Below are 57671 nucleotides of genomic sequence, written 5' to 3'. Positions count from 1 at the left end.
TCTGGAGATGCAGGCTTTGCCTGCTCTTCCGGCATGGCGGCGCTGCAAACGATTTTCGCTTATTTCAGCCAAGGCGACCACTTGATTGTATCTTTGGATCTGTACGGCGGTACATATCGGTTGCTGGAAAGAATTATGTCGCGCTTTGGAGTGACGGCTACATATGTTGATACCAACGATCTGGACGGTCTTGAGGCGGCTTATCAGCCTAACACCAAAGGGGTTGTGATCGAAACGCCGACGAACCCGCTCATGATGATTACGGATCTGGAGCTCGTCTGTACTTGGGCCCGGAAAAAAGGCATCTTGTCCATCGTCGACAACACGCTGTTGACGCCATTCCTGCAGCGTCCGATCGAACTGGGCGCCGACATCGTCATCCACAGCGCCACCAAATATCTTGGCGGCCATAACGATGTGCTTGCCGGACTGATCGTGACCAAAGGCAAGGAGCTTTCCGAGCAGATGGCGATTCTCCATAACTCCATCGGCGCGGTCCTGGGGCCGCAGGACAGTTGGCTGCTCATGCGGGGGATGAAGACGCTCGCGCTGCGCATGGAGCGCCATCAATACAATGCTACAGCGATCGCGAACTTCCTGCTGAAGCATCCGCTGATCGCCGAAGTGTTCTACCCGGCGCTGGAGAGTCATCCTGGCCATGACGTGCAGAATAGACAATCCAGCGGCAATACAGGCATTTTCTCCTTCAAGGTGAAAGATGCTAGGCTGGTTGAGCCGGTTCTGCGCCACATTCAGCTCATCGCTTTCGCTGAAAGCCTAGGCGGCGTGGAGTCCTTGATGACGTATCCAGCCGTGCAGACGCATGCGGATATTCCGCTTGAAATCCGCCAAAAAGTTGGCGTCGATGACCGTTTGCTGCGTTTTTCCGTAGGCATCGAGCATGTGGACGATCTGATCGCCGATCTGGATCGCGCGCTTAGCCTGGCGCAGGCTGAACTCGAAGGAGGTGCTTAAGGCTATGAGCACGCCGAACGAGGAGAAGCGCAAACCGCACGGCAAGTTCGCGACGAAGCTGATTCATTTCGGCAGCGAAATCGACGAGGCGACCGGAGCATCCAGTGTACCGCTGTACCAGGCGTCGACGTTCCACCAAGCGGATCTGGAAGCGTCGCAGGAGTATGACTACACGCGCTCCGGCAATCCGACCCGGCAGGCGCTGGAAGATTACATCGCGCTGCTGGAAGGCGGGGAACGCGGCTTTGCCTTTGCTTCCGGCATGGCGGCGATTTCCTCCGCTTTCATGATGTTGTCGCAAGGTGACCATGTCATCGTCACCGAAGACGTCTATGGCGGCACCTACCGCCTGCTGACGACGATTATGAATCGCATGGGTGTTGAATCAACCTTCGTCGATATGACTAATTTCGCCAATGTCAAAGCGGCGCTGCAGCCGAACACGAAAGCCGTATTTCTGGAGACGCCGTCCAATCCGACACTCAAAATTACGGATATCGGCACCATCGCTGCATGGGCCAAAGAGCATGACTTGCTGACGATGCTGGACAACACGTTCATGACACCGTATCATCAGCGCCCCATTGAGCTGGGGATCGACATTGTGCTGCATAGCGCAACCAAATTCCTCGGAGGGCACAGCGATGTGCTCGCCGGTCTCGCCGTTGTCGCCAATTCGAGCCTCGGCCGCCGGATGAAGCAAATCCAGAACGGGATGGGCAACGTGCTCGGCATTCAAGATTCCTGGCTGTTGATCCGCGGGATGAAGACCCTGCAAGCCCGGATGGAAATGTCCGAGAAAGGCGCCCGCCGACTGGCGCAGTGGCTTTCTGAGCAACCGGACATCGATGTCGTCTACTATCCGGGACTGCCTAACCATCCTGGCCGGGAAATTCACGAGAAGCAGTCGCTTGGCTATGGCGCTGTTGTTTCTTTTGACGTGGGCTCCGGCGAGCGGGCGAAAAAGCTATTGAGCCGCGTGCGGATCCCGCTTGTTGCGGTAAGCTTGGGCGCGGTGGAGAGCATCTTGTCCTATCCGGCGATGATGTCACATGCGGCGATGCCAAGAGAAGTGCGCTTGCAGCGGGGCATTACAGATGGTCTTGTCCGTTACTCGGTTGGCTTGGAGGATATCGAAGATATTATTGAAGATTTGGAGCAAGCCCTTAGAGGCTGATTCAAGAATTTGTCAAAGATAAGCAGCGTTTCGCTGCTTTTTTTGCCGTTTTCGTGAAATGCCTGTTCTGGCTGGAAAAATACAGGGAATTTCCGTGACGGTGCCCAGCGAATATGTTAACATAAAAAGATACAAGCTTGATTCCCGTAACAGCATATATAAAGGAGTGTGTAGATGTGAAACCGATTGATCGCATCTTAACGAAAGCACAGGCGGGCGGACGAATCGATGTGGAAGAATGCATCACCCTGTTCGAGTCTGATCAAATAGAAAAGATCGGGGATACGGCTAACCGGATTATGCAAAAGTGGCATCCCGAGCCGATTACGACTTTTGTCATTGGACGTAATATTAACTATACCAATATTTGCGATGTATACTGCAGATTTTGCGCATTTTACCGGGCACCGGGTTCCGCTGAAGGCTATGTGCTTCCGGATGAAACCATTTTCCAGAAAATTCAAGAGACACTTGATGTGAACGGTACAGAGATCCTTATGCAGGGCGGGACGAACCCGAACTTGCCATTCAGCTATTACACGAACTTGCTGCGCGAGATTAAAAAGCGTTTTAACATTACGATGCACTCGTTCTCCCCAGCTGAGATTATGAAAATGAAGGATGTATCCGACGGACTGTCCTTGGAAGAAGTTGTTCGTCAGCTGCATGAAGCAGGGCTGGATTCCTTGCCAGGCGGCGGCGCTGAGATTCTCGATGACCGTACAAGACGCAAAATCAGCAGGCTGAAAGGCTCTTGGCGCGATTGGATGGACGTGATGCAAACGGCGCATAAGATCGGTATGCATACGACCGGTACGATGGTTATCGGTTTTGGCGAGTCTTTGGAAGAGCGCGCGCTTCATATGCTTCGCATCCGCGATGCGCAGGACGATGTCATCCTGCAGAAGCTGAACACGCCGGGCTTCCTGGCCTTTATTCCATGGACGTTCCAACCGGACAATACGAACATGAAGGCTGAGAAGGTTACGCCTGAAGAATATTTGAAGACGCTGGCAATCAGCCGCATCATGCTGGACAACGTGCCGAACTTCCAGTCCTCCTGGGTAACGATGGGACCTGAGGTCGGCAAGCTGACGCTTAGCTACGGCTGCAACGATTTCGGCAGCACGATGATCGAAGAGAACGTCGTCTCCGCCGCGGGCACGACGCACAAGGTCAACATTGGCTCGACGCTGGACATTATCCGCCAGGCGGGCAAAATTCCAGCGCAGCGGAATACGAAGTACGAAATCCTGCGTGTGTTTGACGATGAGAATGTCAAGGTTGATAAGGATTTTGTGATGCAGAATTAAGGCATTGTTTTAGCTGACTACAACGCTTGTCTATAACTAATCCAATTGGATGGATTACTATGGATAAGCGTTCTTTGTCGTCTGATAGAGATAAAGCCAACGAACGGAAAAACATCATAATTTTCATCAACAATCCTTTCACGTCGTATTCTTTATCATAATGATTGCAGTGTGTATATTTAATTTAGTTTTAGAATTGTCTTTTTGGAAAATCAAATTAGCACAATCTTATCTAAGAGTTGTAAGGGGGGAACAATGAAACGATGGTAGATAAGGACAAGGATTTGTTTCAAGAGTTTTTAAAGATTGCGGGTAACCTGAATAACGAACTTGACATTGTTCCTGTTCTTTATGGCTCTCTAGGTTTGCAAATGAAATCAGGTATTGATTTCGAACCGGAGGATATTGACGTTCTTGTTCCATTGAAATTTCTTAATGAAAAATGGAGTAACCTGCGAGAAGTCGTTGAAAGAATGGGATATACTTTTGTGGATTTACGAGAACACGAGTTTCATAAAAGTGGAATCAAACTTGCATTCACTTTTATGGAAGATTTAGCTGATTTTGCTGGTGTGGATTATAGAACACTTGAAACAATGGAAATGAGCGGAGTCAAGTATCACATATTACAGGTAGATGATTTTTTAAAGGTTTATACAAGAAGTTTGAGCGATAGCTATAGAAGGACAAAAAATAACAATAAAGATGCAAACAAAATACATATAATTGAAGAGATGCTTAATCAATAAAGAGTAATTCTACCATAAATAATGTGCTCTGATACTTTAAAAGATCAGCTACACTTATAAAAGGAGTTGTAACAAATGATTGAATTCGAGCGTATTCACCATGTCAGTTTAGCTGTAAGAGATTTAAGTAAAGCCAGGACGTTTTATTCCGAGCTTCTTCAATTCAAAGAAATTGAGCGGCCGCCTTTCAACTCCAAAGGGATCTGGTATGCAGTAGGCACGCAACAGCTGCATTTGCTTGAGCACCCTATGGGACAGGCTTTGCGCGAGAGTGGGATCGACTCGGTTGACGGCCATTTTGCAATTTGGGTAAAAAGCTTCAAAGATACGATTCAATGGCTGGAGCAAGCCGGCATTGAGTACGAAGCCAGACCGAAAAGTGTTGCCGGTTTTGCTCAGATCTATATTCTTGATGTTGACCATAACATTATTGAATTCGATGCAGCTTATGACTCTTAACTTTTGATTCCAAAAAAGGAAATGAAAGCGGAATGAAAATAATTAAGGTTATTTTCATGTTATTTTCATGAAACTCCATTTTGAAAGGAGTATAGTAGAGGTAGTTCACAAGACCGACAAAATTTCGAAGGAGTGATTATTGTGAAACTACTAAAAAACTTTTTTAAAGGATTCTTATTCGCTTTTATTTCCATCGGCGCACTTCCATTTTTGATTGTCAAAAGCTTTCTTGAGATGCAGTGAGGTTTCTGACGGAGAGGTCGTTTATATATAACATCACTTTCGAGCGGATGTTAAAGGGAGGAGCTATGATGCTGCTCCTTTTTTGTTTTGATCTGCTTGCTGCGAGTAAAGCGGAATTCCCGCTCTACAGATTACATGCACGCATTTGCGCCGCAGTTCGCCGAGCTCCCGCCTCCTGCCCCGCCCACACCGCACCATCACGCCGTCTCAAGGCGCAAAACGGCGTATGCCGAAGCAAATGGCAAATTGTTCGTTGTATATCTCTTTCCAATCGACCATATACTCTTAAGAGAAATAGGTGCAGTTGGAAAGGAGAGAGCGCATGGAATGGTTTGATATCATTGTGATGAATGCTCAAGAGACATATGTGAGTTCGCTAAGTTCTCTTATTGAGAATGAGCTGCGTTTATTACATAATGGTCAAGAGGTTGTGGCGGTTCGCATCGAGTGGAGCGAGAAGTCTGCCCATATTCGTGGAGAAAGATTTGCGATAGATCATGGAGCGGCGGTTGAGCGGAAAAAAGTGATGGAGAAGCTGGCCGAGGTGCTCGCAGACCATATCATTGCGGTCAGAGAACCTGGGCTCCTTCGCCAACTGATCGTCAAAGAGTTTAAATACGAAACGAAAGAAGATATCGAACTGATCGAAGGGTATTGCAAGCAGTTTTTATTCGGAGAGAATGGCTCGGGGGATGCAGGGGCGCCTATAAGCTCTGAAGCAAGCAGGCAACGTAGAAAACAGTTGCTGGTTCAGCGGTTGTCGCAGTATTTTGAGGAGCACCAGAGGGTCTTTAATTTAGACGGTTTCCTGAAGTTCCGCCTCCAAGATTACTTGGATGAGTTGCGGGAAGTTGTGGAGTATGCCGTTGATGAATATATGATGGATCGGCAATATCAGGAATTCATCTCTTTGCTGCAATATTTTGTCTATATTCAAGAGGCCAAAATTCCGGCGGCGCATTTGATCCATAAAGGCGGTCACGAATTTGTGATTTTGAACGACAAATTGGAGCCGATTGATGCCAATGAATTTGATGCTACTTTTAAGCTGGAAGTGCTGGAGAAGGACATTAACTTCGAAGACATGATCGTAAGCACGCTGATCACGGTGTCTCCTGCCAACATTTATATTCACACAAGGGATCCGGAAATGACGGTAATTAAAACGATTAGGCAAATTTTCGAGGACCGGACGACGGTTTGCGCCTATTGCCGAACTTGCCATTCATACCTTGGGGAAGCGAAGAAGCAGGATCAGCTCTCTCCTTGACCCCTTGACCTCCCCTTGCCAGATCATTATAATAATGAACAAAGGCGTTAAGAGCAAAGACATGAACTTTTTGGAAGAGCTGTTCAGAGAGAGGAGACAAGGCTGCAATCTCCTTCTGCGACACAGGAAGTTTACCCCTTTGTAGCCGTGTTGTGGAACTTGGCCGAGAGACAGGCTGACAGTATACAGCACCGGAATCATTCCCGTTATCGAATGCTGATGAGGATTTGCGACTTTTCGCTAATCGAACTAGGGTGGAACCACGAGCTGAGCGCACTCGTCCCTTTTGGGATGCAGTGTGCTTTTTTGCGTTCAATAAAACCAACAAGGCTCAAGTTAGAATGAGGAGGAAATTCAAAGATGGTTGTACAAGTTAAACTGCCAGATGGCGCAATTCGGGAGTATGCGGTTGGAACGACAATCGAACAAGTTGCCGAGTCCATTTCGTCCGGCCTGAAGAAAAATGCGGTTGGCGGTAAAGTGAACGGCAAATCCGTAGATCTTTCCTTTGCTTTGGAGCAGGATGCGGATGTAGAGATTTTGACGCTGGACAGTGAAGCAGGTCTGGAAATGTATCGTCATAGTACAGCTCACCTGATGGCTCAAGCGATCAAACGCATCTACGGTGAAAAAGCAGTTAAGCTCGGCATCGGACCGGTGATCGAGGATGGATTCTACTATGATATTGATTTGGAAAAACCGATTACTCCGGAAGATCTCCTTAAAATCGAAAAGGAAATGGAGCGAATCGTTCAAGAGAATCTCTCCATTACGCGTCGCGTCGTATCCCGTGAAGAGGCGATCCGTATTTTCACCGAGCTCGGAGACCCGTACAAGCTGGAGCTAATCCGCGACCTACCTGAAGATGCGGTGCTGACGATCTATGATCAAGGCGAATTCTTTGATCTTTGCCGCGGACCGCACTTGCCGTCCACAGGACGTATCAAGGCGTTCAAACTGCTTAGCGTAGCAGGCGCTTACTGGCGCGGCGACGCGAAGAACAAGATGCTGCAGCGTATCTATGGAACAGCGTTCCCGAAGAAAGCGCAGTTGGACGAGCACTTGCATTTGCTGGAAGAAGCGAAAAAACGCGATCATCGCAAGCTGGGCAAAGAGTTGAAAATGTTCACCTTCGCCAAAGAAGTCGGTCAAGGCTTGCCGCTGTGGTTGCCGAACGGTGCGAGATTACGCCGCACGATGGAGCGGTATATTGTTGACCTGGAAGAGCGTCTAGGCTACCAGCACGTATATACACCAGTACTTGGTAACGTGGAACTGTACAAAATTTCCGGTCACTGGGAGCACTATCAAGAGGACATGTTCCCAAAAATGGACTTGGAGCACGAGGAACTTGTTCTTCGTCCAATGAACTGCCCGCATCATATGATGGTCTACAAGAGTGATATGCGTTCTTATCGGGATCTGCCGATCCGTGTGGCCGAGCTGGGTACCATGCACCGCTATGAAATGTCCGGAGCTTTGACAGGCTTGCACCGTGTGCGGGCGATGACGCTGAATGACGCGCATATTTTCTGCCGTTTGGACCAAATCAAGGATGAATTCGCGCGCGTTGTGAATTTGATTCGCCAGGTGTATGCAGATTTCGGTATCACAGACTACCGTTTCCGTCTTTCTTACCGTGACCCTAAAGATACTGAGAAATATTTCCAGGATGATAAAATGTGGGAAACGTCCCAGCGTATGCTGCGTGAAGTTGTTGAGGAGCTAGGCTTGCCGTTCTACGAAGCGGAGGGCGAAGCTGCTTTCTACGGACCGAAGCTTGATGTGCAAATCAAAACCGCGCTGAAAAAGGAAGAGACACTGTCCACAGCGCAAATCGATTTCTTGCTGCCTGAGCGCTTCGAACTTGAATATGTTGGCGACGATGGTCAGAAACATCGCCCAGTCGTTATTCACCGCGGTATCATCAGTACGATGGAGCGTATGACAGCCTTCCTGCTTGAGAACTATGCCGGTGCGCTGCCAACATGGCTCATGCCGGTTCAAGCAAAAGTGATCCCGGTTTCGCCGGCGTTCGAGGCGTTCTCGAATGAAGTGACAGAGAAGCTGCAAGAAGCTGGTATCCGTGTGGAAGCCGACAACCGTAACGAAAAGCTTGGTTACAAAATCCGTGAAGCGCAGCTGGAGAAAATTCCTTACATGCTCGTCGTCGGCGAGAATGAAATGAACAACGGCAGCTTGTCTGTTCGGAAACGCGGCCAAGGGGATCTGGGGTCGCAGCCTATCGGAGAAGTAATTGAAATGATTACTACGGAAATTCGCAATAAAAAATAGTAAATACACAGTAATTCCGCATTGAAGCAGAGGAGCTTGAGCTCCTCTGCTTTTTTTGATTCCTCGACATGCATAAATCAACAAATGTAGGAAACCTTATACAGTGGGTCTGCATCCAGAGTATGTTTGCAGAAGGAATTGGACAACCTGCTATAGTAGGGGGAGGTATCAAAAAAATGTTTACCGAATTGTTTAGCCAGTCCAAATGGTTCAGTTTGTTGATGGTTGTGAACGTTTTGCTCGCGTTTTTCGGACAAGATGAAGCTAAAGTCAAAGTGACGGAGCCTCAGCAGCAGGCGCAAGCGGAGGTTGCCGCGGATTGGCAGCATGCTGGCAGTGAATCGGCTGGAAGTAAGGTGCTTAGCAATGGAAAGGCGGAGTCCGTCACCTATATAGATTCATTAGCGCAAAACGAAACTCTATCTGCCATGGAGGCGGAATCCGAAGCGATGCCGGTTATCCAGGAGCGTGTTCGTCAAATCAGCTATCGCTATATTCCGAAACTGAATTCGGACTTATCCAAGCTGAAAGCCGTAGAAGTTGTCGCTACGGGCTATTCCGCAGGGGAGGAATCCACAGGCAAAACCCCAGGCCATCCGGAATACGGTATTACCTATTCTGGCGTTAAAGTGAAGCGTGATGACAAAGCATTATCTACGATTGCTGCAGACCCAACCGTTTTCCCGCTTGGAACCGTACTGTTCATTCCCGGTTATGGCTATGGTGTCGTTGCAGACACGGGCAGTGCCATCAAAGGCAAGAAAATTGATCTGTATTTCGACACGAAGGATCAGGTTTACAAGGAATGGGGCAAAAAGACGGTTACAGTGTTTATTGTGAAAAAAGGCACAGGCAAAGTGACGGAGGTCATCTGGAACCAGCTCAAGGACGAAATAATTTCACCGACCCAAGCGCTGTGATCGCCGAAAAGTTTCGTCATAACTTCTCTAAAAAGGGACACAATATTTTTAGGGGAGGTGATTGATCATGGCAAAGAACAAAAACAACAAACAACAAGCGCAAGACGTAGAATTTGCTGCGGAAACATCTGTACCTAACAAAAAGCAGCCGCAAAACCAGAATAAATAAGCATCACCAAAAGCACATAGCAGACAAGAAGAGGTCCCTTGGGGCTTCTTCTTTTTGTTCTTTTCATCTCCTGCTTTTTTCGATATAATGTAACAAAATATAACATGGGTTTATCTGGGAAGGGGCATGTTGGAATGAGTGGGGGTAAAAAACAAAGCGGTATCGTTTACGTCATTCTTGTAATCGGATTAGTTGTCAGTTTATTTGCGGTGATGAAGCCTTCATGGCATCTAGAAGCAGTTGTCCCGATTGTTTTTGTGTGCGCTGGCTTGTGCTTCTGGCTGTATACCCGGTGGCAGTCAGGTCGGAGCGCCGATCTTCATGGCTTGCGTCAGCAGGAGCAGATTCAATCATTCGTTCAGGAGTCGCAGGTCGTTGCCGACAGGCTGGCTGCTGCGGTGGAGGAGGTTAACCGTTCCATCGATCAGCTAACGGCAATCGCCGATGCCTCGATCCAAGGCGAAGAAGAGCTGAAAACACGCAGCAATCAAGCCGTAGAGCAGCTGCAGGAAGCTTTTGCTGCGATTCAGCAAGTTGCGGCGGCGGCGGAGCAGATCATGGATTCCTCCTTGCATATGCATGAGGAGAGCGAACAGACCAAGGACACGGTCATCGATGTGAGCCGTTCCTTGAACACGACCGATGCGGTCATGAATGAATTGCATATGAATTCGGACACGATGCAATCCAAGATTCAGAATTTGACGGATCATACCTCAAAGATTGAAGAAATCAACACATTCATTACGGAAGTGGTATCACAGACATCTCTGCTGGCGCTGAATGCTTCGATTGAAGCGGCGAGGGCGGGCGAGCATGGCCGAGGCTTCTCGGTGGTCGCGCAGGAGATTAAGAAACTGGCAGCGCAGAGCCATGAAGCCGTCACTCGTTCGTCAGAAATTTTGGACGCTATCGAAGTTGGGGTATCTCAGGTCGTCGCTGCGGTCGAGCAGGAGAAAGCATCCGTCGCACACGGCATCGCGGAAATGAAAGTGATGAAGGAGAAGATGGATACCATTTATAACCTGATCCTTCATGTGAACCAACTCGTTGCCAGCACGACGGACTCCACGAAGCAGCAATCTTCTTTTGTAAAAGGGACGACCCTCACCCTCGGACAAGTGGTAGATCTTATGAACGAGACGATGGGCAGCGTGGAGCGGACGCTCGGCCAGATGAAGAAGCAGCGCAAAGAAGTGCTGATGCTGCAGAATACGAACCGCAACCTCGATCGTTCTTCGACTGAACTCATTCAAGCCATTCAAGCGATCGACATTCATAAGCAAGCTGCAGCTACAGTGAATCTTAATACGGAAGAAATGAAGATGATGCTAAGCGCCCTGGTGCTCAAACCTGACATCACATCGTTGGACGAGCAGTTACATACCGTTAGTTTGAGTGCGGTTCTGCAACGGACGGAGGGGATTGAGGCGATTTGGTCTAATCGTGCGGATGGCACGTTTATATTCTCCTTGCCGGAAGCGGGACTTGTGAATGCCAAGGGGCGCGAATGGTGGAAGCGTGCGATGAATGGCGAACTGTTTGTTTCGCCGGAGTATGTGTCAGCTATCACGAAGAAGCCTTGTATCACCTTATCGAAAGCGGTAATAGATGACACGGGAGCTCCGATTGGTGTTGTAGGCATCGATTTAATCCTAAAATAATGGTTCTCAAATCGTTTATTATGGTGTAAAATAAAGTGACTGTAATGAATGCTTACATGGGGAGATAGGTGAGTTATCATGTTGAATATTTTGCGATCGGAGGAAGGACCTCTAGGCCGACCAAGACGTGCGGCGGAAGTGTTTCCGTTCCTGGAAGCCTACATTGCCCGGAAAGAGCAGCAAGCCTCCGAAATTGAGCAAGTCGTTGAGCGCTACGAAATGAAGAGAATGAAAGAAGAGCGCGCTTATCAATCAATGTCCGCATTGCGTCGCATGTTCTCTGGTAAGAAACCTGACCACCATCTGGCGGTTGAATATATTCATTATGTAAAGAAGCCGATGGAGCAAGTGAAGAAGCTCCGAGCCGAAATTGAGCGGGCACGCAAAATTATGAATGAATCGAAGCCGAACGATGTGATTTCCATCCCTGAAGAGATAGAGCAAGATCTAACATAATAAAAAGGTTGAGCGGAACTGGCGTTCCGCTCAACCTTTTTTTTGTATCCATGAATCCCGCTTTGCTTACTTGCCGCCCTTGAGCTGCCCGATGTCGATAAACCCTTCTTCCTGGCTGTACGCCGGAACTCCGTGAATCCCGACATCCAGTCCAACCATCTCTTCGTCTCTGCTCACGCGCAGCGGCGTTATCCGGTTGATGACTTTCAGCGCGCCCCAAGTCAGGACAAAGCCCCAAATACCAATGATCGCAAGGCCCAGCGCCTGCACGCCCAGCAGTTCGAAGCCGCCGCCGTACAACAAGCCGGCGGTTCCTTCTTTGATGGCATTCGGCTGCGCGCACAAGCCGACGGCCAGGGTGCCGATGCTGCCGCTTACGCCATGCACAGGGAATGCGCCGACAGGGTCATCGATGCCTCGGGCCTCGAGGAGCTCCGTCGCATAGACCATGGCGATGCCGCAGATGGCACCGATCAAGATGGCAGCCACGTCGCTGACGAAGGCGCAGCCTGCGGTGATGCCGACGAGGCCGGCGAGCGCGCCGTTGATGACCATCGGCGGGTCTGCCTTGCGATAACGCATCATGGTGAACAGGATGCACGTTGCACTTCCGGCGGCAGCAGCCAGCATCGTCGTGACGGCGATATGGCCGATGGAGCTGTTCGTCGCGCTCAGCGTGCTGCCGGAATTAAAGCCGAACCAGCCGAACCAGAGGATGAATGCGCCTACGGAGGCCAGCGGCAGATTGGATGGCGGTACGATATTGGCGGAGCCGTTCGCGGAGAACTTGCCGATCCGCGGGCCGATGATCGTTGCGGCGGCGAGGGCGGAGAAGCCCCCGAGCGCGTGGATGACGGCAGAGCCGGCGAAGTCGACCATGCCGAGCTTGCCCAGCCAGCCGTTCACGGCCCAGACCCAGTGGCCGGCGATCGGATAGATCAAACTTGTCATGGCGATGGTATATAGAATATAGGCGCGAAAGTTAACACGCTCTGCGACCGCGCCTGATACGATTGAAATTACGGCAATAACGAAGGCGCATTGAAACAGCCAATACGTCTCATGCGAGATGGAGAGCTGAATGTGTGTTAAGTCTCCTCCCATGAAGAAGCCTGAGGTGCCGATGAAGCCTCCTGCATCCCGGCCATACATCAGGCCGAATCCGACGAAGTAGAATATAAGTGCGCCGAATGCGATATCAACGAATACTTTCATGATGATGCTCACGGCGTTTTTCTGCCGGACGAAGCCAGCTTCCAGTAGGGCGAAGCCGCCTTCCATTAGTAATATCATTGCTGCCGTCAGGACGACCCAGATGGTGTCCAAACCGCTCGTCAGCTGCTGAATTGCATCCATATTCTTCTCTCTCCTTGCAGAATGGGCTGATTACGAGGTTGTTTGCTTCACAATTATACGGTTCTGATGATAATGATGTCAACGAAATGCGTAAGAATACATGACATTTAACGGCGAATGTTCGGATCTCATGTGAGGTATTTTCATCGGCATCCACACAATCGTAAAAAACTCAGTCTAGAGACCGAGGACGCCTTCAATCCCTCGTCTCTTTTCAATCCTGTCCGCATCTTATAGACTAGAAGTATCTTAACCAACATGCACATAAATGGAGGAAGCAAGTATGAACTCGCATATATTCGGGCGCGTGATCTGGGGGCTGGTGCTCGTCGCGGCAGGTGTGTTCTTCCTGCTGGATCAGATGGGATTGATTCATATCGATATTGCCTATTTATTTACTACGTATTGGCCCGCTATCCTCATTGTTTATGGATTGGGCAGTTTTTTCTTTCAGCGCAAGCATCACTGGGGCGGATCCATATGGGGGCTGATCCTGGGTGCAGTAGGCACGATATTTCTATTGAAAAATTTGCAGCTAACCCATTTGTCCATCAGCGAGATGTTTCAATATTTATGGCCGGTGGCGCTCATCCTGTTTGGGCTTGGCGTTATCTTCAGGCCGCGGCGTAATGAAGCGGAATGGGAAGCGAAGCTGCGCGCTAGAGAGGCGAAGCGCGCTTTCAAACGCGAGATGCATAACAAATTCAGCAATCACTGGCAGCATGCAGATTGGAGCGGCTTGGAGCGGAAAGAGCAGAAAACGCCGGCTGAAGATGAGAAGCGCGAGCTTAGCGAAGACGAGAAGGCGGTGCTCAAGGATATTCACGGGGAGTTTGGTGCGGAGAAGCTTCGCGCACCGTGGGACGAACCTGCACAGCCTGCTCAGCCGGAGCCCTCTGCGAAGTTCGAGACACCGCTGCGAAGACCTCATATACGCCATGAGCATAAGCATCATTATCATGACTTTGTTCGGAATTTCGATGGCGGCGATGTCGTGCACCGCCACGGCTTCATTGGCGACGTGCATTTAGGCCAAGACCCTTGGGAGCTGAAGCCTGTCCAAATCTCCCATTTTATCGGCGACTCGGTCATTGATCTGACCAGTGCTGTAATTCCAGTAGGTGAGACACCGATTCAAGTGACGGCATTTATTGGAGATGTCAAAATCTTTATCCCTAACGATATCGATGTGGAAGTTCGCGTCATGGCGAGTTCGTTTATTGGCGATATGAAGGTGTTGGATCGTCGTGAGAGCGGCTTCCTGCGCAGCGTGAGAACGCAAACCTCCCATTATGAGGAAGCGGAACGCAAGCTGGTCGTTACGACAAGCATGTTTATCGGAGATGTCACCATTAAAAGGATAGGTTGAGAAGCCGTATGTATAAATTGCGCGCATTTAATATGAAATGGCAGCTGCTGAATTATTTTCTCATCTCCAGCATTATTAGTGCTTCCAGCTTTTACATCGTGCTCGAATACTTCCAAGAAGCGCTGACTTCATGGGAATTCCGGTTGTGGTTCATTATCGCGGTTATCGCGGTATGTCTTTCAGTCGGATATGTCGCGACCAAAAGATGGCAGCGCAAAGTTGACGAGCTGCATCTGGCGATGCTTGAAATTTCTAAAGGCAACTTCTCCAGCAGGATTGAGATCGAGCCGGTGGAGCCCTTTTTATATCTCTACGATGCTTTCAATACGATGGCTTCAGCCATCGAAGAACGCGTCCAGCTGCTTCAGAAGCTGGGTGAAGCGGAAGCGATCCGCGATCAAGAGCTGACCGAAGTTGCGGTGATGGAGGAAAGGCGCCGACTTGCCCGAGACCTGCACGATACGGTGAGCCAGGAGCTGTTCGCGATTCATATGTCAGCCTCTTCCTTGCCTAAAATTTTGGAAAGAAACCCTGACGCTGCCGCGGGCATGATGAATCAGCTTATTCAAATGTCCCATCATGCGCAGAAGCAGATGCGCGGCTTAATTTCGCAGCTAAGACCGATCGAACTGAATGACATGAGCCTGCAAGAAGCTCTGGAGAAATGGTTTCCGGAATACTGCCGAACCCATGAGCTCCAGGGCCAGCTTGATGTTATGGTCGGCGGGGCGATGTCGGAGGCGATCGAGCATCAGTTTTTTCTCATTATCCAGGAAGGGCTCGCCAATGTGGTGAAGCATGCGTCGGCGACGCAAGTGCGGCTGGCGATATATGAGCGGGAGCACCAGTATGTGCTCCAACTGCAGGATGATGGCCAAGGCTTCGAGCGCAGCGACATCCCCTCAGCCTCTCACGGGCTATCGACCATGAGAGAACGGGCGCAGAAGCTAGGCGGTCAAGTAGAAATCGATAGCAAAATAGGGCTGGGAACGCGTGTTCGGGTTAAAATTCCGCGCTTTGCGGAACAGACATTAGCGCCTACGTCGGTTAAGGAGGAAGAATAGGATGAGCACAACGATCAAAGTAATGATTGTCGATGATCATGATATGGTCCGGGTTGGACTGCGGACGTATATTTCTTTGGAGCCAGACATGGAAGTCATCGAGGAAGCGGGTAACGGGAAGGACGCATGTGATCGATTGGAGCAGCTCCGTACATCGAACGCCGCTTTCCCCGATGTGATTTTGATGGATCTGACCATGCCTGTCATGGATGGGATCTCAGCAACGAAGGCGATTAGCGAGAAGTATCCCGAGGTGCGGATCATTATGCTGACCAGCTTTTTGGAAGAAGCCAAAGTGGTGGAGGCTGTCGAATCGGGAGCGATTAGCTATATGCTCAAGACCGTCTCATCCGACCAGCTTATTCATGCGATTCAAAGCGCTTACCGCGGCATGCCTGTGATGAACTCGGAAGTATCGCTGGCCCTCACCAGAGGCATCCGCCAACGCAATGCGGCGCCGGAGGAAGACGGCCTGACAAGCCGCGAGAAGGAAGTGCTGCTTCTCATTGCCGATGGGAAGAGCAATAAAGAGATTTCGGAAGAGCTGTTCATCAGCATCAAAACGGTCAAAACGCATGTCAGCAATTTGTTGATGAAATGTGAGCTGGAGGACCGGACACAGCTAGCCATCTATGCCCATCGCAAAGGTTGGGTTTAAGAACAGGGAATAACCGCACATAAAAACAACAATTTGGCACACTCTATGGGTAAGTACAACATTACGAACGCCTAAGGAGTGTCTGCTATGAAAACACTATCATCATCCATAACGCAGGTGAAGGAGTCTTTTGACAGTGTGCGTGATCACTTGCATGAATTCGAATTCTCCCTGGGCGGCAATTGGGAGTATGACCATGGATATTTTGACAGGGCCTTAGATGATGCTAATAAGGTTTGGCTGCGTATTCCTTTTCAGGTGGTGACGGGAAGGATTGAAGGCGATACCGAGGCGACGGATGCCATTGTCCAGCTGGGGGCTCCGTTTGTCCTGAAGCATCTTTACAATGAAGGGTTAAGTACAGGGGCTGAGGCCGAGACCTACGGTGCATTAGTGGACCAATTCCAATCGCCGGTGGACCCGGATGCGCAGGTGGATGACAAATGGGTCAATCAGGCGTCCGAGGTGCTGAAGCAAGTCGAACAAGCCTGGATTCAATGATAAGGTCACCACGAATGTTCTATTAAAACCGCATAAAAACGCTTTTTTACCTCCATTTTATTGTTTTTTAATATTGATTTAAGGTTGTGGGTGCATGATAGGACTATAGACAGCGTGACCTACTAAAATTTATTAAAATACCCATGCATACAACGTATTCGACAACCGATAATGTGGAGGTAAGAAACATGGACGATAACAAGAAAGATTACAGCGACTTCTACAAGCCGCAGAACAATGATAATAGCGATAAACCATCGCAAGGGCATGAACAGCAAGAGAGACAGTCTTACTACTATTCTTACGGTCCTTACAAATCAGCCTTTCAAGACAATAACCAGCCCGATTCACTCACGACTTCGGCTTCCAGTTCGGAAGGAACGTCGAGTGTAGAAGTGACGCCACCTAAGAACTTGCGTCCGTTCAGCTTCCAATCCGATGGCGGACAACAAGGCCCAAGCGGACCTTGGGATCAGAAAGCGAAGAAGCGCTCCACAGCGAAGAGCATGTTCGCAGCCTTCTTGGCTGGCGCTTTGGTCGTAGGCGGCCTGATGTTCAGCGCAGACAAGATGAACCTTTTCACTGGAGGCAATCAGCCGCTGGGCTCGGGTAGCTCCTCCGCCGCTTCGACCACGACAAAGAGCTCCGGTAGCAACGGTGAAGTCAAGAACGTTGGACTTGATGTGGCCCGCCCGAATAATATTTCGGAAATCGCGCAAAACGCTGGGCCTGCCATCGTGAAGGTCGAATCTCTTGTGAAGACCAAGCAGTCCACGCGCGGCGGCAATTCCTTGTTCGATGATCCGTTCTTCCGTCAATTTTTTGGCGATAACGGCGGTGGCAGTGCAGCCCCGAATCAAGGCCAAGGAGATTCCGGCGACGGAGACTTGCAAGCCGCGGGCATGGGGACTGGATTTATTTTCGAGAAAACCGGTTACATCCTAACGAATGAACACGTGATCGACGGTGCGGACCAAGTTCAAGTTACCGTTCAAGGCACCGATAAACCTTACACAGCTAAAGTGCTGGGCACCAGCTATGATCTGGACTTGGCCGTTCTGAAAATTGAAGGCGATAAAGATTTCCCAATTCTTCCGCTTGGCAAAGCTGAGGATGTGAATGTTGGCGACTGGGTTGTAGCCATTGGTAACCCGTACGGTTTTGATCATACAGTAACGGTTGGTGTACTTAGTGCGAAGGAACGTCCGATCAGCATCCCGGATTCCAAAGGCACTCGCGAATATAAGCACTTGCTGCAAACGGATGCTTCCATTAACCCTGGTAACTCCGGCGGACCGCTGCTCAACTTGAACGGTGAAGTTATCGGTATTAACACAGCAGTAAGCTCGCAAGCTCAAGGTATTGGCTTCGCCATCCCGACAAGCACGATCTCTTCTGTTCTTGAGAACTTGAAGAACAACGTACAAATTCCGAAAGAGCCTGTTCCATATTTGGGTGTAGGGTTGCAGGATATTGGTAAAGATTGGGTTAGTGAATTGAAGCTGTCCAATACAGATGGTGCTTTAGTAGGCAGCGTTCAACGTAAGAGCCCGGCATTCCAAGCAGGTCTGCGTCAATACGACGTGATTGTAGATATCAACGGTGCGAAAGTGAAGAACTCGCAAGAGTTGATCACAAAGGTTCAAGCGGCTAAAGTCGGCGACAAAGTGACGCTGGGTGTTATCCGTGACGGTAAACGCACAGAAATACCTGTAACTGTCGGTGACAAAAACACGCTGACCGAAACGGCGAATAAGTAAGAAGTCGTTCATAAGTGATACAAGGAAGTGGAGTCCCGCAGCCGCAAGCTTGCAGGCTCCGCTTCTTTTTGCTTCAACCCATTTTTTGTTACAATGGTAAAAGAGAGGTGGATGTGAGATGAGAGAACAAATTTTGGTGATAGATGACGATGACAAAATTACTTCCATGCTGAGAAGAGGCTTGGCTTTCGAAGGGTATTCGGTTCATACCGCGGGTAACGGAGCGGAAGGGCTGAAACAGATGATGAGCAGTGACCCTGATCTGCTGATTCTTGATGTGATGATGCCGCAGATCGATGGCTGGGAAGTCGTGCGCCGGGTTCGTGAAAGCGGGAGCGAAGTGCCGATTCTTATGCTGACGGCGAAGGATGAGATTAGCGATCGCGTGAAGGGGTTGGATCTTGGCGCCGACGATTATTTGGTCAAGCCGTTTGCGCTCGAAGAGCTGCTTGCGCGGGTGCGCGTCCTGCTGCGCCGCAAAGCAGAGCGTCCTGAACAGCCGACGAACCGGCTGCATTACGAGGATCTTACGCTTGATTTGGATACGCGTGAAGTGTTTAGAGAGGACAAGTTGGTCGAGCTTACGACCAAAGAGTTTGATTTGCTGCATTTGTTTATGTTAAATCCGAAGCGGGTGCTTTCCCGTGATGTCATTATGGAAAAAATCTGGGGATACGATTACAGTGGAGAGTCCAATGTGCTTGAGGTGTACATCGCTCTGCTGCGTCAGAAGACCGAGGAGCATGGACATAAACGCCTGATCCAAACCGTACGGGGAGCGGGGTATGTGCTGAGAGGAGATTCGTAATCATGTCTCTTCGCCTCCGACTAACGCTTTGGTACTCCGGCATATTGGCGCTGACAATGCTGTTGTTCGGGATTGTTTTGTATTTTCTGTTGAACTATTTTCTTTATGACCAAGTGCGTCAGGAATTGCAAAGAAATGCAGAGGACACTTACTCGCGCGTTCAAAAAAGTATTGCCCTATCGCAAAAAGGGCTTGTCATTGACTTGGAGCTTGTAAGCCGCGACATCTATTCGACGAACACGTTTTTGCAATTATATAATGTTCAGCTTAAAAGCTACAACCGTTCAGCGAATTTGCAAAATTATGATGTGACTTTACCCATCACGAAAGCGACACTAGATAAGCTGCAGCAGACCGACGGCTTTTTCGATAAAACAAAGGTGGTCGGCCAAGATATCCTGATCTACAATCAAGGTATCTATGATACGTCGAGCGCACCCAAGCTTATCGGCATTCTGCAGGCAGCTGTACCGATTGGCAGCTATGAAAGAACTTCTGACATGTTGGGGTATACGCTGATTGTATGGGCGATTCTGACGATCTTCGTCGCGGCTTCGCTAGGCTGGTTCCTGGCGCGTAAAGCGCTCAAGCCGATCGATCAGGTGATCGAAGCTGCCAGCCAAATTGAAAGCGGCGATGACCTGGAGAAGCGCATCTTGTATGAAGGCCCGCAGGATGAAATCGGCAGGCTGACCGACACGATTAACAGCATGCTGTCCCGCATTCAAGTAACCTACACAGAGCTTGACGATGCTTACCGTGCGCAGCGCCGTTTCGTGTCCGACGCATCGCACGAGCTTCGCACACCGCTGACGACGATTCGCGGCAACGTGGATTTGCTCGAGAAGATGTGGAAAATGACATCGGGCAACGCACAATTGGCGACGTCCGATCAAATCCAGATGTCCTTGGAGGCCATGCATGACATAGCCGGAGAAGCCCAGCGGATGAGCCGCTTGGTGAACGACTTGCTCGCGCTGGCGAGAGCGGATGCGGGCGTCGTAATGGAGAAGACGCCGGTGGATATGCTGCCGGTAGTGGAAGAAGTGGTTAGACGCGCGCAATTTTTGGCGCATACGGCAGAATGGCACGTGGGCAGCTTGGATGCCCTGGAGAATGCCGTTGTTACCGGCAATCGGGATTACTTGCAGCAGCTGCTCTTCATTTTTATTGAAAATGCGTTCAAATATACCAAGGAAGGCACGGTATCCATTGAAGCTGAGCGGCAAGAGGGCTTGATCGGCATCCGTATTGCGGATACGGGCATCGGGATGGATAAAGAGGATGTTCCTCATATATTTGATCGCTTCTACCGGGCGGACTTGTCCAGGGGGCAAACGAGTGGAACGGGGTTGGGGCTGTCGATTGCCAAATGGATCATTGACGAGCATGGAGGCGCAGTTGAAGTGAAAACACGCAAAGATGAAGGAAGTACCTTTGTGATTTGGCTGCCAGCTAACTTCCCTCTCCAGGTGTAATCCGTTATAATATAAGAAGACATTTTCAAACATTTTTCACAAATAATTATTTCGGGCAGGTGCAAGAAATGGAAGTTGTTAAAATATCACCAAGAGGTTATTGTTATGGGGTAGTCGACGCTATGGCATTAGCGATGCAAACCGCCAAGAACCTCGATCTGCCTAGACCGATCTATATATTAGGTATGATTGTCCATAACGCGCATGTGACGGACTTTTTCAAAGATGAAGGCGTCATTACGCTCGATGGGGAGAACCGACTCGAAATTTTAGAGCAGGTAGAGAAAGGGACCGTCATCTTTACCGCTCACGGCGTCTCGCCGGAAGTGCGCCGGAGAGCCCGGGACAAAGGGCTGACTGTCGTAGACGCAACGTGTCCGGACGTAACGAAGACACACGACCTCATTCGCGAGAAGGTGGCAGACGGCTACGATGTGATCTACATCGGCAAGAAAGGTCATCCAGAGCCGGAAGGCGCAATCGGTGTCGCACCGGGAAGGGTGCATCTAATTGAGAAGCTCGATGAGGCGGAACGGCTGAATATTCAGGCGGAGCGCATCATTATTACGAACCAGACGACCATGAGCCAGTGGGATATCAAACATATTATGAGCCGCTTATTGGAGCTTTTCCCGAAAGCGGAAATCCACAATGAAATCTGTCTGGCTACGCAAGTCAGACAAGAGGCTGTTGGAGAGCAAGCGAAAGAAGCGGATCTGGTTATTGTTGTCGGAGACCCGAAGAGCAACAACTCGAATCGTCTCGCTCAAGTCTCCGAAGAGATTGCTGGGGTTAAGGCTTACAGAATCGCTGATATTTCGGAACTGAAGCAAGAATGGCTGGCTAACGTCCGCAAGGTCGGTGTGACTTCAGGTGCTTCAACGCCTACGCCGATCACCAAAGAAGTGATCACCTATTTAGAGAATTATGACGTAAAAGATGAAACCAGTTGGGAAATAAAACGTACTATAAATATGAAGAAACTCATTCCGGCTGTTAAGTCCAAAGCTGCGAGCAGTGAGTGACTGCTAAACCATCCCACTCGATAGGAAGAGACCTAAGATGCAAAGCGCACAGAAGGTGAAACCGAGAAAATCCCGCTACGACTGGAACAGCACTAAGCGTTGGTTTAAATATAAATATTTGCAGTTGCAGCGTGCCAAAGGCGGGCCGTCCAAAGTTGCACGAGGCTTCTCGATTGGTTTAGCCGTTGAGATGTTTACCTTACCGACTGCGGGATTCGCATTCGTGCTGATATTCCCGCTTGTGTATTTATTAAGAGCGAATTTACCGGGGGCTTTAATTGGTTTTGTTTTTGGTAAAGTGATCTATATTCCTTTTTCTATTCTCAATAAGCAGGTGGGCGACTGGCTCGTGCCTAAGCATCTCAAGATATATCTGATTCATCACCTGCCGCATATGCTGTCCAATATTATTAGAAGCGGATTAGACTTGATTGTAGGCGGTATGGTTGTCGGCACGGTACTTGGCATTATCGCATACTTCCCAGTCATGTTGCTGCTGAAGTATCATACGAACCGACGTAAAGAGAAACGCAGAATTCGCAAGGCGCAATTGGTTTCATCCGACTCAAATGAATAGTTGAAATAAATTAACGCTTGACGAATCTTCGTCAAGCGTTGTATATTTGCTTTAGTGATTAAAAGCGTAGAAGCTTAAAAGCAAACAAGCGTTGAAGCATGTAAGTACTTATACTTTTTTATATAGGAGCGTGTATACACATGATCGTTATTACATCTAATAAAACCTCGGAAGAGCGCATTCAAGAGATCGTCCAATATATTGAGAAACAAGGTGTGCAGGCACATGTTTCCAAAGGCGAAGATCGCACGGTAATCGGCATCATCGGCCAAGCGGACCCGAAATTGGCTGAGCACCTCCGCCAAATGTCCGGCGTCGAGCAAGTCGTGAAAATTTCGAAGTCTTATAAATTGGCAAGCCGTGATTTCCATCCTTCCGATACAGTCATCAACATCAAGGGCGTGGAGATCGGCGGCGAGCAGCTAGTCGTGATGGGCGGACCTTGCGCAGTGGAATCTCCGGAGCAGATCGATGAGATTGCCCGTCTGGTTAAGGCAGCTGGCGGTCAAGTGCTGCGCGGTGGTGCCTTCAAGCCACGCACAGGCCCATACAGCTTCCAGGGCGTTGGCGTCGAGGGTCTGGTGATGATGGCGGAAGCCGGCAAGAAGCATGGCCTGCTGACCATCACGGAAGTGATGACGCCTGAATACGTCGATGTCTGCGCTGAGTACGCAGATATCCTGCAAGTGGGCACGCGCAACATGCAAAACTTTGATTTGCTGCGCAAGCTCGGCTCGATTCAAACACCGGTCCTGCTCAAGCGCGGATTCAGTGCCACTTACGATGAATTCTTGAATGCAGCGGAGTACATTCTTGCTGGCGGCAACCCGAATGTTATGTTGTGCGAGCGCGGAATCCGAACATTTGAAACATACACGCGCAACACGCTCGATTTGTCAGCTATTCCGGTTCTGAAGCAGTTGAGCCACCTTCCTGTTATCTCTGACCCAAGTCATGGTACAGGACGCCGAGAGCTGGTCGTGCCAATGACCAAAGCTTCCGTAGCGGCAGGAGCCGACGGCCTCATCATCGAAATGCATACAGATCCGGATAACTCCATGACAGGAGATGGCGTACAATCCTTGTTCCCAGAGCAATTCGCAGAACTGCTCGTCGATCTGGAGAAACTGGCGCCACTGCTTGGCAAGAAGTTTGATACGAAGAAAGAAGCGATTCTCGCTTAAACGATTGAGATGCCGGAGACTAGCCTCTTCTAATAAGAAGAGACTGGTCTCTTTTCAATATTTTGGATAATTTTTGAATTGTGTGAGCATAGCTTACACATCGATAAAAAATACCTGACATAAGTATTGACTGTGTTAGCAGAATAGCTATATAATATGTGCAAGATAACAACCAAAAAGATGAACAATAATCATGTTAAGTACGTTGAATGTACGGAAATGGGAGGTAGTTTTAAATGTCAGTTCAAAATGTATTGAGCCTTATCAAGGAAAAAAACATTGAGTGGGTAGATTTTCGCTTCGTAGGTCTTGCTGGTAAAGCCCAACATATTTCTTTGCCTGCGACTGAAGTGGACGAAGAAACTTTCGTGAACGGGGTAGCTTTTGACGGTTCTTCCATCCCAGGCTTCCGTGGAATTGAACAATCTGACATGGTTATGATGCCAGATACAGAAACTGCTTATGTGGATCCTTTTACAGCACATCCAACATTGGTTATCATGAGCAACATCTTTACTCCGGATGGCGAACGTTATGACCGCGATCCTCGCTCCATCGCTCAAAAAGCGGAAGAGTACCTGCAATCAGCTGGCGTTGGTACACAAGCATTCTTCGCACCTGAGTCCGAGTTCTTCATCTTCGACGACGTTCGTTACGAAAATGGCATGAACAAATCCTACTTCGAAGTTGATTCCGAAGAAGCAGGCTGGAACACAGGACGCAAAGAAGAAGGCGGCAACCTTGCTTATAAAGTTCCAGTTAAAGGCGGTTACGTTCCAGTAGCGCCAATCGATTCCCAACAAGACATTCGTTCCGAAATGTGCCGTCTGCTTGCAGAATCTGGCCTTCGCATCGAGCGTCACCATCACGAAGTAGCTACAGCTGGCCAAGCTGAGATCAACTTCCGTTTTGACTCTTTGACAAAAACTGCAGATAACTTGCTTAAATACAAATACATTGTAGCGAACACAGCTAGACAATATGGCAAAGTGGCTACATTCATGCCTAAGCCGCTGTTCGGTGATAATGGTAGCGGTATGCACGTACACATGTCCATCTTCAACGGAGATGAGCCTTTGTTCTACGAAAAAGGCGCTTATGCGAACTTGAGTGAACTGGCTATGAACTACATCGGCGGTATCCTGTATCACGCTCCAGCGTTGATCGCGATCACCAACCCAAGTACAAACTCTTTCAAACGTTTGGTTCCTGGTTATGAAGCTCCAGTTAACCTGGTATTCTCCAAAGGTAACCGTTCCGCAGCTGTTCGTATTCCAATCGCAGCTGTAACACCTAAAGGCTGCCGCATCGAGTTCCGTACACCGGACAGCACAGCGAACCCTTACCTTGCGTTCGCAGCTATGCTGATGGCAGGTCTTGACGGTATCAAAAAGAAAATCGATCCTCGTGCTCTTGGATACGGTCCTTTCGATACAAACATCTACGAGTTGTCCGATGCAGAAAAAGGCGAAATCCGCAGTGTTCCTGGAACATTGGAAGAAGCTTTGGATGCTCTTGCAGCAGATTCCGACTTCTTGCTTGAAGGCGGCGTATTCACGCAAGACTTCATCGACAACTACATCGAATTGAAACGCGGCGAAGCGAAGCAAGTAGCGATTCGTATTCACCCACACGAGTACAACCTATACTTCGACTGCTAATTCTCGGCATTTATCCAAGTTTAATTAGCGAAGCCGTTCTTCCGTGGTTCCACGGGGGAGCGGCTTTTTATTTCCGCTTCGTGTAAGACTAAAGTCGTAGACAATATCAGTTAATAATCATTCCAATTACTGAGGTTCCTTTACATAAAATGCACTATACTAGGAATATAAAGGTAAATAAAAAAAGAAATAGACGCCAAGATGAGGAAGGAAGATCATGATGAATATTGTCATTTTAGCTGGAAGCAACCGCAAAGAAGCGACAAGTACAAGACTTTCTGAGTATATACAAGCGTTGATGGTGCAAAAAGGGAAACAAGTGCAGCTGATTGATCTCTATCAAACGCCTGTGCCCTTCTATTCACCAGATGAGGGTTACCACAACCATCCTGGACTTGCAAACCTGAAGAAATCGATGCTAGAAGCGGATGCAATCGTGTTAGCTACGCCAGAGTATCACAGCAGCATCTCCGGCGTGCTCAAAAATGCGCTCGATCACTTAAGCAAGGACCATTTTGGCGGTAAAGTGGTTCTATCCGTCAGTTCGTCAGGAGGAGCCATTGCAGTGAGTTCGTTAACACAGCTGCAAACGATCGTTAGGAATCTGCACGGCATCAACTGCCCGGAATGGATTTCCATCGGCGGGGATCAGAGAAAATCGTTCTCGACACCTGTCGCCGAAACTATTCAACCGGATGTCGAAAAACGAGTAAAGCATGTGGTTGACGCTTTCCTGCAGCTTGCTGGACAGATGAGCAAAACCAAGGCACACTAAACACAAGTAAATAGCTTAGTAAATAGCTGACACGTGATGGGAGAAGTCGAGGGGGGAATAGCCTCGGCTTCTTTTTTTTTATACATAGTTTTGACACATTTAAATGGTAGGTTATAAGCACTGAGTTGGGGGTGAAAGCGTGGTTGGTGTATGGACGGAAAAGGAAGTTATTCATTTATTAAATCGCGCCGCTTTTGGAGCGAGCAGCAAAGAAATAGCGGCATGTCTGAACTTAGGCCGAGAAGAAACTGTGAGGCGGCTTGTAGCGGGGGAGGCGCTGATCGAGGGGATTCCGGCGCTAACGCCGCTTGAAGAACTGAAAACGGAAGGCAACAAGGCGCTCGACCCCGCACAGCTCGCTGACCAGCAGCTGTATTGGGTCTACCGGATGGCTTCATCCAAGGCACCATTAGTTGAGAAAATGACGCTGTTTTGGCACGGGCATTTTGCGACAGCCTATTACAAGGTCAAAGATGTGGCCTTGATGGTGGAGCAAAACGAGCTGTTTCGCAAACATGCGCTAGGCAGCTTTAAAGAGCTGGTTGTCGCTGTCGGGCAGGATCCGGCGATGATGATTTGGCTGGACGTCAACAAGAACAAAAAAGGGAAGCCGAACGAAAATTACGCGCGCGAGGTGATGGAGCTTTTTACACTGGGGATCGGGCAATATACCGAACAGGATGTGAAGGAAGCGGCCCGCGCTTTTACGGGCTGGACGTATAACAAAGCCGAAGGCAAAGTGAGCTTTGCCCCGAAACAGCACGATGATGAGAGGAAAACGCTGCTGGGCGAGAGCGGAAAGCTGGATGCAGCCGGGGCCGTCGATATCATCTTCCATCAAAAGGCGCTGCCGCAATTTTTGGCGGCTAAGCTGCTCGCTTTTTTTGCCGTTGATCCACCTCCGCAGGCGTGGATCCGCAAGGTGGCGGACGATATCGCCACTAAGGCAACGATAGGCGAGGTTCTGTACGCCTTGATGGTGTCCGATGATTTCTACGACCCGGCCCTGCAGATGGCGCTCATCAAAACGCCGGCTGAATATACGGCAGGCATCGTGAAACAATGTCAGCTCCCGCTGGCCAAGGGATATGTGCAAGCGATGAGAAAAATGGGCCAGGAGCTATACATGCCCCCTGATGTGGCGGGCTGGAGAGGCGGCTTAACCTGGCTCGGCACCAGCTCGCTGCTGGCCAGATATCAGTACGCGGAAACTGTTGCGAAGCAAATGAAGGCGGCCTTGTTGACCTCGGATACCTTCCAGCCACAGAACAAGGAGCAAGCGGAGCAGTGGGCAGCGCTATGGAGCCGTAACCTGGGAATTGCCAAGCTGTCGGCGCCGACGTTGAAAAGCTTGAGCGCTTATGCGAACGATACCATTATACATGCAACAAATAAGAACTCAGGCTTGCGCGGTTTGATGCACCTGCTGCTGATCAGTCCGGAAGCGCAGATGAAATAACATGGGGAAGGAGGAAATAATGGATGAAATTAACGAGAAGAGATTTTCTGCTTAAAGGATCAGCCTTGATTGCGACGTTAGGGCTTGGCGGCGGCTTGATTTACAATCATTTCGGCAAATCTGTATTCACTCCTGAGGCGGAGTCTTCCGCCGATGATCCCATTCTCGTGGTTGTGCAATTAAACGGCGGGAATGACGGTATCAACACGTTGATTCCTTATGGGCAAGGCGTCTATTACGATGAACGTCCGACACTCGCTTACAAGCAAAATGAAGTGCTGGCGCTGGATAATCAGGTGGGCTTGCACCCAAGCTTGGCGGGTATGGCTGCGCTTTACAAACTCGGGAAGCTTGCTATTATTCAAGGCGTCGGTTATCCGAAGCCTGATCATTCGCATTTTCGTTCGATGGAAATATGGCAGACGGCGGAGCCGGACACCATCAGCCATAGCGGCTGGCTGGCACGGTACGTGGAGTCTTCGCTTATGCGCAGCGATAATCCGCTTAAAGCGATTCAGATCGGCAATGCGGCCAGCAAAGCGTTTAGTTCAGATAAGCTGAATTTTCCGGTCATTCAGTCTTTGGAGTCGTACCAGCTGATCGACCCGAAAACCGCGATGATGGAGAAAAACCGTATCCTCAAGGCATTTCAGGATATGTATAATCCTGATGGGCAGCTGGATCAGCTTCGAGTCGCTAGTCAGCGGGGGCGGGATGCATATCAAAGCGTAGAGGCGATTCACGCGCTATCGGCTAATTATGTCAACAAAATTACATATCCGAATTCGGGTTTTGCGCGGGATCTTCAGCTCGTTTCCAAGCTGCTGGCAGGCGGGGCGGGGACGCGCGTCTTTCAGGTGCAGCTCGGCGGATTTGACGATCATGCCGATGAGAAGGAGCAGCATGCCCGGGTGCTGCAGCAACTGGATGAAGGGCTTACTGCATTTTATAAGGATATGGAAACACAAGGGCTTCAGGATCGCGTAGCGGTCATGATATTTTCTGAATTTGGCCGCAGGGTTCGGGAGAATGGCAGCGGAGGCACCGATCACGGGACGGCAGCTCCGATGTTTGTGCTCGGGGGCCGCGTGAAGGGCGGACTGTATGGAGACTACCCTAGCCTGACACAGCTGGACAATGGGGACTTAAAATACGAAGTCGATTTCAGAGCGGTGTACGGTACGCTGATCGACAAATGGCTGCAAGGCGATGCCGCGGGCGTGCTTGGCAAGTCTTATGAGAAGCTGACGTTTATCTGAAAAAAAGCTGATCCACAGTCAAACATGGCTGGTAGGATTGCAGCAGATGCAGACGTTAAACAAGCCGCACATGCTCAGTCCGATTTTGCCGACTTATTGCCGTAGGCTATAGAATTTTCAACTCAACCCGTGACCCGCTGGAGGGAAAGTTTTTGATGCTTAGATACGCTTGTTTCGACCTCGCCGGGAATAAATGGTAAACTAACAGGTGAGTGCATGAACGCTGCGGTGAATGAAGGAAAGGGGATATCTAACATGTCCGTTCACCCGATTTCCGATCATATTCAGGCGGATTTGCGTATTTTGTTCGTTGGGTATAATCCGAGCATCCGTTCTGGCGAAACCGGTCATCATTATGCCAATCCTAGCAATAGGTTTTATCGGATTTTGCACCAGGCAGGGCTGACTCCACGGCAATACTTGCCGCAGGAGGACGGGGATTTGCTGCAGCTGGGCTACGGATTTACGAATATCGTCGCCCGCCCGACGCTGACGGCTGCAGAAATTACCCCTGAAGAGTATCGGGAAGGCAGAATTTTGCTTAGAGAAAAAATTCAGACTTTTCATCCAAGAGTCGTATGCTTCGTTGGAAAAGGGGTTTACGAGCAGTACAGCGGAAAACGCGGCATGGGCTGGGGAATGCAGCAGGAACCGGTCGTGCCCGGTGTGATCGAATATGTATGCCCGTCTTCAAGCGGGCTCGTACGGATGAAGCTGGATGAGATGGTGGCCATCTTCAGAGGCATATTGCCGTACAGTCATCCCGAAAGGAGCGCAAAATGAACATTCCATGGTTAGATTGGGCTAAGCAAATTCAAGCGATCAGTCAGGCGGGGCTAACCTACGCCAAGGATGGCTACGATTTGGAGCGGTATGAGGCGCTGCGGAGCATCAGCGTAGAGATGATGAGTCATTTTACGGATACGCCGGTGGATAAGGTAGCTGAGCTGTTTGCAGGCGAGACCGGCTACGCGACGCCAAAGGTAGATATTCGTGCCGTCGTGCTGCACGAAGACAAGCTGCTGCTGGTGCGTGAGCGCGCCGACGGCGCCTGGTCATTGCCCGGCGGCTGGGCGGATATCGGCTTAACGCCTTCCGAGATCGCCGTGAAGGAGACGAAGGAGGAGGCCGGATACGATGTCCGGCCAGTGCGCTTGCTGGCGGTGCTCGACAAGAGCCGCCATGCGCATCCACCCTCGCCCTATCACGTGTACAAGATATTCATCTTGTGCGAGCTCGTGGGCGGGGAAGCGTTGGAAGCCGGTCTGGAGACGACCGGAGTCGGTTTCTTTGCCGAGAGCGCGCTGCCGCCGCTCTCGGTTGAGCGCAACACCGCCGAGCAGTTGGGGCGGATGTTCACGCTAGCACGCAGTTCAACGCCAGACGTGCTGCTGGACTAGAAGATGGGGGACGAACTACAAGCCTATTCTACTGCTAATATATGATGAAATAACTAAAAATTGTAATTCAATGATAGGGAAAAACGCCAGCCGGCCAGTGCAGAACAAGCGACTGGCTTTTTTGGCTAGCCGCTCCCCAGCGGGAAAGCGGCTATCGGCTCATAGGCAGGCTGCCGGCCCATGTGGCTGCGGTAGAGGACGATGTCCTCTACCCGCCACGCGGGCCCGCTGCCTGCCGGCGCACCGGCCGCGAGCGCGGCGCGGTCGAACGGGCCCGCCGCCGCGCGGTAGCGGCGGGCCAGCGTGATATGCGGCCGGTAGGCACGGTCCTCGGCCGCGAAGCCATGGCGGGCGCAGGCCCGGACCGTATCGCGCTGCAGCGCAGCCAGCGCGGGGAGGTCGCCGGCGACGCCCGCCCACAGGATCGACGGCGCCGCCGGCGGCCCGAACACGCCAAGGCCCTCGGCGTGCAGGGTGAGCGGCGCCGCAGCCGCCGCGAGCTGGCGCAATGCAGGCGCCAGCTGGTCCGCCATCTCGGCCTCCGTGTTGCCGAGAAACTGCAGCGTGACGTGGAAGTCCTGCGGATGCGTCCACTTGCTGAAGGGCAGCTGCTCCTGGATGCTGCCCTGCCACAAGCTCAGCTCCCGCATCGCCTCCGGCGGGAGCCGCAAGCCCACGAACAGCCGAAAATCGACAGCGTTTGAGGCGTTTTTTGGTGGCGCTGCATGTTTATCGGTAAAGCTCGTATTTTTCAAAATGAGTGGGCTCCTTTTTTGATTTTTTTTATCCACTGGTTAATTCTTCTCCTAGTATTTCCAAGTCAGGTTTTACTTGATGCACACCTAGAATCTTGCTATCATAGCCATAATACAAAAGGACTTATAAACACAATGAAATGGATGAGGTGTGGATGGATGGGAAACCGGGCTTACAATTTTAATGCAGGGCCAGCGGCGCTTCCGCTAGCCGTGTTGCAAAAAGCGCAGGAAGAGATTGTCGAATTTAAAGGTATTGGCATGTCGATTATGGAAATTTCGCACCGCAGCAGCGAATATGAACAAGTACATAATGAAACGCAGCAATTATTGAAACAAATCTTCGGCATCCCGGACGGTTACCAAGTCCTGTTCCTGCAAGGCGGCGCCAGCACGCAATTTGCAATGATTCCGATGAACTTTTTGAAGCCGGGGAAAGTTGGCAGCTATGTGTTGACAGGCGCATGGGCGGAGAAAGCGGTGCAAGAAGCCGGATTATTCGGTGAAGTGTCCATCGCGGCTAGCTCCAAAGAGCAAAAATTCATGAAAATACCGGATCTGAGCGAGATCAATCTGCATCCAGATTCCGCTTACTTGCATGTGACTTCCAACGAGACCATTGAAGGCGCGCAATTCCAAGCTTATCCGGACACGGGCAATGTGCCTTTGATTGCGGACATGTCCAGTGACATTTTGAGCCGACCGGTCGATGTTTCCAAGTTCGGCATGATCTATGCCGGCGCGCAAAAGAACCTGGGACCATCAGGCGTAACCGTCGTGATCGTCAAAGACGACATGCTGCAGGACTTGCCGAAGTCCATTCCAACCATGCTTCGCTACGATATTCAGAGTAAAAACAATTCCCTGTACAATACGCCGCCGGTTTATTCGATCTATATGGTGAACCTGGTGCTCAAATGGATTCAAGAGCAAGGCGGCCTCGCTGTCATTGAAAAAAATAACCTGGAGAAAACAGGTCTGATTTATAGCGCTATCGACCAAAGCGGCGGCTTCTATCGCGGTCCGGTTGACAAAGGCAGCCGTTCCACGATGAATATCACATTCCGCTTACAGGACGAAGAGCTGGAGAAGAAGTTCATTAAGGAGAGCGAGCAACACGGCTTTGTCGGCCTGAAAGGCCATCGCAGTGTTGGCGGGCTTCGCGCGTCGACATACAATGCTGTGCCATATGAGTCTTGCAAAGCTCTGGCTGATTTCATGACGGATTTCCAACAACGAAACGGCTAAAACGATAGTTTGAGGCTATTCATGACGCCTGCTGGCGCTTGTGAATAGCTTTTTTTGTTTGTGCTCGGCATTTGTGCATTTGTGCCCGGCAGTTAACCTGACATCTATCTGAATCATCTGACAAATTGCAGTATGAGTCGCTTCCGTCAGACCGGGAGTCATTGAACTTGTCGGCTCGTCGCAAATGGTGTCATTTTTCACACATTTTCGACACGTTTGATACATTTGATTTGAACATAATTTAATTTAAAAAAAATAAATTTTTTTCACACCCCGAGATACCGCATGGCTACTGGATTTTGCTATTTTCACAACATTCAATAGACCATTTTCACCATTGACAAACACTATATCTTGAGATAAATTTGAATCTATCATCAACATATCGGTTTTGAGAAGGTGCGAGCACGAATCTAGCAAGTGCCCGATAATAGGGGAAGTCCGGTGGGAAACCGGCGCGGTCCCGCCACTGTAAGGGAGCATTCCTTGGATCATCGGCGACGTAATTTGTCGAGTCGAGTTGACGCAGATCGGTCAGATCCAACGCTGCCAAGCCAGGAGACCTGCCTTCTCGTATGACACACCCCTACGGCTGATAGGAAGTTGTCTGATTCCCACGTACACGATGTGCGCTTGTTTCGCATGTCCTTGTGTGGCGTATTCGGATCCCTCAGCGTTCCGAGTGCGTCATTTTTATTTGTAGATGTCAGAGTATCTTACATAATGGCGTTGACACATAGATCTAGTTTGGAATTTTGCTGTAGATGTATTTGCAGATGTTGGAGAAGGAGACGATCCCTATGCTGATTGCTTACGATTCAAAGACGGGTAATGTTCGCCGATTTATCGCCAAGCTGAAAATGCCTGCGATTCAAATTGAGGAAGCCATGAAGATGGACGAGCCTTTTGTACTTGTGACTTATACAACTGGTTTTGGTCAAATTCCGCCGAAGGTGGCGGAGTTCCTGGAATCGAACCATCCGCAGATGGTTGGCGTAGCAGCCAGCGGCAATCGCAATTGGGGAGACGGCTTCGCCAAAAGCGCAGACCGCATCTCGGAGTTGTATGACGTTCCGGTATTATCGAAATTCGAATTGTCCGGAACGAAGAGTGATGTAGAACGATTTGTACAGGGGGTACAGGCAATTGCGGCACATTGAGCTTAATAATGAATTAATGCAGCGCGGAGCTGATGGTTTTTTCCAATTAGAGAAGGATAAGGAAGCCGTAGAAGTATTCATGGAGGAAGTTCATCGCAATAGCCTTTCGTTCCCTGACACTTCCGCGAAAGTCCGTTACATGATTGACAACAACTACTACGAAGATGTCTATCAAACATACAGCGAAGCGGAAGTTGAAGAAATATATCAAGTTACACATGCAGCCCCATTCGAGTTTGCTTCTTATATGGCAGCATCGAAATTTTACACGGATTACGCGCTCCGCAGCGACGATAAGTCGCTTTATATGGAACACTTTCCGGACCGCGTGGCGATCGTTGCTTTGCACTTGGGACGCGGGAATGTAGAGACGGCGCGTGCGCTTGCGGTCTCGATGATGGAACAACGGCTGCAGCCGGCGACGCCGACGTTCTTGAACGCAGGCAAAAGCCGTCGCGGCGAGCTGGTGTCCTGCTTCTTGCTGGAGATGGACGACTCGCTGAACTCGATTAACTATGTGCTAGCCACTTGCATGCAGCTGTCCAAAATTGGCGGCGGCGTGGCAGTAAATCTATCCAAGCTGCGCGGACGCGGCGAATCGATCAAAGGCGTTGAGCATGCCGCAAAAGGGATTATGCCCGTGTTGAAGCTGATGGAGGATGCCTTCTCCTACGCCGATCAGATGGGCCAGCGCAAAGGATCTGGCGCTGCTTATTACAACATTTTCGGCTGGGACGTTATGGAGTTCCTGGACAGCAAGAAGATCAACGCGGACGAGAAGTCCCGCTTGAAAACGTTGTCCATCGGCTTAATTGTGCCGAACAAATTTTATAAATTAGCGGAAGAGAACAAGCCGCTTCACGTATTTGCCCCTTACACGGTATACCAGAACTATGGCAAGCATATGGACGATATGGATCTCGATGAGATGTACGACGAGCTGCTGGCGAATCCGAGCGTGAAAAAGAAAGTCGTGATGAGCGCACGCGATATGCTGGTCAAAATTGCGACAACCCAGCTGGAATCCGGCTATCCATATATCATGAACCGTTCCAATGCGAATAAGGACCATGCGCTGAAGGCGATCGGAACGATCAAAATGTCCAACTTGTGCACGGAGATTTTCCAGCTGCAAGAGACATCGGTCATTAACGATTACGGTCAAGACGATCTTATCTTGAGAGACATCAGCTGCAACCTGGCTTCGATGAATATTGCTAATGTCATGGATCGCAAGAAGCTGCGTGAAACGGTCTATGAAGGCATGACAGCTTTGACTGCGGTCAGCGATATGGCTTTGGTTGCGAATGCGCCAGGCGTCGCTAAGGCGAACCGTGAGCTGCATTCCGTCGGCCTCGGTGTCATGAACCTGCACGGCTACCTGTCCAAGTGCAAGATTGCTTATGAGAGTGAAGAGGCGAAAGATTTTGCCCGTACGTTCTTCATGGCGATGAATTATTATTCCATTGAGCAAAGCAAGGAAATTGCTAAAGCGAAAGGCCAAACGTTCGAAGGCTTCGAGCAGTCTTCGTACGCGGATGGCACTTATTTCGATAAATATTTGACTACGAATTACGAACCTGTGACGGATAAAGTGAAGACTTTGTTCGAGGGTATGCATATTCCTTCGCCGAGCGATTGGGCGGCCTTGAAAGAAGAAGTGCGTGTACACGGTCTATACCATGCCTATCGCATGGCGATTGCGCCGACGCAAAGCATTTCTTACATCCAGAACTCGACGTCCAGCGTGATGCCGATCGTTGAGCCGATTGAGACGCGCACGTACGCGAATTCAACGACGTACTATCCGATGCCTTTTATGCAACGAGACAATTTCTTCTATTATAAATCTGCTTATCAAATGGATCAGTTCAAAATTCTGGACTTGATCGCTGAGATTCAAGCGCATGTGGATCAAGGGATTTCCACGATTCTGCATGTGAATAGTGATGTCACGACCAGACAACTTGCCAGATATTACCTGTATGCGGCGCATAAGGGACTTAAATCGCTCTATTACACGCGAACCAATCAACTCTCCGTTGAGGAATGCGTCAGCTGCGCGGTGTAAATCGGAAGGGGATTGAACGAGAAGATGAGCACGAGCACGATTGAGAGTCAGGCGACCAAAAGAGCCGTTAACTGGAACCGGCCTGACGATGATTTTACGATTACGTTCTGGAATCAGAACATTATGCAGTTCTGGACGGACGAAGAAATTCCGCTTTCTGACGATAAAATGTCTTGGATGACACTGAACAGCGCGGAGCGCGAGCTGTATATGAAGGTGCTCGGCGGACTGACGCTCTTGGATACGATGCAAGGCGGCGTCGGCATGCCGAAGATTTTGGAGCACGTCGAAGGGCTTCAGCGCAAAGCGGTGCTGAGCTTCATGGGGATGATGGAGCAGATTCACGCGAAGTCGTACAGCAGTATTTTTACGACCTTGTCGACGACGGAGGAGATCAATGAGATCTTCCTGTGGGTGGAACGTAACCCGTATTTACAGTTCAAAGCGAACACGATTTCTCGCTATTACGAGAACATCGGCACGCGTAAGGAGCTGTACATGGCGATGGCGGCTTCTGTCCTGCTGGAAAGCTATTTGTTCTACAGCGGCTTTTACTACCCGCTATATTTGGCTGGGCAAGGTAAAATGACGAGCAGCGGCGAGATCATTGATTTGATTTTGCGGGATGAAAGCATCCATGGCTTGTATGTGGGGGTTCTGGCTCAGGAAGTGTACGGAGAGCTTAGCCCTGCGGAGCAGGATGAGGCCTACGAGACGCTGTGCGAGCTGTTGAAGGAGCTGCATGCGAACGAAGAGAAGTATACGGAGAGCTTGTACGATTCCATCGGCTTGACTGAAGATGTGAAAGCTTTCCTGCGGTATAATGCGAATAAAGCGTTCATGAACTTGGGGCTGGAGCCGATGTTCCCGGAAGAGGACATTAACCCGATCGTTTTGAACGGTTTAAGTACGAAGACCAAGCAGCATGACTTTTTCTCGAAAAAGGGTAACGGCTATGTGCGCACGATTCACGTTGAACCTTTGAACGATGACGATTTCAAATTTTAGGCTTTGACCAGGGCGTCCCGCGGGGCTCTCTGGTTTGTTTATTTTCGTGCAGTCGGTGCCGGGGTAAACAATGCTGCGTCCCAGCCCATCCAAGCATGCAAAAATGGGTGCCTAGCGGCACCCATTTTTATCGAAATCGGAGGAATGAACAAAGGTTTAATACAATTAAGCGAGTGATTCTTTGACAGCAGGTTCAGTCAGCTTGTAGCCGACGTTCCTGATGGTCATAATATATTCCGGATTACGCGCGTTGTTCTCGATTTTGTCGCGCAGGTGGGAAATGTGCACATCGACAATCCGTGTATCGCCCAGGAAGTGGTAATCCCATACGCCGTGCAGCAGTTGTTGGCGACTCAACACTTTTCCGCGGTGCTTGCAGAGGAAGAGCAGCAGCTCGAACTCTTTTGGCGTCAATTCAATCGGTGATCCGCCTACTTTCACTTCCCGTTGATCGGCGTTAATGGAGATTTGACCGATCTGAATAGGAGCATTCTCCACAGTGGAAGGGAGCGTCTGAATGCGGCGCAAAATCGCTTGAATGCGGGAAATAAGCTCCTGCGGGCTAAAAGGCTTCGTCATATAATCGTCGGCTCCGTTATCGAGTCCGGCAATTTTATCAGTAAGGTCCTGCATGGCCGTCAACATAATGATCGGTACGAGATTGTTCTGGTTACGTAGTTTGCGGCAAACTTGAAAGCCGTCCATTTTCGGAAGCATCAAATCGAGAACGATTAAGTCAGGTCGAAACGTTTGAATAGCATCGAATACGGCTTCTCCATCAAATACGCACTGTACCTCGAAGCCAACGAGCTTCAGGTTAAATTCGATTAGCATGGAGATTGAAGGTTCGTCATCCACGACTAAAATTTTCTTTTTCATCGGCTGGTGGGCTCCTTTAATCGCTTTGATAAGTCTATTATGTCAAGACTCTATCAAGGTCGTATTAAGATAAAGTTAACGCTATGTAAAATTGCATTCCGGCTTGTCTTATAATAGGATATAAAATGAGGTGAATGACAGACCATGGCTTTTCATATTGTACTAGTAGAACCTGAGATACCAGCCAATACAGGCAACATTTCGCGCACATGCGCAGCGACAGGGACGTATTTGCATCTCGTCCGACCTCTTGGCTTTGATACCGATGATAAGACGCTTAAACGGGCAGGTCTGGATTACTGGCATTCCGTGAAACTGGAGTACCACGACTCTTTCGACGAAGTGCTGGAGAAATACGCCGGTTCCCGTTTCTTCTTTGCAACGACGAAGGCGAAGAAGCGGTATAGTGATTTTACTTTCCAGGATGGGGACTTCTTCGTATTCGGCAAGGAAACTAAAGGCTTGCCTGAGGACCTGCTGGCCAAGCATCCGGAGACCCTCCTGCGTATGCCGATGTCCGATGCGGTTAGATCGTTGAATCTGTCTAATTCAGCGGCAATTATGTTATATGAAGGCTTGCGCCAGACCGGCTTTCCGGGATTAACCTAACCCCTATCGCTCATAGCTCCTCCTGTTCGACATGAATTGCTAAGATGAGAAAGTTTTCATGGAAGTCATAGAAGGATTTCTCCTTAAAATGGCGAATAGGTACGTATCAATGCGTTTAGACAAGCTAGACTCGTTGCAAGGGGCATAAAACGGGAGTGGAAGTGAGGTGAAGTCCTATGATGAAGCCAGCAGGCGTAGTTCGTAAAGTTGATCAATTAGGACGAATTGTATTACCTAAATCACTGAGGAAGCGTTATCAGATGAACGAAGGTGATCCTGTTGAAATTCTAGTTCAAGGGGATCATATTATTCTCGAAAGATACCGTCCGAAATGCGTATTTTGCGGCAACATGGAAGGTGTCAGCGAGTTTAAAGAGCGTCACATCTGCAGCATTTGCTTAGGCGAAATGAATATGTTGAAATCCAGAGCATAGGATTTCGGCTGTACAACGAAAAAGCATCGCATCTCCTTAGGAGAATAGCGATGCTTTTTTTGTTTTGCAGCTGAGAAAGCTGAAGCTTACAGGCCTCTAGTTTTGTCTTCGTTATAGGCAGCTGTCAACATGGCGACGATAAATAAAGCAAAAGTCGTGATTACGAGCCAAAAAGTAGATGACAATCCGAACATATGCTGCACCTCCTGTAGGGTTAAAGAACGAATGGACATAGTTAAAATTTATTATAACCAACGTTCCAAAAAAAAGAAACGAATAAAATGTGAATTTTCACCTGTACTCATCATTTGAAGAAGAGAAAGTGTGTCGCCAACGGTCGAAGTTTGCCGTCGGAAGGGCGATTGATGACACTTCCGTTCATGATTAACGTAGAGGAGCCACCACCGTCGAGATTGTAGGCGTCGACGATACCGAGCTGCTGCAGCTTATCTTGCAGCTCAGCCAGCGTGGCGCCGGAATTGCCGCTCTCATCATAGCCATCGGTGACGATGAACAGCAGCTGGTCGTTCTTGTAATTGGCCATGACCGTTCGCGCTGCGCGGGCCGGCGAGCTCTGCCATTGATACGGGATGGCGGTCTTGCTGCCGTTCTTGAGCAAGGTCGGCACGAAGGTTGAACCCATCCACGGATTCAGCTTATCCAGCTCAGCCTGGGAGTTGAATTTGCCGCCAATGAGCTTGCGGTCCTTGTTCAGCCCGATGAAGATCGTATCGTTGCGGCTGGGGAAGAAGCCGTTTAAGTATTTCCCGTTCATGACCGTCGTATCCAGCGGATACCGCTTGCCCTTGCTGTCGTCGGCGAAGCCGCCTGCATTCACGCCGGCAACGGCGCCATAGCGCTGGACTGCGCTCAGCGTCGTCTCGCTGGAGCCCATCTTGTCATTGCCGAGGACAAGCTTGATTGCCTTATCGCTTTTGAGATTGACCTTCAGCGCGTAGCCCTTATAGTTGCTTTCACTCAGCGTGAACAACTTTAGATCAATATTACCGGACGATGCTTGCTGGACAGGGCTGCCCAGCTTGGCGGTGATTCGGGCATCATAGATCAATCCCGGCTTCGCGGCCTGCGCGACAGCGTTCTGCAGCATGCCATTAACTTCCGCAGTGCTTTTCTCATACAGTTCAAAATATTTCTCAATGATGGACTTCGTCTGCCCGGCATCCATATTCGCTTTGATCAGCTTACTGTCCAAGACGATCGCTTCCTGGTGGAAAGAAAATGGCACTCCTATGCTTGGCAGTGACAGACTGGGAAGTGTGATGCTTGTATTCACAAACAGCAGCCAGATGAGCACGCCCAAGAATGGGGCGCAGGCGAGCAGAAACACACGGTTAATTTGTTGAATCGGATTCATTACTTCAACACATCCAGATTTTTTTGCAATTCTTCCAATTTCGCCTTCACGTCGGCAAGCTGCGTGTACAATTGATTGCTGTTATCGGTCTTGCTGTTCGCGCTATCTTTCGTAAATGCCAGCAGCTCGTTCAGCGAGTCGACTTTCTTCTGCATGTCGCTGATATCGGCGTTGACACTGTCTTTTAATTGGCCAACTTGCTTCTGGTAATCGTCCTGCACAGCTTTAAGCTGCTGCTGGGTCTGCTGCGCGATATCGTTAGCAATGGCAGCTCGCAGATGATCTGTATAAAGCTTAGCGGCAGTGACGCCAATGGCGATCAGAAACAGCCAACTAAGAAATAGATAGACATAAGTTTTTCTTTTAACTTTGGTCGACTTGGCGGCGCGCGGAAAAGGATTTACTGCCGATGTTTCGATGGGCATATTCATGAACTTCACCTCTGTTTCCTAGTATAGCATAATTCCGTTTTCTAGCAATTTCAGATAGATTTCGATTGTTTTCGATACTCGTTCGGAGACATGCCCTCCTGCTTTTTGAAAACTTTGCTGAAATATTTCTCATCATTATACCCGACCATTTCGGCCACCTGAGAGATGCGCAGATGCGGGTTGCAGAGGAGCGCCTTGGCTTTCTCCATGCGGATTTGCCCTAAATAATCGGAGAGATTGACCTCGAACTCCTGCTTGAATTTACGGGAGATATATTCACGGCTTAAAAAGAAGCGGCTGGCAATGTCCTGCAGCGTGATGTCCTCGTTGTAATGCTGATCCAGGTAGGCAGCAATATCGAATATGACATTTTTATCCTTTTGCTGGTGATGCAGCACAAGCTTGGACAACTGGACCATGCTGCGGGTCAGCTCCTGCTGCCAGAGCGGCAGCGACAGAATGCCTTGTTCGTCAAGTGGAATAATCAGACTATCCGGTTCGCTACCCAGCTGCTGTTTGATCTCTTCCTCGCTTTTGCCCGGGAAAAATTCCTGCAGCCAGCGGCGCCGCATGACCGAGTACTCGCGCCACCAATGGTCTAGCTGCTCGAGCGTGATCGCGTCGGCCTGTTTAACCGCATCGATCCACAGCTGCGCCGCTTCCTGGATCTGCTCCAGGCTGCCGCTGCGAATGGCGATGCGGATGCGCTCTTCGTAGTGGCTGAACGATAGCGCGCGATGCGCAGACTTGGCGGACGGCATGAGCCGGCTGTGGATCCAAGAGTCTTTGGCCAGCAAGTTACGCTGGCGCAGCGCCTCACGCGCTTCCTGATAGGACAAGGACAGGCCAGCCGGGAACGGATGCGAGCCGCCAATACCGAAGTCGACGCGGCTGCGCAGCGTGATGCGCATGCCTTCGTTAATTTTGCTGAGCATCGCCTCAGCTTCTTCTTGTTCCTTCCAAAAAAGCAGCACGATCTCGCTGTGGTTGTTCCAATAGCCGAAGGCGATGCCGCGCTGCTGCTCGCGCAGAAATTCGTTGCAAATATTAATCAGCGAGAACAGCAGCAGCTCCAGATTATGCCCGAATTTCGTCTTCAGACTGCGTTCCATCGTATCGAGCGACAGAATCGCCACCCGGCAGTCCTTCGTACTCGGAGGCAAGCCCAGCTCCTTGGCGAATTGCTCGGCGTTCTGCTCGTAAGTAGAAGGGTCGGTAATTAAGCTGGACAGCAGCTTGTCCCAATAAACGGGCTTGATCTGATTCATTTCGATATTACGGTTGCGATTTTGCTGGCGGTGTTCCTCGTCCTTTTTCCAGACGGTAATCGCTTTAAGCAAAGCTTCGTTCAACTGATCCGCGTCGATCGGCTTCAAAATATAGTCTGTACCGCCGTACTTTACGGTATGCCGCAGCAGGGAAAAGTCATCATGCCCGCTGATGACGATCGTTTTGCTGTCCGGCGCATTCTGCTGCAGCCATTCCAGCAGCTCGACGCCGTTCATGATCGGCATCATCATGTCCGTCATAATGATTTCCGGCTTCTCTTTCTCTACTAGCTCCATGGCCGCCTGGCCGTTAGGCGCTTCGAGGATGGTATCGATCGCGTGCTCTTTCCAATTGACGAGCAAGCGGATCGCGTCTCTTACGTGTTTTTCATCATCAACAATGAGTGCTTTCATATATGGTCTTCTTTCTGTAAGGGAATCGTTATGATGATCCGCAGCCCTTTCGGCTCGTTATGTTCAATCTGCAGACTGGCGTCACTTGTAAAATACAGCTGGATGCGCGTCAGCACATTGCGCAGCCCGATGTAAGTTTCATTCCCGATCGCAGGAGCGGATAAGCGGCTCTTCACTTCTTGCATGCGTTCATCGCTCATGCCGGCGCCGTTATCCTCGACAACAACGACTAACAGCTCCCGCCCTTCCTCGTCAACGCCTCTCGACGACTGAATGCGGAGCAGACCGCTGTCGGCACCAGGTTTGAACCCGTGCTTGAAGTAATTCTCAACAAGCGGCTGCAGCATCATTTTTGGAATAATGAGCGCTTGGGTGCTGTCTTCGATTTGATATTCAATGGCAAATTGGTGCTCAAACCGTTGTTTTTGCAGCTCTAAATACGACTTGATATGATCCAGCTCTTTGCGCAAAGGGACGACGGATTCACTGGTGTTCATGCTGTAGTGCATCATTTTCGCCAAATAAGAAATAAGGGCATAGATCTTGGGTGCATCATGCTGCAGCGCAAGTGTACCGATCGATTGCAGCGCATTATTCAGAAAATGAGGATTGATCTGCGCCTGCAAAGCCATCAGCTGATTCGATTTATTGGCGAGCTCAAGCCGGTATTCCCGCATGACCATCTGATCCAGATTTTGCATTAGCGCATGGAAGCGGTTGGCGAGTATGCCGAGCTCGTCCGTGCGCGTCAGCTCAATTTCGGAATTTTTCTGTCCGGTCTGAATCCGCGAAATGTAGCGAATCAACTGCTTAATTGGAGCGGTGAAGCGAATGCTGATGTAAATCGTGCCAATGATGACAATCATTAAAAATAGCGTGAGCACAAAGGAATTGATCAGTGTCAGTTGTTTCGCGTTTTTCGTCAGCTGCGCATAAGGCAGCCGTTTAACGATCGTCCAATCGACGGAATCTGTCACCATTTTTTCATACACGTTCATCCCTGCATAAGGGCCCTTGCTCCACTCGTAGCTTCCGCTTGGAGCGAGGCTGTGGATCGCTTCGTCAGCCCACTTGGTGTTGAGTGTCTGTCCCCACATGGCGGGATCGGGGCCGAAGACGATTTTGCCGGAATGATCGAATATATACAATTCTTCTTCATCGTGCGTATATAGGTTTCTGCAAATTTCCGAAATTAAATCGAGTCCAATATCGATCACCAGTTCGCCAATATCCGTGTTATTCGGAGAGTACAGGATTTTCCGGTGCATAGATAAGACTGGCGATGGTGCAAAATAATCCTTAAGAGGGATGCCATAGCTGTTACTTTCATGGGTGGTTTCGATATAAACGTTCTGATCCGCAGGAAATGCCGGCATCTGATCATATTTGCCGATCGAGGTGCCTTTGAAATCATTCACCATTAAATAAGATCGATCACTGACTTTGGCATACAAATAAACTTGCTTGATCTCTTTAATGGAATGGGACATCACTTGCAGTCCGCTGGCAATTACTTTGTCGCTCATGTAGTCAATATCTTGCTGACGCAGCAAAATATCGTACAACTGTCCTGTCTCGGAGAGCGGTTGTCCGGTGTATAAGGTCAGAGAAGCTTGAGTGACGCCGTTCAAGTAATGAATAAGATTTGTTTTTCCTTGCGAAATTAAGGCTGCGTTGTTCTTGATCGTGTCTTCAATGACCTTCTGTTTGGTGAAGAAATAGGAAACAACAATAGAAGTAATGAAGGGAATGAGTGTGGCAAGCAGCAAGAAGAGAATCAGCTTATTGCGTATACTGTTGCGAATCATGGCGAATCAACTCGGTTTCTGTTGGTCTTTTTCCCCTACATTGTAGCAGGAGAGGTCAACAAATTCCACCTAATGCATCACGATAATCTGTGTTGCAAGGCGTTTAAGAAATTTATACTAATTGTACATATTCGGTAAGGGGGAAATTTCCCATGAAAACTAACAAGGGAATGGCAGGGATGTTCCAGCAATGGGTATTCGTTGGTCCTGCTTTGATCTTTTTCACGCTCATTGTATTAATTCCGTTCTTGATGAGCATTTACTATTCATTCACAGAATGGAACGGTGTTACCACGACGGTGAAGTTCAACGGCTTGAGCAACTTCAAGCATATCTTGCTAGAGGATGAGGACTATCGCAACGCGTTCTGGTTTACGACCCGGTTGACGGTCACGAACGTAATTCTGACGAACCTTGTCGGCTTCCTGCTCGCGCTGCTGCTGACCCAAGCGCTGAAAACGCGCAACGTGCTGCGTACGATCTTCTTTATGCCAAACGTGATCGGCGGCTTGCTGCTCGGTTTCATCTGGCAGTTCATCTTTGTCAAAGGCTTCGCGACACTCGGCGACCTGACGCACCTCAGTTTCTTCGAGCTTCCTTGGCTGGGCGACGCGCCGACCGCGTTCTGGGCGATCGTCATTGTCAGCGTATGGCAAGGTTCCGGTTACTTGATGATCATCTATATCGCTGCTTTGTCCAACGTACCTAAAGATATGGTGGAAGCAGCCTATATCGACGGAGCGACACGCTCCCAAGTGCTGCGCAACATTATTATCCCGCTCATTATGCCGGCGGTAACGGTATGTCTGTTCTTGACCATTTCGTGGTCGTTTAAAATCTTCGATTTGAACTTCTCCTTGACTAAAGGCGGACCGTTCAACTCGACGGAATCGGTATCCATCAATATTTATCAAGAAGCGTTCCGCAATAATAACTACGGTTTGGGAACGGCAAAAGCTTTCGTATTCTTCATTGTTGTGGCCATTATTTCGACCATCCAAGTCATGTATACGAAGCGCAAGGAGGTTGAAGTCTAATGGATGCAGTCAAAAAATATTCGGGGCGGCTGTTTACGCTCGAAGTGCTGGGCATACTGATCGCACTTCTCTTCTTAATTCCGTTCTATTTCGTGATCGTCAACTCGCTGAAAACTTTCCCGGAGCTGGCGGCTAACACGGCCAGTCTCCCTAAGAGCTTATATCTGGACAGCTACGTTAAAGTATGGACGATCATGAAGTTTCCATCGGCGTTCCTGAACTCACTGATCATTACCGTGGTCAGCAACGTCGGTCTGGTTGTTATCAGTTCGATGGCCGCTTACCGCATGGTTAGAAAGCCTTCGAAATTCAATAACCTGGTTTTCCTGGCTTTCGTTGCAGCGATGGTGATTCCTTTCCAATCGATCATGATTCCGCTTGTCCGCGTAGCCGGCCAGATTGGTCTCATGGACAGCAAACTTGGGCTAATTATTTGTTACTTCGGATTCGGCGTTTCGCTTAACGTCTTCCTATATCATGGCTTTATCAAATCGATTCCTCTGGAGATTGAAGAATCCGCCACTGTGGACGGAAGCTCTCCATATGGTGTCTTCTGGCGAATCATTTTCCCGCTGTTGAAGCCTATGTCAACGACGGTTGTTATTTTGAACAGCTTGTGGATCTGGAACGACTACCTGCTGCCGTCTCTGGTGCTGAACAGTCCGGAGCTGCGTACGATTCCGCTTGCGACGTTCTCGTTCTTTGGACAATATACGAAACAATGGGATTTGGCCCTGGCCGGTTTGACACTGGGTGTATTGCCGATCGTGATTTTCTTCCTGGCGATGCAGAAGCATATTGTTGAAGGGATTACTGCAGGTTCCGTTAAAGGGTGACAGATTTGCAAATAAGTTCAAAATCTTCCACCTTTATGTTCAATATTCTCTGTGTTAAGGGTTTAAGTAAGTGTTTACAATAAACCATGTAAGCTGTTAGCAAGCGATTTCAAAATAAGATACTTGTTAGCATGAAACGATTTTTTAACACAAAAAGGGAGGCAATACCTACATGAAAAAACTGACGATGATCAGTATGGCAGCCGTGCTTTCACTATCTCTGGTAGCAACAGGCTGTGGTAAAAAAGAAGAAACTCCTGCTCCTGCCGCTTCTGCGGGTGCATCCGCTGCCCCAGCTGCTGGTGGTAAACAAGTAACCATTAAAATGTTCCAATTTAAAGTAGAGATTGCCGATCAACTTGGCAAATTGGTTCAAGAGTATCAAAAGCTGAACCCTAACGTGAAAATCCAAGTGGATACAGTTGGCGGCGGCGCAGACTATGGCGCAGCATTGCTGGCGAAGTTCAACTCTGGCGACAAGCCGGACATTTTCAACAACGGCGGTTTCTCCGACTTGGATAAATGGATCGACAACTTGGAAGACCTGTCTGATCAACCATGGGTTGGCGATCTGGTAGACGTAGCGAAAGAGCCAATGACTAAAAACGGCAAGCTGTATGGCCAACCGTTGAACTTGGAAGGCTATGGCTTCATCTATAACAAAGATCTGTTTGCAAAAGCGGGCATTACGGATCTTCCAAAAACGTACACGCAATTGGAAGCTGCGGCTAAGAAGTTGCAAGCTGCAGGCATCACGCCTTTCGAGAACGGCTATGGCGAATGGTGGGTATTGGGTAACCACTTCGTAAACTTGCCGTTTGCGAACCAAAAAGATCCGAACGCCTTCATCGACGGATTGAACAAAGGCACTGCGAAGATTCCTGGCAACGAAGTGTTCAACAGCTGGACCAAATTGTTTGACCTGACTTTACAATATGGCAACAAAAACCCGCTGCAAACGGACTACAACACACAAGTAACTGATTTTGCAACAGGTAAAGCGGCGATGACGCAACAAGGTAACTGGACACAAGTGCAAATTACCAAAACGAATCCAGACCTGAAAGTCGGCTTCTTGCCAATGCCAATCTCGGATGATGCAACAGCATCAGATAAGTTGCTTGTAGGCGTTCCGAACAACTGGGTTATTAACAAGAACTCCGCTGTGAAAGACGAAGCGAAGAAATTCTTGAACTGGCTCGTTACTTCCGAAACAGGTAAAAAATACATCACAGATGAGTTCAAGTTCATCCCAGCTTTCAAATCCATTCCTGCTGATGAGAAAGTACTCGGTCCTTTGGCTGCTGACATCATCAAGTACAGCAAAGACGGCAAAACACTTAGCTGGAACTGGTTTAAATTCCCAGGCGGCGAAGCTTCCAGTAAAAAATTCGGCGATATTATGCAAGGTTATGTCGCGAAGAAATACACGAAAGACCAAATGCTGGATGAGTTCCAGAAAACATGGGATAGCCTCAAGAAGTAACTCGATAACGGTCAAATCCAAAGCCTCAGCGCCAATGCTGAGGCTTTTTGCCGTTTAACAGAAGCGGCATGGGCTGGTACAATGGGGAAGACTGGAAGACTGGAGGGTGTCCCTGGACGATGAACATGAACTTAAGATGTTGGCTTAAAATGAAACAAAATGAACTACCTCCCGAGAAGCGGCTATCCCGGGAAGCAATCATCTCCTTAATCATTCATTCCACTTTTCAATTTGGGGCCTCCATGTCAGGCGTGTTTTTGAATTTGTATTTATGGCGCTTGACGCACAGTCTTTTCATTAATGGCACCTACAATATTGTGATCTATGTGCTTACTCCGATCGGCTTCGCTCTAGGGGGCTGGATCGTCAAGAAGAAAGACCGCATGGTTTCTTACCGATTAGGAATTATGTTAATTGGTATTTTTTATTTAGTGGTCATTATTGCCCAGGAAAAGCTCGTTCCTTATTATATTCTTTTTGCCATTTTCAATGGACTAGCTGCCGCTTTTTACTGGGTAGGCTATTTAACGCTAATGTACGATGTTTCCACCGAGCAGAACCGGATCCGATATTTGGCCTTTAACATGATATTTTTTACAGCCGCGACACTGGCCGGGCCTGCACTTGCCGGCGTGATCATTCGGTTGCAGGAAGGGCTGCGCGGTTACACCATCGTGTTTTCCATCGCTTTTTGCATGTTCCTGCTCGCTACGATGATTTCATTTCGCATTAAAGCGTCTGGTGGCCATCACAAGGTGTACTATTTAAGATTTGCTGGACTCCTCATGAAGAAAAACCGCGTCTGGTTAAAAAATTTACTCGGCTTCTTTGGCATGGGACTGCTGCAAGGCATCATGTTGTTTCTGCCGAATATTTTGCTGTTTAAGACAGTCCCGCGTGAGGACATCGTCGGCTACTTGGGCGTACTCTATTCGAGTCTTAGTATCGTTATGGCGATGCTCATTTCCAAATATGCCAAAGCTGACAAAGCACGGTTGTATTTAGCCATTTCCACCGTGGGCTATCTGATCGGTTCCTCCTTATTATTAGGAAGCATGAACGTCTGGACGGTCGTTAGCTTCATGATTTTGTATTCCCTTTTTGCTCCCTTGCAAGGGAATACGATGACTGGTTATTATTACGGTTTGATCAGCAAGCTGCCGCTAAAGGGAGAGCTGAAAGTCGAAAGCGTTGTCATTCGTGAGTTGTTTCTCAATATTGGCAGGGTCATCTCGATTTACTGTCTCATCTCGTTCGGGAGCGGGATGGACGGGAACTGGATTCCATGGATCCTGATTATTGCGTCGCTTACGCAAGTGGCATTAATTTGGTCAGTGAATACGAAGCCGTCAAGCAAGCCGGGTGCAAATGTGGAGCATATGGCAAACAAACAAGGGATTAGCAAATAGCCGGCTGCTTGGTGGAGAGCCGCAAAGTTGCCGCATGGCAGCGCTCTGTTTCGGGTACTTTAACTAAGAGTACACCTGAGAAAGAGGGTGCGGAAGCTTATGAAGCAATACGATAGCATTATCGTTGGCGGGGGAATCGCCGGGCTGCAAGCGGCTATTCAACTAGGCAGATATGAGCATCAAGTGCTCGTCATCGATGCCGGTTATGGACGCTCAACGCTTTGCCGCAGCTACCACAACATCTTGGGCTGGCCTGACGGTATATCAGGTGAGCAGCTCCGCCAGGTTGGACGGCAGCAGGCGGAGAAATTAGGCGTCCAGTTCTTCCAGGACGAAGTCGTCCATGCGGTAGCCAAAGGCAAATCAGGCGAGGGCTTCGAGCTTTGGGGCAAATCAGGCAAAGGCTTCGAAGCCAAGACGGTGCTGCTGGCCACGGGACTGATCGACCGGATGCCCGAAATCAGCGGCCTGAAACCGTGCTTAGGATTAACGGTATATGTATGTCCGGATTGCGATTCTTACGAAATCAAAGGCCTGCCGACCATCGTCATGGGGTCAGGTGCGGCTGGGGCCAACATGGCTTTGACGATTAGCCCGCGTACCCAAGAGTTAACTTACATTAATCACGAGCTGCGTCCAGTGCCGAAAGAGATTTTGAATGAGCTGCAGCAAAAAGGCATTGTTTATATAGCCGAGGAAATCGAGGAAGTAATGGCCGGGACAAATGGCAGCTTTCACGGCGTCAGGCTCATGAGCGGGAAAAAAATCGAAGCGGATCGCGGATTTATCGCTTTTGGCGGAAATGAAGTGAAATCGGATCTGGCCAGGCAGTTAGGCGCGGAGCGGATGGAGAACCGCCACATCGTCACGGACCCGCGAAGCAAAATGACGAGCGTGCCTTTCGTATGGGCTGCAGGCGATGTGGGTGTGCACGCTGAGCAGGTGACCATTGCCATGGGCGAAGGAGCGCAAGCGGCGATCTGGATGAATAAAGCGCTGCTGATGATGAAAGAAGAAGCCAGCCTGCACAGCGTGCTAGCTCGCTCCTGAATGGTCATCCGATGAGTCGGGGCCGGACTGGAATGTTTCCGCCACATGCGCATATTCGGCAAGAGCTTTCTCGCCAAGCGCTGTGAGATGGTAAATGCCGCGGCTTTGGCGGATAAACCAGCGATAGTAGTTTTTTTGCAGCAGGGAGCTGACCGCTTTGTTGCCGGTGAGCTCGCGGAGTTGGCGGGGACTTAGCGGTCCTCGCTCGCGCATGAGGTAGGCGCAATGGAGCGATTTCTCTCGGTATGCGGTCATCAGCTTTTGCTGCGAGCTGCCTCCTACGTTATAATCGCCGCTCCGCTCATGAAATTCATGAACGACTTGCATAGCCGCCCGTTTGTTGTGGCGTAATTGATAAGGCGTTGGCTCGCAGACGACATCGACTGCGGGTTTTTTGCGTTTGTAGAACTGTACGGTCATAATGCCTAACCCGAGCATGCGGCATAAGCGGCGAATGTCCTCCCATTGCAGCCGATGCGGGGCCCGGCCTTTATTGGGCAGTTCAAAAGCGACATACACCTGATCGGTCAACCGCAGCCGGTCTATCCCCTGGACAAGCAGCGGAATGTTGAAGCTCTTCTTCAATTCGACAACAATCGGAGGCTCCTCCCCGCGAATCGCAACCAAATCGCAATGCTTCACTTCGCCCCGCACCGTATAGCCGCGATCTTCAAAATATTGTTTAATCGGAGCATAAAGCTCCGTTTCGGTTTGAATGGCCATGTGCAATCTGCGCCTCCATTATTGTTCCGTTCTGCTTACATCCGAAGCCGTCAGAATGAATATCATTATATCACAGCTTCTGCTAGAATAGAGATAGACTAAGTTGTACGTACATGTCAAATGTGAACAATGAGGAGGATGACAGATCATGAATGTGAGTGATGATGCAGAAAAAACTGCGGAACATCCTTCGAGCTTGGATGATTGGCTCGGACGGAGCTTTGATTGCGCCTGTGGTCACAGGCATGAGGTGCCCATTAAGCGCATCGTTATCGAGCGAGGCGCCTTGGGGGCTGTAGCCGGTTACGCGCAAGAGGCTGGCTACAGGCATGTGACGCTTGTGGCGGACAAGAATACGCTGCAAGCGGCGGGAAACCAGCTGCGAGAGCTGCTAGAGGCCGCGCAGGTTCAAGTATCCGTCAGCGTGATTCGTGAGAACACGCAAGGGGAAGTTGCGGCTGACGAGGAAGCGATCGTGCAGGTGCTGCTCGATACGCCGCTTGCCTCGCAGGCGCTTGTCGCCGTAGGAGCGGGCACCATCCACGACATCGTGCGCTTCGTCGCGCATCGGACGCGCAGGCCGTTCTTATCCGTTCCGACGGCGCCTTCCGTCGACGGCTTTGCCTCTGTCGGCGCGCCGCTGATCGTCCGCGGCTTTAAGATGACGATCCCGGCCTGTGCGCCTGAGGCGATCTTCGCCGACCTCGCGCTGCTGGCGCAGGCGCCGCAAGCGATGGTTGCCGCCGGCTTCGGCGACATGCTCGGCAAGCACACGTCGCTCGCCGATTGGTCGCTCGGCCGGGTGCTGCTCGACGAGCATTATTGCGAGCTGAGCGCTCGCTTGACGCTGGAGGCCGTGGAGCTGTGCACGGGCCACTTGGGTGAGATTGCGCAGCGCACCGAGCTCGGCATGCGCAAGCTGATGGAAGGCCTGCTGCTCTCAGGCCTATCCATGCTGCTGGTCGGCCACTCACGGCCGGCCTCGGGAGCGGAGCACCATCTCTCCCATTATTGGGAGATGGTGCTCCTGCGGCAGCGCCGCAGGGCGCTGCTGCACGGCGCGAAGGTCGGCGTCGCGACCGTGCTGATGGCGCAGCGCTACCAGGCGCTGCGGGAGTTGTCGGCGGGCGAAGCGGCCGCCCGCCTCGCGCAGCGCGAGGTCCCCGGCAGAGAAGCGGATGCGGCACGCATCCGGCACGCCTACGGGGACCTCGCGGAGCTGGTCATCGCCGAGAATTTCCCCGGCGATAACGGCACAGATGCGCGCTCGCTGAAAGCGCGCATCGTGGAGCGCTGGGGCGATGTGCAACAGATCGCCCGGGCGGTCCCTGCCCCTGAGCAGCTGAGCGCTTGGCTCGAAGCTGTGCAGGGACCGCTGACTCCCGAGCAGCTCGGCGTGGAGCCTGAGCTGCTGGCGGCGTCACTGACGGATGCGCTGTTCGTGCGCAACCGGTTCACGATTTTACGCCTGCAGCGCTTGCTCTAGGCGGGAGTGACAGCTGCGCCTCTTTGGAGCGCCGAGCAAGGCTTTGCCTGGGTGATAGCGGAAGAGTACTTCCGCTATCACCTTTTTTCGCTCGCTCTTTTTTCGTTATTCCGTCCCCCCTCGTGTCGCCGAGCAAGCCTTCGCCCTTTTTCCGCCCCCCTCGGGCACCGAGCAAGACTTCATTGCTTCCGCTATGCGCCACCCTTCCAGAAAGTTACAGGAAAGAAAAGCAATCAAGTGCGAATCAGATAGGAATTATGAAGTTTTTACAAAATATGGAGCGTACTTTCATCTGTAAAAAGAAGCCGCCGCCAACCTTACAGCCGTTTGCTTTCATTGATTTCTTTCATGCCGGATCCGATAGGAAAACAATCTCGCTTAAAAATTTCGGGAAACTTATCCTCCGTGGGCGCATAGGATTGTAATACACAAATCACCATCACGAGCTGACCTGATAGTAAAAGGCGGCAGTGAAAGGAGGTACCCATGGACATATTCAAAAGGATTACGGAGCATCGTACGGAGAAGGAATTATTGGCCTGGACCAGTACGTTCGCGGAGTACATAGACTTGGTTCGCAAAAATCCTGGCCTCGCCAAAACAGCACACTCCCGCGTATATGAAATGATTGCATCGCAAGGCATTAATGATCAAAGCGGCCATAAGTCTTACAAGTTTTTCAACCAAGAGATTTTTGGTCTTGATCGCGCAATAGAGAAGTTGGTGGAAGAATATTTCCACTCTGCCGCCCGTCGATTGGATGTTCGTAAACGGATTTTGCTGCTGATGGGTCCTGTCAGCGGTGGTAAATCCACAATTGTGACCATGCTCAAACGGGGGCTGGAGCAATTCTCCAAAACAGATTTAGGGGCTGTCTATGCGATCAAAGGATGCCCTATGCACGAAGATCCGCTGCATCTGATTCCTCAAGAGCTTCGCTCTGAAGTGGAGCGGGAGCTTGGAGTCCGTATTGAAGGGACATTATGCCCATCGTGCCAGATGCGTGTGAAAACCGAATACAACGGCTGCATCGAAGATGTATTGGTGGAGCGAGTGCTCGTTTCGGAAGAGGGTCGCGTGGGGATCGGTACATTCAGCCCTTCGGATCCGAAGTCGCAAGATATTGCCGATTTGACAGGAAGTATAGACTTCTCCACGATTACGGAATTTGGCTCGGAGTCCGATCCGCGTGCCTATCGTTTCGATGGTGAGTTGAATAAAGCCAATAGGGGCATTATGGAGTTCCAGGAAATGCTCAAATGCGATGAAAAATTCCTATGGAACTTGCTGTCGCTGACCCAAGAGGGCAACTTTAAGGCAGGACGGTTTGCGCTGATTAGTGCCGATGAGCTGATCATTGCGCATACCAACGAAACGGAGTACAAATCGTTTATCGCCAACAAAAAGAACGAAGCGCTTCAATCCCGGATGATCGTCATGCCGATTCCTTATAACTTGCGTGTTTCCGATGAAGAAAAAATTTACTACAAGCTGATCGGCCAGAGCGATATGTCCCACATCCATATTGCTCCTCATGCCCTGCGGGTTGCGGCGATCTTCTCGATCCTCACTCGTCTGAAGGAAACGAAGAAGCAAGGGATGGATCTGGTCAAAAAAATGCGCATGTACGACGGCGAAGTTGTAGAAGGCTACAAGGAAGCCGACTTGAAAGAGATGCAAAACGAGTTTATCGAGGAAGGCATGAGCGGTATCGATCCGCGCTATGTCATCAACCGAATCTCCAGCGCGCTTATTCGCCAGGATCTGCAGTGCATCAACGCTTTGGATGTGCTCCGGGCATTGAAAGACGGACTGGATCAGCATCCTTCGATTACCAAAGATGAGCGTGAGCGCTTCCTGAACTTTATCTCTGTGGCACGTAAGGAATACGATGATATCGCGAAAAAAGAAGTGCAGAAAGCCTTCGTATACTCCTTTGAAGAGTCGGCCAAAACATTGTTCGACAACTATTTGGATAACATTGAAGCTTACTGCAACTGGGGCAAAATCAAGGATCCGCTGACTGGCGAGGAGATGGATCCGGATGAGCGGCTGATGCGATCGATCGAGGAGCAGATCGGCATTTCCGAGAACGCCAAGAAAGCGTTCCGTGAGGAAATTCTGATCCGCATCTCCTCTTACTCCCGCAAAGGGCGCAAATTCGATTACAGCTCGCATGAGCGGCTGCGGGAAGCTATTGAGAAGAAGCTATTTGCGGATCTCAAGGATATTGTAAAAATTACGACTTCTACGAAAACGCCGGATGAGCGCCAGCTGAAGAAAATCAATGATGTCACCAGACAATTGATTGATGAGCACGGATATTGCCCGGTGTGCGCGAATGAATTGCTGCGTTATGTGGGCAGCTTGCTGAATCGGTAATGCTCGGCCCCAATGAACAAAAGACGCTTCCAACTCCACGATTGTGGGGGATGGGAGTGTCTTTTTTCCATTACAAGGATGAAAGGGGTGGATTATATAATTTTTTAATAAAGTGTTCAGAATGTGAAAATGTTGGAAACTTTCCCTCGTATTATGTCGTTTTTTGAAGGTTCCTACTCTTATCGCGTCGTAAAGATGCAGTATGGATGGTAAATGTACCCTTTAATAAGGAGGGGATGTTATTTTGATATCGAGGCTCAAAGGATGGTTGCCAGATCGCAATACCCGGGAGATTATGAGAATCCGAAAGCGTGTGCTGCCGAACATTGAAAAGGAGTACCAGTCCCTTCAGCGATCACAGAACCTTCAGGTTGCCACCTTCCAACTTAGGAGCAGACTGAAGAAAGGCGATAACCGAGAAGATTTGCTTTATCAGGCGTTTGCTTTGGTTAAAGAAGCTGTAAGGCGAACGTTTGGACGTACGATGCATGATGTCCAACTAATTGGCGGGTGGTTGCTGTGCCAGGGCAAGATTGCCGAAATGATGACAGGCGAGGGCAAAACGATGACTTCTCTTTTGCCTGCGTACTGGTTCGGGTTGCAAGGTAAAGGCGTACACGTGATTACCGTTAACGAATATTTGGCAAGGCGCGACTGTGAGGAAATGAGGGCAGTTTTTCAGCTCTTGGGCATGACGGTCGGATTGAATTTGGCAGGGTTAAGCATTCAAGAGAAGAAATTGGCTTATTTGCAGGATATTACTTATGGTACATGTACCGAGTTTGGATTTGACTATTTGCGTGATCACATGGTAACGACACGGGAACAACGCGTGCAAAGAGAGCTTGCTTATGCGCTTATTGATGAGATTGACAGTGTGCTGATTGATGAAGCAAGAACACCACTTATTATTGCGGGGAAGTCGACAGCTGCGCCTGATCTTTATTATGTGTGTGCCAGATTCGTGCAGAGTCTGCAAGAGACGCGGGACTATGAATTAGACCCAGAGTCCAGGCAGGTTATGTTTACTGAATCTGCCGTGAGGAAAATCGAAGCCGTATTTAGGATCGATAACCTGTACGAGGTTGAACATACCACTGTCTATCACTATTTATTGCAAGGTTTACGTGCCAAAGCCTTGCTGCAGCGGGATGTAGACTATATGGTCGCTGACAATAAGGTGTATCTTATCGATGCATTTACAGGGCGCGTTCTCGAAGGCCGCCAGCTTAGCGACGGACTGCATCAGGCGATCGAGGCAAAGGAGAAAGTTCCGTTAAGCGAGGAAAATCGTACTTACGCGACGATAACGGTTCAGAAGTTTTTTGGCTTATATGAACAAATTACAGGGATGTCAGGAACGATCTCAACGGATGCAGAGGAAATTCGTCACATTTATGGCTTGGACGTAGTTACAGTACCGACCCATAAGCCGGTAATTCGCCATGATGAGGATGACCTGATTTTTCATACGATAGAGGCCAAATTAGATGCCATTGTACTTGAAATTTTCAAAAGGCATGCGAAAGATCAACCTGTGCTAGTCGGAACGACTTCCGTTCAACAGTCCGAAATTTTGGCTAAGCGGCTTGCGTCCTATCATGTTCCTTATCAGGTGCTCAACGCCAAGTCAGAGGACAGAGAAGCTGAGATGATTGCCAACGCCGGCCTTCCCGGGGCTATCACGATCGCCACGAATATGGCGGGACGCGGAACGGATATTCGCTTAGGCGAAGGCGTCGCCGAGCTTGGCGGCCTGCACATTATCGGCACTGAGCGCCATGAAAGCCGGCGCATCGACAACCAATTGCGCGGGAGGGCGGGCAGGCAAGGGGACCCTGGCTCTTCGCAATTTTTTCTTTCGCTTGAAGATGAGTTAGTAGCGCGTTATGCCTTTGAGGAAGCGGGTGAGCTTAACGCGGATTGGCTGAATGGCAGTCTGAGAAGCGATCAAGGTGTGCAAGGCGGGCAGGTTCAGGCTTTTATGAATAAAGTGCAGCAGTTGGCTGAGAGGCAATTGTCATCTATTCGCTCCATGGTGTTCAGACTAGATGCCATTGTGCATGAACAGCGGCAAGCTTTTTACCGCCAGCGCGATGCCGTCCTTCAGCATAAAGAGCTGAATCGTTTGCTTCCTTTGTCGGTTTTATACTACATCCAGTGGTTAACGAAGAAGTATTGTCCCGATGACAAGGTGCTTGAAGAGTTGGATTTGCTGCAGCTTCAGCATGATGCGGGGCTTGAGGGTGCTTTGGCTATGAATGCAAGCGATCTTCACGATCAGGAGCAATTATGCTCGCGATTGGAAGCTGCTTGGACTTTGAAATGGAACGATTTCATGAAAGTCCATGATACGCCTGATTGGCGGCGCTTGTGGCGAGCGAAGTATCTCCGCATGATCGATAGCTGCTGGCTGGATCACTTAGAGACACTGCAACACTTAAAGCAAGGGATCCATTATCACAAGTACGCGCAGAAGGATCCGGTTCAGATCTATCAGGATGAAGCATGGCGGTTATTTGAGCGCATGAGCGATCGCATACACAAGCAGGTCAGCCAGACCCTCATGCGTGAAATGGCAGAAGCAGAAGCAGAAGCAGAGGCAGAGGCAGAGGCAGAGGTAGGGATTCGCACTGCCCAACATATTAGTTAGGTGGTTTAACAAGATGCAAAAGCATAGTTTTTTTGCGCAGATTCGCAGGCGTTTATTCGGTGAAGATGTCGGTGCATTGGCGGATACGTTGTTGATTGAAGAGCCGGAAAAGCCTTTGGAAGACGAGTACATCCAAGGCACGGAAGTGATTCAACTGGCAGAACAATTGCAGATGATCCGTATCGTGGATGAGCATACCAAGCAGTTTGTTTTTACGATGAAGGGGTTGGATCCTGCGTGGGTCAAAGGATTTGTTTTGCAGAACGAGATTTTCGTTACGCAAGGAGAAGAGCCTGTTTATCGCAGTAATATGGAAGTATTTTATCAGGATGGGCAAACCGGTGAGAAAAAAATGACTTATCAGGCTAATCTCATCCGCTTTGCCGATGATTCCTGGCGGGTATTCCAAGTGAAAGGGGTGATGCCTTCGAGTAAATGAATTAAATGAACAGCTCGATGAGGTAAGAGCTATACCTGGGATCAGTGGTTTTAACCAATCCAAATACAACATGAACAAGAAAGAGGTAGACACATGGCTAAGAAGAAAAATGCAAAAAAACAATATGTGGGGAAAAAGAACGTAGCTCAGATCGTAGCGGCTACGATGGCGTTGACGCCGGTCGTTGCGGCGCTGCCGGTTGTGGCGAGTGCGGCATTTGGAGACACAGACAATTCAGTACTCAACGATGCTGTAACATTAGGCTTGACTGGAACAGATGTGACCTCCAGTGATGAAACGATTGTAACCGCAGCGATTGGAACAGGTGCAGATGCTGGCAAGATCGTGATCACCTCGGTAGCTGAAGGTACAGCGACGCTCACGGTAACAGACGGAACAAACAATGCAACAATCGCAGTAACTGTTGCAGCGGATGGTTCGATCTCGGTTGGAACGATTACTCCGTATGTAGCTACGCCGGCATTTACAGAAGCAACGAACAATTCAGTAGCCAACGATGCTGCAACCTTAGGCTTGACTGGAACAGATGTGACCTCCAGTGATGAAACGATTGTAACCGCAGCGATTGGCACAGGTGCAGATGCTGGCAAGATCGTGATCACCTCGGTAGCTGAAGGTACAGCGACGCTCACGGTAACAGACGGAACAAACAATGCAACAATCGC

The 57671-nt window shown here is 49.7% G+C and carries 50 protein-coding genes and 1 riboswitch (1 of these 51 running past the window's edge); of the genes, 42 read left to right on the top strand and 8 right to left on the bottom strand.

From position 1 onward, the window contains the following. The 10 genes from O9139_RS03050 to O9139_RS03005 all read left to right on the top strand — a co-directional run. Positions 1-975, top strand: the 3' portion of a protein-coding gene (locus O9139_RS03050) for an aminotransferase class I/II-fold pyridoxal phosphate-dependent enzyme (protein WP_270877979.1). 189 nt of this gene lie to the left of the window's left edge; 975 of the gene's 1164 nt are visible here — the last part of the coding sequence; the start codon falls outside the window, past its left edge; its stop codon occupies positions 973-975. 4 nt (positions 976-979) lie between these two features. Further along, positions 980-2152, top strand: coding sequence for a trans-sulfuration enzyme family protein (locus O9139_RS03045; RefSeq protein ID WP_270877978.1), 1173 nt, complete (start codon positions 980-982; stop codon positions 2150-2152). A gap of 176 nt (positions 2153-2328) precedes the next feature. Beyond that, complete coding sequence (gene mqnC / locus O9139_RS03040; protein WP_270877977.1) at positions 2329-3465, top strand: cyclic dehypoxanthinyl futalosine synthase; 1137 nt, start codon at positions 2329-2331, stop codon at positions 3463-3465. A 263-nt stretch (positions 3466-3728) separates the two neighbouring features. After that, positions 3729-4214, top strand: coding sequence for a hypothetical protein (locus tag O9139_RS03035; protein WP_270877976.1), 486 nt, complete (start codon positions 3729-3731; stop codon positions 4212-4214). 75 nt (positions 4215-4289) lie between these two features. Continuing rightward, complete coding sequence (locus O9139_RS03030) at positions 4290-4673, top strand: VOC family protein (RefSeq protein ID WP_270877975.1); 384 nt, start codon at positions 4290-4292, stop codon at positions 4671-4673. Between the two features lie 565 nt (positions 4674-5238). Then, positions 5239-6186 carry a putative sporulation protein YtxC gene (gene ytxC / locus O9139_RS03025; RefSeq protein ID WP_270877974.1) on the top strand — a complete coding sequence of 316 codons (948 nt, stop codon included), beginning with the start codon at positions 5239-5241 and terminating at the stop codon, positions 6184-6186. 360 nt (positions 6187-6546) lie between these two features. After that, a complete protein-coding gene (gene thrS / locus O9139_RS03020) occupies positions 6547-8481 on the top strand; it encodes a threonine--tRNA ligase (RefSeq protein WP_270877973.1) in 1935 nt (644 codons plus the stop codon). A gap of 176 nt (positions 8482-8657) precedes the next feature. Next, positions 8658-9401 (top strand): 3D domain-containing protein, encoded by a 744-nt coding sequence (locus tag O9139_RS03015; protein ID WP_270877972.1) that lies wholly within the window; start codon positions 8658-8660, stop codon positions 9399-9401. 303 nt (positions 9402-9704) lie between these two features. Beyond that, the gene (locus O9139_RS03010; RefSeq protein ID WP_270877971.1) at positions 9705-11234 is read left to right on the top strand and encodes a methyl-accepting chemotaxis protein; all 1530 of its coding nucleotides are present in this window, start codon (positions 9705-9707) and stop codon (positions 11232-11234) included. Positions 11235-11312: 78 nt separating this feature from the next. Continuing rightward, positions 11313-11690, top strand: a complete 378-nt coding sequence (locus O9139_RS03005; RefSeq protein WP_270877970.1) for a hypothetical protein — start codon at positions 11313-11315, stop codon at positions 11688-11690. A 66-nt stretch (positions 11691-11756) separates the two neighbouring features. Here the strand turns inward: O9139_RS03005 and O9139_RS03000 are convergent, their stop codons facing one another. After that, on the bottom strand, positions 11757-13046 hold the full coding sequence (locus O9139_RS03000; protein WP_270877969.1) for an ammonium transporter: 1290 nt from the start codon (positions 13044-13046) through the stop codon (positions 11757-11759). Between the two features lie 283 nt (positions 13047-13329). Between O9139_RS03000 and liaF the strand changes: the two genes are divergently transcribed. From liaF to O9139_RS02920, 16 genes are all read left to right on the top strand, one after another. Continuing rightward, positions 13330-14415, top strand: coding sequence for a cell wall-active antibiotics response protein LiaF (liaF, locus tag O9139_RS02995; protein WP_270877968.1), 1086 nt, complete (start codon positions 13330-13332; stop codon positions 14413-14415). Positions 14416-14423: 8 nt separating this feature from the next. Beyond that, positions 14424-15479 (top strand): HAMP domain-containing sensor histidine kinase, encoded by a 1056-nt coding sequence (locus O9139_RS02990; protein WP_270877967.1) that lies wholly within the window; start codon positions 14424-14426, stop codon positions 15477-15479. 1 nt (position 15480) lies between these two features. Beyond that, entirely contained in the window at positions 15481-16137 is a 657-nt protein-coding gene (locus O9139_RS02985) for a response regulator transcription factor (protein ID WP_270877966.1), read from the top strand. Between the two features lie 87 nt (positions 16138-16224). Next, positions 16225-16638, top strand: coding sequence for a YugN family protein (locus O9139_RS02980; RefSeq protein ID WP_270877965.1), 414 nt, complete (start codon positions 16225-16227; stop codon positions 16636-16638). A 188-nt stretch (positions 16639-16826) separates the two neighbouring features. Further along, positions 16827-18398 (top strand): S1C family serine protease, encoded by a 1572-nt coding sequence (locus O9139_RS02975; protein ID WP_270877964.1) that lies wholly within the window; start codon positions 16827-16829, stop codon positions 18396-18398. A gap of 118 nt (positions 18399-18516) precedes the next feature. Next, positions 18517-19206 carry a response regulator transcription factor gene (locus tag O9139_RS02970; RefSeq protein WP_270877963.1) on the top strand — a complete coding sequence of 230 codons (690 nt, stop codon included), beginning with the start codon at positions 18517-18519 and terminating at the stop codon, positions 19204-19206. Positions 19207-19208: 2 nt separating this feature from the next. Continuing rightward, complete coding sequence (locus tag O9139_RS02965) at positions 19209-20684, top strand: sensor histidine kinase (RefSeq protein WP_270877962.1); 1476 nt, start codon at positions 19209-19211, stop codon at positions 20682-20684. 68 nt (positions 20685-20752) lie between these two features. Continuing rightward, entirely contained in the window at positions 20753-21709 is a 957-nt protein-coding gene (locus O9139_RS02960) for a 4-hydroxy-3-methylbut-2-enyl diphosphate reductase (RefSeq protein ID WP_270877961.1), read from the top strand. A 37-nt stretch (positions 21710-21746) separates the two neighbouring features. After that, entirely contained in the window at positions 21747-22286 is a 540-nt protein-coding gene (locus O9139_RS02955; protein WP_270877960.1) for a DUF2062 domain-containing protein, read from the top strand. A gap of 140 nt (positions 22287-22426) precedes the next feature. Then, positions 22427-23470: a 3-deoxy-7-phosphoheptulonate synthase gene (gene aroF / locus O9139_RS02950; protein WP_270877959.1), complete on the top strand. Its 1044-nt coding sequence runs from the start codon at positions 22427-22429 to the stop codon at positions 23468-23470. A gap of 236 nt (positions 23471-23706) precedes the next feature. Continuing rightward, positions 23707-25131, top strand: coding sequence for a type I glutamate--ammonia ligase (gene glnA, locus O9139_RS02945; RefSeq protein WP_270877958.1), 1425 nt, complete (start codon positions 23707-23709; stop codon positions 25129-25131). A 217-nt stretch (positions 25132-25348) separates the two neighbouring features. Continuing rightward, on the top strand, positions 25349-25906 hold the full coding sequence (locus tag O9139_RS02940; protein ID WP_377525084.1) for an NADPH-dependent FMN reductase: 558 nt from the start codon (positions 25349-25351) through the stop codon (positions 25904-25906). A gap of 139 nt (positions 25907-26045) precedes the next feature. Next, the gene (locus tag O9139_RS02935) at positions 26046-27365 is read left to right on the top strand and encodes a DUF1800 domain-containing protein (protein ID WP_270877957.1); all 1320 of its coding nucleotides are present in this window, start codon (positions 26046-26048) and stop codon (positions 27363-27365) included. Positions 27366-27388: 23 nt separating this feature from the next. After that, positions 27389-28624 carry a DUF1501 domain-containing protein gene (locus tag O9139_RS02930; protein WP_270877956.1) on the top strand — a complete coding sequence of 412 codons (1236 nt, stop codon included), beginning with the start codon at positions 27389-27391 and terminating at the stop codon, positions 28622-28624. A 255-nt stretch (positions 28625-28879) separates the two neighbouring features. Next, on the top strand, positions 28880-29407 hold the full coding sequence (locus tag O9139_RS02925) for a mismatch-specific DNA-glycosylase (protein WP_270877955.1): 528 nt from the start codon (positions 28880-28882) through the stop codon (positions 29405-29407). Continuing rightward, complete coding sequence (locus O9139_RS02920; protein WP_270877954.1) at positions 29404-30024, top strand: NUDIX hydrolase; 621 nt, start codon at positions 29404-29406, stop codon at positions 30022-30024. Before O9139_RS02925 ends, O9139_RS02920 begins: the two co-directional genes overlap by 4 nt. A 125-nt stretch (positions 30025-30149) precedes the next feature. On the opposite strand, the gene thpR is transcribed toward O9139_RS02920, so the two are convergent. Next, positions 30150-30815: an RNA 2',3'-cyclic phosphodiesterase gene (gene thpR / locus O9139_RS02915; protein WP_270877953.1), complete on the bottom strand. Its 666-nt coding sequence runs from the start codon at positions 30813-30815 to the stop codon at positions 30150-30152. 123 nt (positions 30816-30938) lie between these two features. Here thpR and serC point away from each other — a divergent pair, with 123 nt between their 5' ends. The 4 genes from serC (at position 30939) to nrdF (ending at position 36266) form a co-directional block, all read left to right on the top strand. Next, the gene (gene serC, locus O9139_RS02910) at positions 30939-32027 is read left to right on the top strand and encodes a 3-phosphoserine/phosphohydroxythreonine transaminase (RefSeq protein WP_270877952.1); all 1089 of its coding nucleotides are present in this window, start codon (positions 30939-30941) and stop codon (positions 32025-32027) included. A gap of 380 nt (positions 32028-32407) precedes the next feature. Further along, a riboswitch (cobalamin riboswitch) is annotated at positions 32408-32612 on the top strand. A gap of 215 nt (positions 32613-32827) precedes the next feature. Then, entirely contained in the window at positions 32828-33187 is a 360-nt protein-coding gene (gene nrdI / locus O9139_RS02905; protein WP_270877951.1) for a class Ib ribonucleoside-diphosphate reductase assembly flavoprotein NrdI, read from the top strand. Beyond that, positions 33174-35258 (top strand): class 1b ribonucleoside-diphosphate reductase subunit alpha, encoded by a 2085-nt coding sequence (gene nrdE / locus O9139_RS02900; protein ID WP_270877950.1) that lies wholly within the window; start codon positions 33174-33176, stop codon positions 35256-35258. Before nrdI ends, nrdE begins: the two co-directional genes overlap by 14 nt. 24 nt (positions 35259-35282) lie before the next feature. After that, positions 35283-36266, top strand: a complete 984-nt coding sequence (gene nrdF / locus O9139_RS02895; protein ID WP_270877949.1) for a class 1b ribonucleoside-diphosphate reductase subunit beta — start codon at positions 35283-35285, stop codon at positions 36264-36266. A gap of 165 nt (positions 36267-36431) precedes the next feature. Here the strand turns inward: nrdF and O9139_RS02890 are convergent, their stop codons facing one another. Next, a complete protein-coding gene (locus O9139_RS02890; RefSeq protein ID WP_270877948.1) occupies positions 36432-37145 on the bottom strand; it encodes a response regulator transcription factor in 714 nt (237 codons plus the stop codon). A 144-nt stretch (positions 37146-37289) separates the two neighbouring features. On the opposite strand from O9139_RS02890, the gene trmL reads away from it, so the two are divergent. Together trmL and O9139_RS02880 are read left to right on the top strand one after the other, a co-directional pair. Beyond that, positions 37290-37754, top strand: a complete 465-nt coding sequence (gene trmL / locus O9139_RS02885; protein WP_270877947.1) for a tRNA (uridine(34)/cytosine(34)/5-carboxymethylaminomethyluridine(34)-2'-O)-methyltransferase TrmL — start codon at positions 37290-37292, stop codon at positions 37752-37754. Positions 37755-37933: 179 nt separating this feature from the next. Then, positions 37934-38188: an AbrB/MazE/SpoVT family DNA-binding domain-containing protein gene (locus O9139_RS02880; RefSeq protein ID WP_270877990.1), complete on the top strand. Its 255-nt coding sequence runs from the start codon at positions 37934-37936 to the stop codon at positions 38186-38188. A 304-nt stretch (positions 38189-38492) separates the two neighbouring features. On the opposite strand, the gene O9139_RS02875 is transcribed toward O9139_RS02880, so the two are convergent. From O9139_RS02875 to O9139_RS02860, 4 genes are read right to left on the bottom strand one after another with little or no spacing between them, the layout of a single operon-like run. Beyond that, the gene (locus tag O9139_RS02875; RefSeq protein ID WP_270877946.1) at positions 38493-39563 is read right to left on the bottom strand and encodes a phosphodiester glycosidase family protein; all 1071 of its coding nucleotides are present in this window, start codon (positions 39561-39563) and stop codon (positions 38493-38495) included. After that, positions 39563-39994: a hypothetical protein gene (locus tag O9139_RS02870; protein ID WP_270877945.1), complete on the bottom strand. Its 432-nt coding sequence runs from the start codon at positions 39992-39994 to the stop codon at positions 39563-39565. The genes O9139_RS02875 and O9139_RS02870 overlap by 1 nt, the downstream gene beginning before the upstream one ends. Positions 39995-40044: 50 nt before the next feature. Beyond that, the gene (locus tag O9139_RS02865) at positions 40045-41676 is read right to left on the bottom strand and encodes a response regulator (RefSeq protein WP_270877944.1); all 1632 of its coding nucleotides are present in this window, start codon (positions 41674-41676) and stop codon (positions 40045-40047) included. Beyond that, positions 41673-43484: a cache domain-containing sensor histidine kinase gene (locus O9139_RS02860; protein WP_270877943.1), complete on the bottom strand. Its 1812-nt coding sequence runs from the start codon at positions 43482-43484 to the stop codon at positions 41673-41675. The genes O9139_RS02865 and O9139_RS02860 overlap by 4 nt, the downstream gene beginning before the upstream one ends. Positions 43485-43636: 152 nt before the next feature. Here O9139_RS02860 and O9139_RS02855 point away from each other — a divergent pair, with 152 nt between their 5' ends. The 5 genes from O9139_RS02855 (at position 43637) to O9139_RS02835 (ending at position 49302) form a co-directional block, all read left to right on the top strand. Beyond that, positions 43637-44521, top strand: coding sequence for a carbohydrate ABC transporter permease (locus O9139_RS02855; RefSeq protein WP_270877942.1), 885 nt, complete (start codon positions 43637-43639; stop codon positions 44519-44521). Further along, positions 44521-45357 carry a carbohydrate ABC transporter permease gene (locus tag O9139_RS02850; protein WP_270877941.1) on the top strand — a complete coding sequence of 279 codons (837 nt, stop codon included), beginning with the start codon at positions 44521-44523 and terminating at the stop codon, positions 45355-45357. The genes O9139_RS02855 and O9139_RS02850 overlap by 1 nt, the downstream gene beginning before the upstream one ends. A gap of 172 nt (positions 45358-45529) precedes the next feature. Continuing rightward, the gene (locus O9139_RS02845; protein ID WP_270877940.1) at positions 45530-46843 is read left to right on the top strand and encodes an ABC transporter substrate-binding protein; all 1314 of its coding nucleotides are present in this window, start codon (positions 45530-45532) and stop codon (positions 46841-46843) included. Between the two features lie 149 nt (positions 46844-46992). Next, positions 46993-48252, top strand: coding sequence for an MFS transporter (locus O9139_RS02840; protein ID WP_270877939.1), 1260 nt, complete (start codon positions 46993-46995; stop codon positions 48250-48252). A gap of 99 nt (positions 48253-48351) precedes the next feature. Beyond that, positions 48352-49302, top strand: coding sequence for an NAD(P)/FAD-dependent oxidoreductase (locus tag O9139_RS02835; RefSeq protein WP_270877938.1), 951 nt, complete (start codon positions 48352-48354; stop codon positions 49300-49302). Here the strand turns inward: O9139_RS02835 and O9139_RS02830 are convergent. Further along, on the bottom strand, positions 49288-50025 hold the full coding sequence (locus tag O9139_RS02830) for a DUF2161 domain-containing phosphodiesterase (protein WP_270877937.1): 738 nt from the start codon (positions 50023-50025) through the stop codon (positions 49288-49290). The two genes, O9139_RS02835 and O9139_RS02830, sit on opposite strands and share 15 nt — an antisense overlap. A gap of 148 nt (positions 50026-50173) precedes the next feature. Between O9139_RS02830 and O9139_RS02825 the strand changes: the two genes are divergently transcribed. From O9139_RS02825 to O9139_RS02805, 5 genes are all read left to right on the top strand, one after another. Next, positions 50174-51511, top strand: a complete 1338-nt coding sequence (locus O9139_RS02825) for a sn-glycerol-1-phosphate dehydrogenase (protein WP_270877936.1) — start codon at positions 50174-50176, stop codon at positions 51509-51511. 486 nt (positions 51512-51997) lie between these two features. Beyond that, a complete protein-coding gene (locus O9139_RS02820; RefSeq protein WP_270877935.1) occupies positions 51998-53893 on the top strand; it encodes a PrkA family serine protein kinase in 1896 nt (631 codons plus the stop codon). Between the two features lie 244 nt (positions 53894-54137). Continuing rightward, positions 54138-56546 carry a preprotein translocase subunit SecA gene (secA, locus tag O9139_RS02815; protein ID WP_270877934.1) on the top strand — a complete coding sequence of 803 codons (2409 nt, stop codon included), beginning with the start codon at positions 54138-54140 and terminating at the stop codon, positions 56544-56546. Positions 56547-56559: 13 nt separating this feature from the next. Continuing rightward, positions 56560-56985 carry a hypothetical protein gene (locus O9139_RS02810; protein WP_270877933.1) on the top strand — a complete coding sequence of 142 codons (426 nt, stop codon included), beginning with the start codon at positions 56560-56562 and terminating at the stop codon, positions 56983-56985. Positions 56986-57078: 93 nt separating this feature from the next. After that, the coding region (locus tag O9139_RS02805; RefSeq protein ID WP_270877932.1) for a hypothetical protein at positions 57079-57671 on the top strand (593 nt) is incomplete at its 3' end.

The sequence above is a fragment of the Paenibacillus aestuarii genome (assembly GCF_027789125.1).
GTDB classification, from domain to species: domain Bacteria; phylum Bacillota; class Bacilli; order Paenibacillales; family NBRC-103111; genus Paenibacillus_E; species Paenibacillus_E aestuarii.
This window is presented reverse-complemented; position numbering and strand designations above follow the sequence as displayed.

Bases quoted from the DNA above. Each gene is read 5' to 3' on its own strand.
- O9139_RS03045 (WP_270877978.1), top strand. From the start codon at position 980: ATGAGCACGCCGAACGAGGAGAAGCGCAAACCGCACGGCAAGTTCGCG.
- O9139_RS03035 (WP_270877976.1), top strand. From the start codon at position 3,729: ATGGTAGATAAGGACAAGGATTTGTTTCAAGAGTTTTTAAAGATTGCG.
- O9139_RS03030 (WP_270877975.1), top strand. From the start codon at position 4,290: ATGATTGAATTCGAGCGTATTCACCATGTCAGTTTAGCTGTAAGAGAT.
- ytxC (WP_270877974.1), top strand. From the start codon at position 5,239: ATGGAATGGTTTGATATCATTGTGATGAATGCTCAAGAGACATATGTG.
- thrS (WP_270877973.1), top strand. From the start codon at position 6,547: ATGGTTGTACAAGTTAAACTGCCAGATGGCGCAATTCGGGAGTATGCG.
- O9139_RS03015 (WP_270877972.1), top strand. From the start codon at position 8,658: ATGTTTACCGAATTGTTTAGCCAGTCCAAATGGTTCAGTTTGTTGATG.
- O9139_RS03010 (WP_270877971.1), top strand. From the start codon at position 9,705: ATGAGTGGGGGTAAAAAACAAAGCGGTATCGTTTACGTCATTCTTGTA.
- O9139_RS03005 (WP_270877970.1), top strand. From the start codon at position 11,313: ATGTTGAATATTTTGCGATCGGAGGAAGGACCTCTAGGCCGACCAAGA.
- O9139_RS03000 (WP_270877969.1), bottom strand. From the start codon at position 13,046: ATGGATGCAATTCAGCAGCTGACGAGCGGTTTGGACACCATCTGGGTC.
- liaF (WP_270877968.1), top strand. From the start codon at position 13,330: ATGAACTCGCATATATTCGGGCGCGTGATCTGGGGGCTGGTGCTCGTC.
- O9139_RS02990 (WP_270877967.1), top strand. From the start codon at position 14,424: ATGTATAAATTGCGCGCATTTAATATGAAATGGCAGCTGCTGAATTAT.
- O9139_RS02985 (WP_270877966.1), top strand. From the start codon at position 15,481: ATGAGCACAACGATCAAAGTAATGATTGTCGATGATCATGATATGGTC.
- O9139_RS02980 (WP_270877965.1), top strand. From the start codon at position 16,225: ATGAAAACACTATCATCATCCATAACGCAGGTGAAGGAGTCTTTTGAC.
- O9139_RS02975 (WP_270877964.1), top strand. From the start codon at position 16,827: ATGGACGATAACAAGAAAGATTACAGCGACTTCTACAAGCCGCAGAAC.
- O9139_RS02970 (WP_270877963.1), top strand. From the start codon at position 18,517: ATGAGAGAACAAATTTTGGTGATAGATGACGATGACAAAATTACTTCC.
- O9139_RS02965 (WP_270877962.1), top strand. From the start codon at position 19,209: ATGTCTCTTCGCCTCCGACTAACGCTTTGGTACTCCGGCATATTGGCG.
- O9139_RS02960 (WP_270877961.1), top strand. From the start codon at position 20,753: ATGGAAGTTGTTAAAATATCACCAAGAGGTTATTGTTATGGGGTAGTC.
- O9139_RS02955 (WP_270877960.1), top strand. From the start codon at position 21,747: ATGCAAAGCGCACAGAAGGTGAAACCGAGAAAATCCCGCTACGACTGG.
- aroF (WP_270877959.1), top strand. From the start codon at position 22,427: ATGATCGTTATTACATCTAATAAAACCTCGGAAGAGCGCATTCAAGAG.
- glnA (WP_270877958.1), top strand. From the start codon at position 23,707: ATGTCAGTTCAAAATGTATTGAGCCTTATCAAGGAAAAAAACATTGAG.
- O9139_RS02940 (WP_377525084.1), top strand. From the start codon at position 25,349: ATGATGAATATTGTCATTTTAGCTGGAAGCAACCGCAAAGAAGCGACA.
- O9139_RS02930 (WP_270877956.1), top strand. From the start codon at position 27,389: ATGAAATTAACGAGAAGAGATTTTCTGCTTAAAGGATCAGCCTTGATT.
- O9139_RS02925 (WP_270877955.1), top strand. From the start codon at position 28,880: ATGTCCGTTCACCCGATTTCCGATCATATTCAGGCGGATTTGCGTATT.
- O9139_RS02920 (WP_270877954.1), top strand. From the start codon at position 29,404: ATGAACATTCCATGGTTAGATTGGGCTAAGCAAATTCAAGCGATCAGT.
- serC (WP_270877952.1), top strand. From the start codon at position 30,939: ATGGGAAACCGGGCTTACAATTTTAATGCAGGGCCAGCGGCGCTTCCG.
- nrdI (WP_270877951.1), top strand. From the start codon at position 32,828: ATGCTGATTGCTTACGATTCAAAGACGGGTAATGTTCGCCGATTTATC.
- nrdF (WP_270877949.1), top strand. From the start codon at position 35,283: ATGAGCACGAGCACGATTGAGAGTCAGGCGACCAAAAGAGCCGTTAAC.
- O9139_RS02890 (WP_270877948.1), bottom strand. From the start codon at position 37,145: ATGAAAAAGAAAATTTTAGTCGTGGATGACGAACCTTCAATCTCCATG.
- trmL (WP_270877947.1), top strand. From the start codon at position 37,290: ATGGCTTTTCATATTGTACTAGTAGAACCTGAGATACCAGCCAATACA.
- O9139_RS02880 (WP_270877990.1), top strand. From the start codon at position 37,934: ATGAAGCCAGCAGGCGTAGTTCGTAAAGTTGATCAATTAGGACGAATT.
- O9139_RS02875 (WP_270877946.1), bottom strand. From the start codon at position 39,563: ATGAATCCGATTCAACAAATTAACCGTGTGTTTCTGCTCGCCTGCGCC.
- O9139_RS02870 (WP_270877945.1), bottom strand. From the start codon at position 39,994: ATGAATATGCCCATCGAAACATCGGCAGTAAATCCTTTTCCGCGCGCC.
- O9139_RS02865 (WP_270877944.1), bottom strand. From the start codon at position 41,676: ATGAAAGCACTCATTGTTGATGATGAAAAACACGTAAGAGACGCGATC.
- O9139_RS02860 (WP_270877943.1), bottom strand. From the start codon at position 43,484: ATGATTCGCAACAGTATACGCAATAAGCTGATTCTCTTCTTGCTGCTT.
- O9139_RS02855 (WP_270877942.1), top strand. From the start codon at position 43,637: ATGAAAACTAACAAGGGAATGGCAGGGATGTTCCAGCAATGGGTATTC.
- O9139_RS02850 (WP_270877941.1), top strand. From the start codon at position 44,521: ATGGATGCAGTCAAAAAATATTCGGGGCGGCTGTTTACGCTCGAAGTG.
- O9139_RS02845 (WP_270877940.1), top strand. From the start codon at position 45,530: ATGAAAAAACTGACGATGATCAGTATGGCAGCCGTGCTTTCACTATCT.
- O9139_RS02840 (WP_270877939.1), top strand. From the start codon at position 46,993: ATGAAACAAAATGAACTACCTCCCGAGAAGCGGCTATCCCGGGAAGCA.
- O9139_RS02835 (WP_270877938.1), top strand. From the start codon at position 48,352: ATGAAGCAATACGATAGCATTATCGTTGGCGGGGGAATCGCCGGGCTG.
- O9139_RS02830 (WP_270877937.1), bottom strand. From the start codon at position 50,025: ATGGCCATTCAAACCGAAACGGAGCTTTATGCTCCGATTAAACAATAT.
- O9139_RS02825 (WP_270877936.1), top strand. From the start codon at position 50,174: ATGAATGTGAGTGATGATGCAGAAAAAACTGCGGAACATCCTTCGAGC.
- O9139_RS02820 (WP_270877935.1), top strand. From the start codon at position 51,998: ATGGACATATTCAAAAGGATTACGGAGCATCGTACGGAGAAGGAATTA.
- O9139_RS02810 (WP_270877933.1), top strand. From the start codon at position 56,560: ATGCAAAAGCATAGTTTTTTTGCGCAGATTCGCAGGCGTTTATTCGGT.